The 57,671-nt window shown below is 74.0% G+C and carries 25 protein-coding genes (1 of these 25 running past the window's edge); 16 read left to right on the top strand and 9 right to left on the bottom strand.

Going from position 1 to position 57,671, the window contains the following annotated elements; translation table 11 throughout:
- The 6 genes from KLI87_RS29935 to KLI87_RS29910 all read left to right on the top strand — a co-directional run.
- Positions 1-6,890: part of a non-ribosomal peptide synthetase coding region (locus tag KLI87_RS29935; protein WP_214619713.1), annotated on the top strand (this coding region is incomplete at its 5' end). Its footprint begins 2,924 nt before the window's first position; the window shows 6,890 of its 9,814 annotated nt.
- Entirely contained in the window at positions 6,890-14,200 is a 7,311-nt protein-coding gene (locus KLI87_RS29930) for a non-ribosomal peptide synthetase (protein ID WP_214619711.1), read from the top strand. The genes KLI87_RS29935 and KLI87_RS29930, both read left to right, overlap by 1 nt.
- Positions 14,200-30,993, top strand: a complete 16,794-nt coding sequence (locus tag KLI87_RS29925; protein ID WP_214619709.1) for a non-ribosomal peptide synthetase — start codon at positions 14,200-14,202, stop codon at positions 30,991-30,993. The genes KLI87_RS29930 and KLI87_RS29925 overlap by 1 nt, the downstream gene beginning before the upstream one ends.
- Positions 30,990-32,072, top strand: a complete 1,083-nt coding sequence (locus KLI87_RS29920) for a hypothetical protein (protein WP_214619707.1) — start codon at positions 30,990-30,992, stop codon at positions 32,070-32,072. The genes KLI87_RS29925 and KLI87_RS29920 overlap by 4 nt, the downstream gene beginning before the upstream one ends.
- Positions 32,073-32,338: 266 nt before the next feature.
- Positions 32,339-33,922 carry an MBL fold metallo-hydrolase gene (locus KLI87_RS29915; RefSeq protein ID WP_214619705.1) on the top strand — a complete coding sequence of 528 codons (1,584 nt, stop codon included), beginning with the start codon at positions 32,339-32,341 and terminating at the stop codon, positions 33,920-33,922.
- Between the two features lie 37 nt (positions 33,923-33,959).
- Entirely contained in the window at positions 33,960-34,613 is a 654-nt protein-coding gene (locus KLI87_RS29910; RefSeq protein WP_308166301.1) for a GNAT family N-acetyltransferase, read from the top strand.
- Between the two features lie 19 nt (positions 34,614-34,632).
- Here the strand turns inward: KLI87_RS29910 and KLI87_RS29905 are convergent, their stop codons facing one another.
- Positions 34,633-35,433 carry an alpha/beta fold hydrolase gene (locus KLI87_RS29905; protein WP_156222846.1) on the bottom strand — a complete coding sequence of 267 codons (801 nt, stop codon included), beginning with the start codon at positions 35,431-35,433 and terminating at the stop codon, positions 34,633-34,635.
- 213 nt (positions 35,434-35,646) lie between these two features.
- Between KLI87_RS29905 and KLI87_RS29900 the strand changes: the two genes are divergently transcribed.
- The gene (locus KLI87_RS29900) at positions 35,647-35,859 is read left to right on the top strand and encodes an MbtH family protein (protein ID WP_156222844.1); all 213 of its coding nucleotides are present in this window, start codon (positions 35,647-35,649) and stop codon (positions 35,857-35,859) included.
- A gap of 94 nt (positions 35,860-35,953) precedes the next feature.
- Here the strand turns inward: KLI87_RS29900 and sbnA are convergent, their stop codons facing one another.
- Positions 35,954-36,913 (bottom strand): 2,3-diaminopropionate biosynthesis protein SbnA, encoded by a 960-nt coding sequence (gene sbnA / locus KLI87_RS29895; RefSeq protein WP_214619703.1) that lies wholly within the window; start codon positions 36,911-36,913, stop codon positions 35,954-35,956.
- 191 nt (positions 36,914-37,104) lie between these two features.
- On the opposite strand from sbnA, the gene KLI87_RS29890 reads away from it, so the two are divergent.
- Positions 37,105-38,577 (top strand): amino acid adenylation domain-containing protein, encoded by a 1,473-nt coding sequence (locus KLI87_RS29890; RefSeq protein ID WP_214619701.1) that lies wholly within the window; start codon positions 37,105-37,107, stop codon positions 38,575-38,577.
- 41 nt (positions 38,578-38,618) lie between these two features.
- On the opposite strand, the gene KLI87_RS29885 is transcribed toward KLI87_RS29890, so the two are convergent.
- The gene (locus tag KLI87_RS29885) at positions 38,619-40,529 is read right to left on the bottom strand and encodes an ABC transporter ATP-binding protein (protein WP_308166300.1); all 1,911 of its coding nucleotides are present in this window, start codon (positions 40,527-40,529) and stop codon (positions 38,619-38,621) included.
- A gap of 468 nt (positions 40,530-40,997) precedes the next feature.
- On the opposite strand from KLI87_RS29885, the gene KLI87_RS29880 reads away from it, so the two are divergent.
- Both KLI87_RS29880 and KLI87_RS29875 read left to right on the top strand, forming a co-directional pair.
- Positions 40,998-41,474, top strand: coding sequence for a hypothetical protein (locus KLI87_RS29880; protein ID WP_156222840.1), 477 nt, complete (start codon positions 40,998-41,000; stop codon positions 41,472-41,474).
- A gap of 17 nt (positions 41,475-41,491) precedes the next feature.
- Complete coding sequence (locus KLI87_RS29875; protein WP_308166299.1) at positions 41,492-43,144, top strand: carbamoyltransferase C-terminal domain-containing protein; 1,653 nt, start codon at positions 41,492-41,494, stop codon at positions 43,142-43,144.
- Positions 43,145-43,171: 27 nt separating this feature from the next.
- Here the strand turns inward: KLI87_RS29875 and KLI87_RS29870 are convergent, their stop codons facing one another.
- The 3 genes from KLI87_RS29870 to KLI87_RS29860 form a co-directional block, all read right to left on the bottom strand.
- A complete protein-coding gene (locus KLI87_RS29870; RefSeq protein ID WP_214619699.1) occupies positions 43,172-44,002 on the bottom strand; it encodes a carbon-nitrogen hydrolase family protein in 831 nt (276 codons plus the stop codon).
- Between the two features lie 91 nt (positions 44,003-44,093).
- The gene (locus KLI87_RS29865) at positions 44,094-49,094 is read right to left on the bottom strand and encodes a trypsin-like peptidase domain-containing protein (RefSeq protein WP_214619697.1); all 5,001 of its coding nucleotides are present in this window, start codon (positions 49,092-49,094) and stop codon (positions 44,094-44,096) included.
- Positions 49,091-49,390: a trypco2 family protein gene (locus KLI87_RS29860; protein WP_156222834.1), complete on the bottom strand. Its 300-nt coding sequence runs from the start codon at positions 49,388-49,390 to the stop codon at positions 49,091-49,093. Before KLI87_RS29860 ends, KLI87_RS29865 begins: the two co-directional genes overlap by 4 nt.
- Positions 49,391-49,871: 481 nt before the next feature.
- Between KLI87_RS29860 and KLI87_RS29855 the strand changes: the two genes are divergently transcribed.
- From KLI87_RS29855 to KLI87_RS29830, 6 genes are all read left to right on the top strand, one after another.
- The gene (locus KLI87_RS29855) at positions 49,872-50,333 is read left to right on the top strand and encodes a hypothetical protein (RefSeq protein WP_214619695.1); all 462 of its coding nucleotides are present in this window, start codon (positions 49,872-49,874) and stop codon (positions 50,331-50,333) included.
- Between the two features lie 34 nt (positions 50,334-50,367).
- Positions 50,368-51,246: a Gfo/Idh/MocA family protein gene (locus KLI87_RS29850; protein ID WP_214619693.1), complete on the top strand. Its 879-nt coding sequence runs from the start codon at positions 50,368-50,370 to the stop codon at positions 51,244-51,246.
- Between the two features lie 49 nt (positions 51,247-51,295).
- The gene (locus KLI87_RS29845) at positions 51,296-51,697 is read left to right on the top strand and encodes a rhodanese-like domain-containing protein (RefSeq protein WP_214619690.1); all 402 of its coding nucleotides are present in this window, start codon (positions 51,296-51,298) and stop codon (positions 51,695-51,697) included.
- 371 nt (positions 51,698-52,068) lie between these two features.
- Positions 52,069-52,983: an NAD(P)-dependent oxidoreductase gene (locus tag KLI87_RS29840; RefSeq protein ID WP_214619688.1), complete on the top strand. Its 915-nt coding sequence runs from the start codon at positions 52,069-52,071 to the stop codon at positions 52,981-52,983.
- A 29-nt stretch (positions 52,984-53,012) separates the two neighbouring features.
- Positions 53,013-53,504: a metallophosphoesterase family protein gene (locus KLI87_RS29835; protein ID WP_156222825.1), complete on the top strand. Its 492-nt coding sequence runs from the start codon at positions 53,013-53,015 to the stop codon at positions 53,502-53,504.
- A gap of 858 nt (positions 53,505-54,362) precedes the next feature.
- Complete coding sequence (locus KLI87_RS29830; protein ID WP_214619686.1) at positions 54,363-55,214, top strand: maleylpyruvate isomerase family mycothiol-dependent enzyme; 852 nt, start codon at positions 54,363-54,365, stop codon at positions 55,212-55,214.
- Positions 55,215-55,223: 9 nt separating this feature from the next.
- On the opposite strand, the gene KLI87_RS29825 is transcribed toward KLI87_RS29830, so the two are convergent.
- From KLI87_RS29825 to KLI87_RS29815, 3 genes are all read right to left on the bottom strand, one after another.
- Positions 55,224-55,868, bottom strand: a complete 645-nt coding sequence (locus tag KLI87_RS29825) for a TetR/AcrR family transcriptional regulator (RefSeq protein WP_250904411.1) — start codon at positions 55,866-55,868, stop codon at positions 55,224-55,226.
- A gap of 317 nt (positions 55,869-56,185) precedes the next feature.
- A complete protein-coding gene (locus tag KLI87_RS29820) occupies positions 56,186-56,650 on the bottom strand; it encodes a DUF2752 domain-containing protein (protein ID WP_308166296.1) in 465 nt (154 codons plus the stop codon).
- Between the two features lie 22 nt (positions 56,651-56,672).
- Positions 56,673-56,954, bottom strand: coding sequence for a CD225/dispanin family protein (locus KLI87_RS29815; RefSeq protein WP_214619682.1), 282 nt, complete (start codon positions 56,952-56,954; stop codon positions 56,673-56,675).
- Positions 56,955-57,671 lie beyond the last annotated feature (717 nt).

Raw genomic sequence — 57,671 nt, 5'->3', positions numbered from 1 at the left:
TCGGCATGGACGAGCTGGAGTTCGGCCTCGAAACGGTCGAGGTCGCTCCGGCGGAGCTGCCGGACGCGATCTCCGAGGCGACGGGACACGCGTTCGACCTCACCGCCGAGATACCGATCCGGGCCTGGCTGTTCGACACCGGCCCCAACGAGCGCGTCCTCGTCGTCACGATGCATCACGTCGCCAGCGACGGCTGGTCGATGGAACCCCTCGCCCGCGACATGTCGCTCGCGTACGCGGCGCGCCGCGAGGGGCGGGCGCCCGAGTGGGAGCCGTTGGCGGTCCAGTACGCGGACTACGCGTTGTGGCAGCGGGAGTTGCTGGGGGAGGAGGACGATCCCGAAAGCGTGATCTCGCGTCAGGTGGCGTACTGGCGCGACGCGCTGGCGGGTGCTCCCGAGGAGCTGTCGCTTCCCTTCGATCGTCCGCGTCCCGTGGTCGCGTCCCACCGCGGCCACGAAGCGCCCGTCGCGGTGCCGCCCGAAGTCCACGCGCGGCTGCGGGAGGTGGCGCGCGAGGAGGGCGTGACCACGTTCATGGTGCTCCAGGCGGCGCTGGCGATGCTGCTGTCGAAGCTGGGAGCGGGAACCGACATTCCGATCGGTTCGGCGAACGCGGGTCGTACTGATGAGGCGTTGGACGATCTGGTCGGTTTCTTCGTCAACACGCTGGTGATCCGGACGGACCTGTCGGGTGATCCCTCGTTCCGTGAGGTGCTGGGGCGGGTGCGGGAGCGGAGCCTGTCGGCGTTCGCGCACCAGGACGTGCCGTTCGAGAAGCTGGTCGAGGAGCTGGCGCCGAGCCGGTCGATGGCGCGGCACCCGCTCTTCCAGATCGTTCTCACGATGCTGGACACCGGCGAAGCCGTACTCGACCTCCCGGGCCTCAAGGCCGCCGCGGTGTCGGAGACCTCACGCGCCGCGAAATTCGACCTGGACGTGCTGGTCGGCGAGGCGTTCGACGCCGAGGGCGCGCCCGGCGGCGTGTACGGGTCGGTGACGGTGGCGGCGGACCTGTTCGACCGCGACGCCGCCGCGCGGATCGCCGACCGCTTGGTCCGGATTCTGGATGCGCTGTCGGCGGATCCCGGGCTGCGGTTGAGCAAGGTCGACCTCCTGGACGGGGACGCCCGACACCGGGTCCTGGTGGAGTGGAACGACACCGGTTTCGACGCCGGCCGCGCGATGCTCACCGACCTGTTCCATGAGCGGGCCGCCGGCGCTCCGGATGCGATCGCGGTGGTGGCCGAGGGTGCGGAAGTCTCCTATGCGGAGGTGGAGGAGCGGGCGAATCGCCTGGCGCACTACCTCATAGGTCAGGGCGTTGGCGCGGAGTCGGTGGTGGGTCTGTGCCTCTCGCGCGGTGTGGATTTCGTGGTGGGTGTGCTGGGGGTGTGGAAGGCCGGGGCGGCGTATGTTCCGGTTGATCCGGCGCAGCCTGCGGAGCGGATCGCGTTTGTTCTGTCTGACAGTGGCGCGGTTCTGCTGCTGACCACCGATGAGATTCTGGAGGATCTGCCCGCGGGTCGGGTCCGCATGGTCGCCTTGGACGACCCGTTCACCGCCATGCAACTGGCCGCCCAGCCCGCCGCCGTTTCATCGGCGCGCATTGATCCGGGCAGCGTGGCGTATGTCATTTACACCTCCGGTTCGACCGGCCGTCCCAAGGGTGTGGCGGTCACGCACGGTGGTGTGCGGAACTATGTCGCCTCGGTTCCGTCTCGTGTTGGGTTCGGGGCGCCGGGTGGGAAGTATGCGCTGCTTCAGGCGCAGGTCACCGACCTGGGTAACACGGTGGTGTTCGCGAGTTTGGCGACCGGTGGGGAGTTGCACATCCTGCCGGAGGAGGCCGTGACCGACCCGGCTGCGGTGTCGGGGTATCTGGTCGAGCATGGGATCGATTATGTGAAGGCTGTTCCGTCGCATTTGGCGGCGTTGTCGTCGGTCGCGGGTGTGCGGAATGTGCTGCCTGCCCGGTCGCTGGTGCTGGGTGGTGAGGCGGCGTCCCCGGAGTGGGTGCGGGAACTGGTGGAGTCCGCCGGTGAATGCGTGGTGTTCAACCACTACGGCCCCACCGAGGCGACGATCGGTGTGACGACCACCCGGCTTTCGTCGGGCGGTGTCGTTCCGGTGGGATCGCCGGTCGGGAACACCCGCGTGTTCGTGCTGGATGAGTTCCTGTGTCCGGTGGCTCCGGGTGTGGTGGGGGAGCTGTATGTCGCCGGGGCCCAGTTGGCCCGGGGTTATGTGGGGCGTGCTGGGCTGACGGCGGAGCGGTTCGTGGCGTGCCCGTTTGTCGCGGGTGAGCGCATGTATCGGACGGGTGACCGCGTCCGGTGGACGCAGGACGGTCTCCTGGTCTTCGCGGGCCGCGCCGACGACCAGGTCAAGATCCGTGGCTTCCGGATCGAGCCGGGCGAGGTCCAAGCCGTCCTCAACGCGCACTCCCGGGTGGCCCAGGCGGCCGTCGTCGCCCGCCAGGACGTCCCCGGTGAGTTGCGGCTGGTCGCCTACATCGTCCCCGACGTCCCCGACGACGACACGCTTCCGGCCACGGTGCGGCAGTTCGCGGCGCAGCGGCTTCCCGAGCACATGGTCCCCTCCGCCGTCGTGGTGCTGGAGGCGCTGCCGCTGACCGGCAACGGCAAACTCGACCGCAAAGCCCTCCCCGCCCCCGACTTCGCCGGGTCCGCCGGACAAGGACGCGCGCCCTCCAACATCCGCGAGGAGATCCTGTGCGCCGCGTTCGCCGAAGTCCTCGGCCTCGACAACGTCAGCGTTGACGACGACTTCTTCGACCTGGGCGGGCACTCGCTGCTGGCGGTCCGGCTCGTTGATCGGATCCGGGTCGTCCTGGGCGTGGAGACCGAGATCCGCACGCTGTTCGAAGCGCCCACGGTGGCCGGTCTCGCCGAGCGGCTGACCGGCGCGGGAGAGGCACGCGCCCCGCTGGCCGTGATGGAGCGGCCGGAGCGGGTTCCGCTGTCGTATGGGCAGCGGCGGTTGTGGTTCATCGAGCAGTTGGAGGGTCCGAGCGCCACCTACAACGTCCCGATCGCGTTGCGGCTCGCGGGTGCGGTGGATGTCAAGGCTTTGGGTTTGGCGCTGCGGGATGTGATCGGCCGGCACGAGGTGCTGCGCACCGTGTTCCCGGTCGCGGACGGCGAGCCCTACCAGCGCGTCATCGGCATCGACGAGCTGGACTGGGCGCTGGAGACCGCGCCCGGCGGCACCGTCGCGGAGGCGGCCCGGTACGCGTTCGACCTGGCGGTCGAGGTGCCGATCCGGGCATGGCTGTTCGAGACGGGGCAGGACGAGCGTGTCCTCCTCGTCGTGCTGCACCACATCGCCAGTGACGGCTGGTCGATGGACCCGCTGGCCCGGGACCTGTCGACCGCGTACGCGGCGCGAAGCCGCGGCCACGTCCCCGACTGGAAACCGCTGCCCGTCCAGTACGCCGACCACACGCTGTGGCAGCGGGAGGTGCTGGGCGACGAGGCGGATCCGGGCAGTTTGATTTCGGGTCAGGTGGCGTACTGGCGCGAGGCGTTGGCGGGCGTCCCGGAGGAGTTGGGGTTGCCGTTCGACCGTCCGCGTCCGCTGGTTCCGTCGCGGAAGGGGCACGACGTCCCGCTTGATGCTCCGGCAGAGGTCCACGCGCGGCTCGCCGAGGTCGCCCGTGCCGAGGGCGTGACGACGTTCATGGTGTTGCAGGCCGCGTTGGCGATGCTGCTGTCGCGTTTGGGTGCGGGGACCGATGTGCCGATCGGGTCGGCGGTGGCCGGGCGGACGGACGCGGCGCTGGACGGCCTGGTCGGCTTCTTCGTGAACACGCTGGTCGTCCGGACGGATCTGTCGGGTGATCCGTCGTTCCGCGAGGTTCTGTCGCGGGTCAGGGAGCGCAGCCTGGCGGCGTTCGCGCATCAGGACGTGCCGTTCGAGCGGCTGGTGGAGGAGCTGTCGCCGTCCCGGTCGATGGCGCGGCACCCGCTGTTCCAGGTGTCGCTGACGTTGCAGAACAACGTCCAGGCGGAACTGGAACTATCCGGCGTACACGCCGACGGAGTGGCGACCGGGGCGTCCGCCGCCAAGTTCGACCTTGAGTTCGGTGTCGCGGAGACGGTCGGCGCGGACGGTGCTCCGGCGGGGTTGCGGGGTGGGCTGGTCGCGGCGGCGGACCTGTTCGAGCCCGATTCCGCTCGGCGGTTGGCGCGCCGGTGGGCGCGGGTGCTGGAGGTGCTGTCGGCCGACCCGGAGACGAGACTGAGCGCCCTCGACGTGCGCGACGAAGCCGAGCGGCGCGAGGTGGAGGCCTGGAGCGCCAGGGAATCGGCCCACATCCTGGACGCGGAGATGCGTCCCGTCCCGGCCGGGGTCGTGGGCGACCTGCACACCGCCGCCGAGCCGGACGGCCCCGTACGAAGGACGGGCGACCGCGCCCGCTGGACGTTCGACGGCCGCCTGGTCATCGAGCAGAACGACCCGGCGCCTGCCCCGGAGAGCGACCCGAAGCAGTCGGGCACGGGCCGTGCGCCGTCGGGTGTGCACGAGGAGATCCTCTGCGGGTTGTTCGCGGAGGTGCTCGGGCTGGAGCGGGTCGGTGTCGACGACGACTTCTTCCGGGTGCTGGGCGGGCATTCACTGCTGGCGACCCGGCTGGTCAGCCGCGTCCGGAAGGTCCTGGGTGTGGAGGTGCCGCTGCGGGCGCTGTTCGAGGCGCCCACGGTCGCCGGGCTCGCCGCCCGGCTCGGCGAGGCCGCCGCCGCCAGGCTGGCGCTGACGCCCCGGAAGCGTCCGGAGCGGGTGCCGCTGTCGTTCGCCCAGCAGCGGCTCTGGTTCATCCGGCAGTTGGAGGGCCCGAGCGCCACCTACAACATCCCGATCGCGCTGCGGCTGTCCGGCGACGTCGACCCGGTGGCGCTCGGCGCGGCGCTGCGGGACGTCGTCGAGCGCCACGAGGTGCTGCGCACGGTGTTCCCCACCGAGGACGGCGAGCCGTACCAGCACGTGATCGACATCGACCGGCTCGGCTGGCGGTTGGAGACGGCCGCGGTCGCCCCGGACGGCCTGCCCGGCGCGGTCGCGCGGGCCGCCGGGTACGCGTTCGACCTGGCGGTCGAGGCGCCGATCCGCGCGTGGCTGTTCGAGGCGGGGCGGGACGAGCGCGTCCTCGTGGTGACGATCCACCACATCGCGGGCGACGGCTGGTCGATGGGCCTGCTGGCCCGGGACGTCTCGGCCGCGTACCTGGCGCGGAGCGAGGGCCGGGTGCCGAAGTGGGACCCGCTGCCCGTCCAGTACGCCGACTACGCGCTCTGGCAGCGGGAGCTGCTCGGCGACGAGAACGACCCCGGAAGCGTCATCTCCGAACAGCTCGCGTACTGGCGGGACGCGCTGGCGGGCGCCCCGGAGGAGCTGCCGCTCCCGGCCGACCGCCCACGGCCGCGGGTCGCGTCCTACCAGGGACATGAGGCATCGCTCGACGTCTCGCCCGAGACCCACGCGCGGCTGCTCAAGGTGGCGCGCGAGGAGGGCGTCACGACGTTCATGGTGCTCCAGGCGGCGGTGGCCGTCCTGCTGTCGCGGCTCGGCGCGGGCGCGGACGTGCCGATCGGGTCGGACGTCGCCGGACGCACCGACGACGCGCTGGACGGCCTGGTCGGGTTCTTCGTGAACACGCTCGTCGTCCGGACGGATCTGTCCGGCGACCCGACGTTCCGCGAGGTCCTGTCGCGGGTCAGGGAGCGCAGCCTCGCAGCGTTCGCGCACCAGGACGTGCCGTTCGAGCGGCTGGTGAAGGAGCTGTCCCCGGCGCGGTCGCGGTCGCGGCACCCGCTGTTCCAGGTGATGCTGTCGGTGCACAACAACGAGGGCGCCGACCTGGACCTGCCGGGCGCGGACACCGGCGGCGTGTCCACCGGCCTGACCGTGGCGAAGTTCGACCTGGACGTGTCGGTCGGCGAGGCGTTCGACGCGCACGGCGCCCCGGCCGGGCTGCGCGGCTCGGTGGTCGGCGCGGCGGACCTTTTCGACCCGGAGTCGGTCGAGCTGATCGGCGGGCGGCTCGCGCGGGTGCTGGACGCGGTGACCGGCGACCCGGGCCTGCCGGTGGGCGCCGTGGACGTCCTCGGCGACGCCGAGCGGCGCCGGGTGCTCGGCGACTGGAGCGCGAAGGAGTCCGCCTACGTCCTGGACGAGGGGCTCCGTCCCGTCCCGCCGGGGGTGCCGGGCGACCTCTACGTCCTCCCCTCGCCGGACAGCGCCGAGGAGAGCCTGGTGGCGTGCCCGTTCGAGCCGGGCGCGATGATGCGCCCGACGGGTGAGCGCGCCCGCTGGACCCGTGACGGCACCCTCGACCTCCTGAAACCCCCGGACACTCCCGTCCGGGCCGGGGACAGGCGGCTCGTCGCCTACGTCGTGCCCGCGCCCGGCGCGGCCATCGACGAGGCGGAGCTGAGGGAGTTCGTCCGCGCCCACCTGCCCGAGTCGATGGTCCCGGCGGCGCTGATGGCGCTGGCGGAGCTGCCGCTGACCGCCAACGGCAAGCTCGACCACGGCGCGCTGCCCGCCCCCCGTCGCACCGCGCCCGTGTCCCGTGGGCCGTCCGATCCCAGGGAGGAGGCGCTCTGCGCGGCGTTCGCGCAGGTCCTCGGGCTGGAGCGGGTCGGTGTCGACGACGACTTCTTCGCGCTCGGCGGGCACTCGCTGCTCGCGGTCCGGCTCGTCAGCCGGATCCGCGCGGCGCTCGGCGTCGAGACCGACATCGTGACGCTGTTCGAGGCGCCGACCGTCGCCGGGCTCGCGGCGCGGCTCGACGAGCAGGCGCGGCTCGGCGAGGAGCGGACGCGGCGGCCCGCGCTGCGGCGGATGCGCGCCGGGGAGGAGTCCTGATGGTCCCGCTGTCGTTCGCCCAGCGCCGGCTCTGGTTCATCGACCGGCTCGAAGGGCCGGGCGCCACCTACAACATGCCGGTCGTCCTGCGCCTCCCGCGCGAGGTCGACCCGGCCTGCCTGGACGCGGCGCTCCGCGACGTCATCGAGCGCCACGAGGTGCTGCGGACGGTGTTCGCCGCCGTCGACGGCGAGCCCCACCAGCGCATCCTGAAGTCCGGCGAGCTGGAGTGGGCCCTCCAGACCGCCGAGGTGGCTCCGGACGACCTGGACGGCGCGGTCGCGGACGCGTCCGCGCACCCCTTCGACCTCGCGGGCGAGGTGCCGGTCCGGGCGTGGCTGTTCGACACCGGCTCGGGCGCGCGGGTGCTGGTCGTCGTGCTGCACCACATCGCCGCCGACGGCTGGTCCGTCGAGCCGCTCACCCGCGACATCGCCGCCGCCTACGCGGCGCGGAGCCGGGGCGGCGCGCCCGGGTGGGAGCCGCTGCCCGTCCAGTACGCCGACTACGCGCTCTGGCAGCGGGAGCTGCTCGGCGACGAGAACGACCCGGGCAGCGTGGTCTCCCGCCAGCTCGCGTACTGGCGGGAGGCCCTCGCGGGCGTCCCGGAGGAGCTGGACCTGCCCTACGACCGGCCGCGCCCGTCCGTCGCGTCCTACCGGGGGCACCGCGCGCCGCTGGAGGTCCCGGCGCGGGTGCACGCGCGGCTCGCCGACCTCGCGCGCGCCGAGGGCGCCACGACCTACATGGTGCTCCAGGCGGCGCTGGCGGTGCTGTTCTCCCGCCTCGGCGCGGGCACCGACATCCCGATCGGCACCGACGTCGCCGGGCGCACCGACGAGGCGCTGGACGACCTCGTCGGGTTCTTCGTCAACACGCTTGTCATGCGGACCGACCTGTCCGGCGACCCCACGTTCCGGGAGGTCCTCGCCCGGGTCCGCGCGACCGGGCTCGCCGCGCTCAAGCACCAGGACGTCCCGTTCGAGCGGCTCGTCGAGGACCTGTCCCCGGCCCGGTCGCTGGCCCGGCAGCCGCTGTTCCAGACGATGCTGACGCTCCAGAACACCACCCGCACCGTCCTGGACCCGTCCGACGCAGGCTCCGACGCGCCGCCGCCCGGCCCGCCGGTCGCCAAGTTCGACCTTGAGGTGCCGGTCAGCGAGGTCTTCGGCGCGGACGGCGCGCCCGCCGGGCTGCGCGGCTCGGTGATCGCCGCCGCCGACCTGTTCGACGCGGGGTCGGCCGCGACGCTCGCCGCGCGCCTGACGCGGGTCCTGGACCGGCTGACCGGGGCGCCCGACACCCGGCTGAGCGCCGTGGACGTCCTCGACGACGCCGAACGCCACCGGATCCTCACCGAATGGAGCACCGCCGACGGCGGCCCCGTCTACGTCCTGGACGAGGGCCTCGCGCCCGTCCCCGCCGGTGTCGCCGGCGACCTCTACGTCGCGGGACGGGAGGGCGGAGCGCCGATCGCCAGTCCCTTCGTCCCGGGCGAGCGGCTCCACCGGACCGGCGACCGCGTCCGCTGGACCCCGGACGGACGGCTCGTCCCCGCGGCCCGGCGGGCCCCGAAGGCATCGGACCGGCGGCTGGCGGCCTACGTCGTCCCGGCGCCCGGCGCGGACGTCGACCCGGCCGAGCTGCGGGACTTCCTGCGCGAGCACCTGCCCGAGTCGATGGTCCCGGCGGCGTTCGTGACGCTCGCGGAGCTGCCGCTCACACCGAACGGCAAGGTCGACGTCGCGAACCTCCCGGCGCCCGAACCGCTCCCGGCCGCGTCCGGGCGCGGCCCCGCCACGCCCCGCGAAGAGATCATGTGCGCGGTGTTCGCCGAGATCCTCGGCCTGGACGGTGTCGGCGCGGAGGACGACTTCTTCGCGCTCGGCGGGCACTCCCTGCTCGCGATCCGCCTCGTGGAGCGGCTGCGCGGGCGCGGCGTCCCCGTCTCGGTGCGGGCGCTGTTCGAGACCCCGACCCCCGCCGGCCTCGCCGCCGCGGCGGGCGCCGGGGCCGTGGAGGTGCCGCCGAACCTGATCCCCGACGGCGCCGCCGAGATCACCCCCGACATGCTGCCGCTGGTGGAGCTGACCGCCGAGGAGATCGGGCGGGTCACCGCGGCCGTGCCGGGCGGCGCCGCGAACATCGCCGACGTCTATCCCCTCGCCCCCCTCCAGGAGGGGCTCGTCTTCCACCACCTCATGGCGGAGGGCGGCGAGGACGCCTACGTCCTGCCGACCCTGCTGGAGTTCGACTCCCGGGCCCTGCTCGACGGCCTCGTCCAGGCCCTGGACCTCGTCGTCGCGCGGCACGACATCTTCCGGACGTCCCTCGTCTGGCAGGGGCTGCGCGAGCCGGTCCAGGTGGTGTGGCGGAACGCGTCGGTGCCCCTCACCGAGGTCGTCCTGGACCCCTCGGCCGCCGACCCGGCCGGAGAGCTGCTCAGCGCCGCGGGCCTTGCCATGGACCTCGGCCGCGCGCCACTGATCACTTTGCACGCCGCCGCCGTCCCCGGCACCGGCCGCTGGCTGGCGGTCGCGCGGGTGCACCACGTCGTCCAGGACCACACCGCGCTGGAGGTGCTGCTGGACGAGGTGCGGGCCTTCCTCGCGGGACGCGGCGACTCCCTCCCGGCCCCGCTGCCGTTCCGGAACTTCGTCGCCCAGGCGCGCGGCGGCGTCGAACGCTCCGAACACGAACGGTACTTCGCGGGGCTGCTCGGCGACGTCGAGGAGCCGACCGCGCCGTTCGGGATCGTGAACGTCCACGGGGACGGCACCGGGCTCGTCCGCGAGACGATCCCCTTCGCGCCCGCGCTCAACACCCGGCTCCGCGAGAGCGCGCGGCGGCTGGGAGCGAGCCCGGCGACCCTCATGCACCTGGTGTGGGCGCGGGTCCTCGCCGCGGTGTCCGGCCGCGACGACGTCGTGTTCGGGACGGTCCTGTTCGGCCGGATGAACGCGGGCGCCGGCGCGGACCAGGTCCCCGGCCCCTTCATGAACACGCTGCCCGTCCGCGTCCGCACCCGCGGACCCGGCGTCGTGGACGCGGTCGCGGCCATGCGGGGCCAACTCGCCGAACTGCTCGAACACGAGCACGCGCCGCTCGCGGCGGCGCAGCGGGCGAGCGGCGTCGCGGGCGACACGCCGCTGTTCACCTCGTTCCTCAACTACCGCTACAACACCGGCGGCCGACCGGACACCGAGGCCCAGGACGAGGCGATGCGCGGCATCCGCCTCCTGTCGTCCCGCGAACGCACCAACTACCCGGTCGCGCTCGCGGTCGACGACGACGGCGACGGCATGGCCGCGACCATCGACGCCGTCCCGCCGATCGACCCGCTCGCCGTGGGCGCGATGGTGCACGCGGCCACCGAACACCTCGTCGCGGCACTGGAACGGGCCCTCGACGGCGGCCCCGAGACGTCCCTCGGCGCCCTGGAGATCCTCGACACCGCCTCGCGGACGCGGATCCTCACCGGCTGGAACGACACGGCCGCCGACGTCCCGCACGGGTCGGTGGTGGAGTGGTTCGAGGCGCGTGCGGCCGCCGCTCCGGATTCGGTGGCGGTGGTGTCGGGTGATGTGTCGTTGACGTTCGCGGAGTTGGATGCTCGGGCCGGTTGTTTGGCGCGGTTGTTGGTCGGGCGTGGTGTGGGTGTCGGTTCGTTGGTGGCGGTGGCCGTGGAGCGGTCGGTGGATCTGGTGGTGTCGTTGCTGGCGGTGTTGAAGGCCGGTGGCGCGTATGTGCCGGTGGATCCGGAGTATCCGGCGGAGCGGATCGGTTTCGTGCTGGACGATGCTTCGCCGGTGTGCGTGCTGGCGTCGAAGGCCACGGCCGGGGTTCTGCCATCGGACCTTGCCGACGTGCTGGTTCTGGAGGACCTCGACCTTTCCGGGAAGCCGCTGGAAAAGCGCGCGCTACTGGAGCCGGGTGATTCGGCGTATGTGATTCATACGTCGGGGTCGACGGGTCGTCCGAAGGGTGTGGTGGTCGGTCACGGCGCCCTGGTGAACCACCTGTGGGCGATGGGTGAGCGGGTGCCTCTGGGCCCGGAGGATCGGCTTGTCGCGGTGACCACGGTGTCGTTCGACATCGCGGCGTTGGAGCTTTTCCTGCCGCTGGTGTCGGGCGCGCGCGTCGTGTTGGCCGACCGGGAGACGGTGGCCGAGCCCAGGGCGCTGGCCGAGTTGGTGCGCAGCGTCGGCGCGACCGTCGTGCAGGCGGTTCCGTCGTTGTGGCGGGCGTTGCTGGACGTCGAGGACTGGCCTGCCGAGGTGCGTGTTCTGGTGGGTGGCGAGGCGCTCCCGCAGGAACTGGCGACTCGGATGCACGCGCTTGGTCTGGACGCGGTGAACGTGTACGGGCCGACCGAGGCGACGATCTGGGCGACCTCGGCCCCGGTCGACGCGGGCCCGGTCTCGATCGGCCGCCCCTTCCTCAACACCTCCGCCTATGTGCTGGACGGCGCCCTGCGGCCGGTTCCCGTCGGTGCGATCGGGGAGCTGTATCTGGCCGGGGCTCAGTTGGCGCGCGGTTATCTCGGCCGCCCGGGGCTGACGGCGGAGCGTTTTGTGGCGTGCCCGTTCGTTTCGTCGGCTCGGATGTATCGGACGGGGGATCTGGCCCGCTGGCGCGGTGACGGGACTCTCGAATGCCTGGGCCGTACCGATGACCAGGTGAAGGTGCGCGGCTTCCGGATCGAGCTGGGCGAGGTCGAGGCCGCGCTGGAGCGTCTCGGGGGAGTGGCACGCGCGGCGGCCACCGTTCACGCGGATCGCTTGGTCGGATATCTCGTAACCGGTTCGGATGCGGCGGTGAATTCCGCCGAGCTTCGGACTCAGGTAGCCCAGATCCTTCCCGGTTACATGGTGCCGTCGGTGCTCATGGTGCTGGACGCGCTGCCTTTGACGGCCAACGGAAAGCTGAACCGCAAGGCCCTGCCCGCCCCAGAGCAGACGGGTGCCACCTCTGGGCGAGCGCCGTCCAACGCCCGCGAGAAGATCTTGTGCGCGGCGTTCTCCGAAGTCCTCGACGTGGACGAGGTCGGCGTCGACGACGACTTCTTCGCCCTCGGCGGCCATTCGCTGCTCGCGGTGCGGCTCGTGGAAAGGCTGCGCGTCCACGGGGTGTCGATCTCGGTGCGGGCGCTGTTCCAGACGCCGACCCCGGCCGGGCTCGCGGACGTGGCCGGAGCGGAACGCGGCGCGGTCCCCGAGAACCTGATCCCGGACGGCGCCACTCGGATCACGCCCGAGATGCTGCCGCTGGTGGAGCTGTCGGCCGAGGAGATCGGCCACATCACCGAGAACACCGTCGGCGGCGCGCCGAACATCGCCGAGATCTATCCCCTCGCCCCGCTCCAGGAAGGGCTGCTGTTCCACCACCTCCTCGCCGACGGCGGCGATGACGCCTACGTGATGCCGACCGTGCTGGAGTTCGACTCCCGGGCCCGGCTCGACGCGTTCACCGGCGCGCTGCAACAGGTGGTCGACCGGCACGACATCCTCCGGACCTCGATCGTCTGGGAGGGGCTGCGCGAGCCGGTGCAGGTGGTCGCGCGCCGCGCCGTCCTGCCCGTCGAGGAGGTGGCCCTGGACCCCGTCGGCGCCGATCCGGTGACCGAGCTGGTGGCGTCGGTCGGCACCTCGATGGACCTGGGGCGCGCCCCGCTGATCAGCGTCCACACCGCCCCCGAGGGCGACCGGTGGCTCGCGCTGGTGCGGGTGCACCACATGGTGCAGGACCACACCGCGATGGGCGTCCTGCTCGGGGAGGTGGAGGCGTTCCTCTCGGGGGACGCAGCCGACCTGCCCGCCCCGCTGCCGTTCCGCGAGTTCGTGGCGCGGTCGCGCGCCGCGCTGGAGGAGTCGGAGCACGAGCGGTACTTCGCCGGGCTGCTCGCGGACGTCCGCGAGCCCACGGCCCCGTTCGGCGTGCTGGACGTGCGGGGCGACGGCGCCGGGGTGGCCCACCACGTGGAGCCCCTCGCGGCCGACGTGGTCGCGCGGCTGCGGGAGGTGTCCCGGAAGCTGGGCAGCAGCGTGGCGATCGTGACGCACGTGGCGTGGGCGCGGGTCCTCGCCGCGGTGTCGGGCCGCGACGACGTGGTGTTCGGGACGGTCCTGTACGGCCGGATGAACGCCGGGGCCGGCGCGGACCGGGTCCCCGGGCCCTTCGTCAACACCCTCCCCGTCCGGGTCCGGACGGACGGGCAGGACGTGCTCGCGGCCGTCTCCGGCATGCGCGCCCAACTCGGCGACCTGCTGGAGCACGAGCACGTGCCGCTCGCGGCGGCGCAGCGGGCGAGCGGCGTCACCGGCGACGTTCCGCTGTTCACCTCCTTCCTCAACTACCTGCACGTCACCGGCCGGGAGGACGCGGCCGGTCCGGGGCAGGAGGGCATCCGGCTCCGGTACTCCCGCGAGCGCACCAACTTCCCCCTTGAGGTCGCCATCGACGACACGGGGGACGGGATCCAGGTGTCGGCCGGGGCCCTCGCCCCGATCGACGCGCGGACGGTCGCGCTCCTGATGAGGGCCGCGATCGAGAACCTCGTCCCCGCGTTGGAGGACGCCCTCGACGGCACGGCGCCGCCCCTGCACAGCGTCGACCCCCTGGGCGGGGCCCAGGTGCTCGACGGTTCGCGGAGCGCGGTGCCCGCGGGCGTGCCGGGCGATCTGTATCTGGCGGACGCACGTCCGGCATCCGACGAGCCCGGCGACCGCCTGTACCGCACGGGCGCCAGGGCACGGCGGACCCCGGAAGGGCGGGTCGAGTTCCTGACCCCCGAGGGTGCACCGATGGCGGTCCCGGGCGCGGCCGCCGACAGACGCCTCGTCGCCTATGTCGTCGCGAAGGACGAGGGCGCCACGCCCGAGTCCGTGCGGGCGTTCGCCGCGACGCACCTGCCGGACTCCATGGTCCCGGCGGCCGTGGTGGTGCTTGACGCGCTGCCGTACTCGGCGAACGGAAAGCTGGACCGGGACGCGCTCCCCGTGCCGGAGTTCGCCGTGGTGGCCGGGGCGGGCCGGGGCCCCTCCAACCGCCGGGAGGAAATCCTGTGCGGATTGTTCGCGCAGGTCCTCGGCCTGGAGAGGGTCGGGGTGGACGACGACTTCTTCGCCCTCGGCGGGCATTCGCTGCTCGCCGTGCGCCTGGTCAACCGGATCCGGGCCGTCCTGCGGGTGGAGCTTCCGTTGCGGGTGCTGCTCGGAGCGCCGACGGTGGCGGAGCTCGCGCGGCGGCTCGGAGAACAACAGTCAGCGAGGCCGATGTTGCGGCCGATGCGTACCCGGGAGGACTCCTGATGGTTCCGTTGTCGTATGCGCAGCGGCGGCTGTGGTTCATCGCGCAGCTCGACGGCCCGAGCGCGACCTACGACATCTCCCGGGTGCTGCGGCTGCCCGGGGAGGTCGACGCCGCGGCGCTCGGCAGCGCGTTCCTGGACGTGCTGGCCCGGCACGAGGTGCTCCGCACCGTCTACGAGGCCGTGGACGGCGAGCCCTACCAGCGCGTCCTGAAGCCCGACGAGCTGGACTGGGCGCTGTCGGTGGCCGAGGTCGACCCCGCCGACCTGGACGTCGCGATCGCCGAGGCGTCGGAGCACGTGTTCGACCTGGAGGCCGAGATCCCGATCCGGGCGTGGCTGTTCCAGGCCGGTCCGGACGAGCGCGTCCTCGTGGTGACGATGCACCACATCGCGAGCGACGGCTGGTCGATGGGCCTGCTCACCAGGGACGTGTCGACCGCCTACGCGGCCCGCGCGCGGGGGCGGGAGCCGGAGTGGGAGCCGCTCCCGGTGCAGTACGCGGACTACGCGTTGTGGCAGCGGGAGCTGCTGGGCGACGAGAACGACCCGGACAGCGTCATGTCGCGCCAGGTGGCGTACTGGAAGGACGCGCTGGCGGGCGCCCCGGAGGAGCTGGCGCTGCCGTTCGACCGCCCGCGCCCGGAGGTCTCCTCCCACCGCGGGCACGAGGTGGCGGTCGACATCCCCGCCCCCGTCCACGCGCGCCTCGTCGAGCTGGCGCAGGCGGAGGGCGTCACCAGCTACATGGTCGTGCAGGCCGCGATGGCGGTGCTGCTGTCGCGGCTCGGCGCGGGCACCGACATTCCGATGGGGACGACCGCCGCGGGCCGGACCGACGAGGCCCTGGACGACCTGGTCGGGTTCTTCATCAACACGCTCGTCATCCGGACGGATCTGTCGGGCGACCCGACGTTCCGCGAGGTGCTGGCCCGCGTCCGCGACACCGGGTGGACGGCGCTCGAACACCAGGACGTGCCGTTCGAGCGGCTGGTGGAGGAGCTGTCCCCGGCGCGGTCGCTCTCCCGGCATCCGCTGTTCCAGGTGATGCTGAAGGTCCAGAACAACGAGCGGACCGTCCTGGACGCGGCGGAGCCCGAACCCGGCCCCGCCCGGTCCGCGCCCGCGCCCTCGGCGGCGGCTTCGGCGGCGGCGAAGTTCGACCTCGACTGGACCTTCGACGAGTTCTTCGACACCGCTCGCGCCCCGGCCGGGCTGCGCGGCGGCGTCGTCGCGGCGGCCGACCTGTTCGAGATCGCGACGATCGAGCGGATCACGACGCTGTTCGCCCGCGTCGTCCGGGAGCTGGTGGCGGCCCCGGAGACGCGGCTGAGCGCGGTGGAGGTCCTGGACGAGGGCGAGCGGCGGCTCGTCCTGGCCGAGTGGAACGACACCGCCCGCGAGGTCGAGGCCGCCACGCTCGCGGAGCTGTTCGAGAAGCAGGCCGCGCGCACGCCGGACGCCCCGGCGCTCGTCTTCGACGGCGTCACGCTGACCTTCGCCGAGACCGACGAGCGCGCGAACCGGCTCGCCCGGTCGCTGATCGCTCGCGGGGTCGGGCCCGAGGCGCGGGTCGGGGTGTGCCTGGAGCGCGGTGCCGAGCTGATCGTGGCGATCCTCGGTGTGCTGAAGGCGGGCGGCGCCTACGTTCCGCTCGACCCGGAGTACCCGGCCGACCGCATCGCCTACATGATCGAGGACGCCGCGCCCGTCACCGTCCTCACCACGGCGACGGCCGCGGCGGCGCTGCCCGAGGGCGCGCCGCACCTCGTCCTGGACAACGCCGCCCTGGAGGGCGTCGACGGCGGCCCGCTCGCCCCCGGCGAGCGGACCGCGCCGCTGCTTCCCCGCCACCCCGCCTACGTGATCTACACGTCCGGGTCGACGGGACGGCCGAAGGGCGTGGTGGTCGAGCACCGCGCGATCACCGGGCTGTGCGAGGGGCACCACGAGGCGCTCTACGGCGGCGGGCGGACGCGGGTGGCGCTGACGACCTCGGTGTCGTTCGACGCGTCCTGGAACCAGCTCGCCGCCCTGTTCACCGGCCACGCGCTGCACATCGTGGACGGTGTCACCTGGCGGGACGCCTCACTCCTGGTCCGCTGGCTGCATGAGAACCGCGTCGACTTCGTGGAGGTCACCCCGTCCTACTTCCAGGCGCTGGCGGACGCGGGCCTGCTGGAGGGCCCGCACCGCCCGAGCCGCGTCGGCCTCGGCGGCGAGGCGCTGCCCGCGAGGACCTGGGAGCTGCTCCGCGCGGCGGACGGCGTCACGGCCTTCAACCTCTACGGGCCGACCGAGTGCACCGTGGACACGGCGATCGCCCGCGTCGCCGACGCCCCCGCGCCGGTGATCGGCCGGCCGGTGGGCAACACCCGCGTCCTCGTCCTGGACGAGCGGCTGCGTCCCGTGCCGCGCGGCGTCCCCGGCGAGCTGTACGTCGCGGGGGCCAACCTCGCGCGCGGCTACGCGGGCCGCCCCGCGCTGACGGCGGAGCGGTTCGTCGCCTCGCCGTTCGCGGCGGGGGAGCGCCTCTACCGCACCGGCGACCGCGTCCGGTGGAACGCCGACGCCCGGCTGGAGTTCCTCGGCCGGGCCGACGACCAGGTGAAGGTCCGCGGGTTCCGCATCGAGCCCGGCGAGGTCCGGGCGGTCGTCGCGGCGCACCCGCGGGTCGCGCAGGCGGCGGTCGTCGCGCGCGAGGACGCGCCGGGGACCGTCCACCTGGTCGCCTACGTGGTCCCGGCCGGGGACGAGCGCGACGCGCTGCCCGAGGACGTGCGCGGGTGGGTCGCCGGGCGGCTGCCCGAGTTCATGGTGCCCTCCGCCGTCGTCGTGCTGGACGCGCTGCCCCTGACCGCGAACGGCAAGCTCGACCGCGCGGCGCTCCCCGCGCCGGACTTCGCGGCCGGCGCGGGCGCGGGCCGGGGCCCGGCGAACGTGCGGGAGGAGATCCTCTGCGCGGCGTTCGCGGAGGTGCTCGGCGTCGACACGGTCGGCGTCGACGACGACTTCTTCCGGTTCGGCGGCCAGTCGCTGCTGGCGATCCGGCTGGTGGCGCTGCTCCAGTCGCGGGGCGTGTCGGTGTCGGTCCGGGCGTTCTTCCAGGCGCCGACCCCGGCGGGCGTCGCCGCGTCCTCCGGCGCGGTGCGGGTCGCCGTCCCCGACCGGATGATCCCCGACGGCGCGACCGCGATCACCCCCGGCATGCTGCCGATGGTGGAGCTGTCGCAGGACCACGTCGACCGGATCGTCGCGTCCGTCGACGGCGGCGCGGCGAACCTCGCCGACGTGTACCCGCTGGCCCCCCTCCAGGAGGGCCTGCTGTTCCACCACCTCATCGCCGAGGGCGGCGACGACGCCTACGTCATGCCCGCCGTCCTGGAGTTCGAGTCGCGCGAGCGGCTCGACGCCTTCCTGGCCGCGCTGCAACGCGTGGTCGACCGGCACGACATCTTCCGGACGTCCGTGCTGTGGGAGGGGCTGCCGGAGCCGGTGCAGGTCGTGTGGCGCGACGCCGTCCTGCCGGTCGAGGAGGTGGCGCTGGAGCCGGGCGAGGCCGACCCGGCGGGGCGGCTCCTCGCGGCGGCCGGCGGCCGGTCGCTCGACCTCGGCCGCGCGCCGCTGATGGACGCGCACGTCGCCGCGGTGCCCGGCGGCGGCTGGGTGGCGCTGGTGCGGGGCCACCACATGGTCCGCGACCACACCGCGCTGGAGGTCGTCCTCGACGAGGTGAAGGACATGCTCGCCGGGCGCGACGACGCGCTGCCCGAGCCGCTGCCGTTCCGCAACTTCGTCGCGCAGGCGCGCGGCGGCATGGACCGCGCCGAGCACGCCCGGTTCTTCGCCAAGCTGCTCGGCGACGTCGAGGAGCCGACCGCGCCGTTCGGCCTGGCCGACGTGCGCGGCGACGGCGCCGGGTCCGTCCGCGCGACGGTCGCGTTCCCCGCCGACCTCGACGCCCGGCTGCGCAACGTCGCGCGCCGCGTCGGCGCCAGCCCCGCGACGATCCTGCACGTCGTGTGGGCGCGGGTGCTCGCGGCGGTGTCCGGGCGCGAGGACGTGGTGTTCGGCACCGTCCTGTTCGGCCGGATGAACTCCGGCGAGGGGTCCGACCGGGTGCCCGGCCCGTTCATGAACACGCTGCCGGTGCGCGTCCGGACGGGCGAGCCGGGCGTGCTGGACGCCGTCGCGGCGATGCGCGGCCAGCTCGCCGACCTGCTGGAGCACGAGCACGCCCCGCTCGCCGTCGCGCAGCGCGCCAGCGGCGTCACCGGCGACGTGCCGCTGTTCACCTCCCTGTTCAACTACCGCCACGACCCGAAGGACCCCGACGACGGCTCGGGCGGCGGCGACCGCGAGGACCCGCTGCGCGGCATCCGGCTGGTGTTCTTCGAGGAGCGCACGAACTACCCGCTGATGGTCTCCGTGAACGACGACGGGGACGCGATCGAGGTGGACGTCGACGCGGTCGCGCCGGTCGACCCGCACGCGGTCGGGCTGCTGGTCGGCGCGGCGGCGGCGAACCTCGTCGAGGCGCTGGAGCGCGCCGTGGACGGCGGCGCGGACCTGCCGCTCGGCCTCGTCCGCGTCCTGGACGAGGCGCAGGAGCGGCGCGTGCTCGTCGAGTGGAACGACACCGCCGTGCCGGTCGCCGCGTCCACCGTCGCGGAGATGGTCGAGGCGCAGGTCGCGCGGACGCCCGGCGCCGACGCGGTGGTCCACGGCGGCGCGACCCTCTCCTACGCGGAGCTGGACGCGCGGGCCAACCGGCTCGCGCGGCTCCTCACCGGCCGCGGCGTCGGCCCCGAGTCGGTCGTCGGGGTGTGCCTGGAGCGGGACGCGGGCGCGGTCGTCGCGCTGCTGGCCGTGCTGAAGGCGGGCGGCGCCTACCTGCCGATCGACCCCGCCCACCCCGCCGAGCGGGTCGCGTTCATGCTGGCCGACGCGGCGCCCGCCGTGGTGCTCGCGTCGGCGGCGACGGCCGGGGCCGTCCCCGACCGCGGCGTGCCGGTCGTGCTCACCGACGCGCCGGAGACCGCCGCGGCGCTCGCGGGCCTGGACCCGCTCCCGCTCACCGCCGCCGAGCGGCCCGCGCCGCTGCCCGGCCACCCCGCCTACGTCATCTTCACCTCCGGCTCGACGGGACGGCCGAAGGGCGTCGTCGTCGAGCACCGCTCGGTCACCGGCCTGCTCGAATGGGCGGCCCGCGAGTTCGGCGGCGCCGACTTCGCGCGCGTGCTGCTGTCGACGTCGCTCACCTTCGACGTGTCGGTGTTCGAGCTGTTCGGGCCGCTGGTGTCGGGCGGCGCCGTCGAGATCGTCCCGGACCTGCTGGCGCTCGCCGACCGGGACGCCCCGCTCGGCCCCGTCAGCCTGGTCAGCGGCGTGCCGTCGGCGTTCGCGCGGCTGCTGGCGGGCGGGCTGCGGGCCGCGCCGCGCGCCGTGGTGTTCGCGGGCGAGGCGCTGACCGCCGACGTGGTGGACGGCGTCCGCGCGGCGCTGCCCGACGCGCGGGTCTCCAACATCTACGGGCCCACCGAGGCCACCGTGTACGCGACCGCCTGGTCGGCGGAGCGCGGGGGCGGCGTCGACGGCGTCGACCACGAAGGCCCGGTGCCGATCGGCCGCCCGGTGTCCAACGCCCGCGCGTACGTGCTCGACCACGCGCTCCGCCCTGTCCCGGCGGGGGTCGCGGGCGAGCTGTACATAGCGGGCGGCGGGCTCGCACGCGGCTACCTGCGGCGCCCGGCGCTGACCGCCGAGCGGTTCGTGGCCGACCCGTTCGGGTCGGGGGAGCGGCTCTACCGCACCGGCGACCTCGTCCGCTGGGACCACGAGGGGCGGCTCGAATACCTCGGGCGCGTGGACGACCAGGTCAAGGTCCGAGGGTTCCGCATCGAGCCCGGCGAGGTCCAGGCGGTCGTCGCGGCGCACGCGCGGGTCGCGCAGGCCGCCGTCGTGGTCCGCGAGGACGCCCCCGGCGACAAGCGCCTGATCGCCTATGTCGTCCCCGGCTCCGGCGCGGATCGCGGCGCGCTGCCCGCCGAGGTGCGGGCGCTGGCGGGCGAGCGGCTCCCCGCGCACATGGTGCCGTCCGCCGTCGTCGTCCTGGACGCGCTGCCGCTGTCGGCCAACGGCAAGCTGGACCGCCGCGCCCTGCCCGCGCCCGAGTACACCCCCACCCGTGGGCGCGGCCCCGCCACGCTGCGCGAGGAGGTGCTGTGCGCCGCGTTCGCGCAGGTCCTCGGCCTGGACCGGGTCGGTGTCGACGACGACTTCTTCGCGCTCGGCGGCCACTCGCTGCTGGCGATCCGGCTCGTGGAGACGCTCCGCGAACGCGGCCTGTCGGTGTCGGTGCGCGCCCTGTTCGTGTCCCCGACGCCCGCCGGGCTCGCGCTCAGCGCGGGCGGCGAGCGCGTCGAGGTGCCGCCGAACCTGGTCCCGGACGGCGCCACCGAGATCACCCCGGCGATGCTGCCGCTGGCGGACCTCACCGCCGAGGAGGTCGGACGCGTCGTCGCGACCGTCGAGGGCGGCGCGGCCAACACCGCCGACGTGTACCCGCTGGCCCCGCTCCAGGAGGGCCTGCTGTTCCACCACCTGCTCGCCGAGGGCGGCGGCGACGCCTACGTCATGCCGACCGTGCTGGAGTTCGACACCCGCGCCCGCCTGGACGGCTTCGTCGCCGCGCTGCAGCACGTCGTCGACCGGCACGACATTCTGCGCACCTCGATCGCCCGGGACGGGCTGCGCGCGCCGGTGCAGGTCGTGTGGCGGCGCGCCGCGCTGCCCGTCCGGGAGGTGGACCTCGACCCGGCGAGCGCCGACCCGGTCGCCGACCTGGTGGCGCTCGGCGGCGGCGCGATGGACCTGCGCCGCGCCCCGCTCATCGACCTCCACGTGGCGCCCGGCCGGGACGGGCGGTGGCTCGCGCTCGTCCGCGTGCACCACATCGTCCAGGACCACACCGCCCTCGAACTGCTCCTTGAGGAGGTGCAGGCGTTCCTCGCCGGGCGCGGCGACGAGCTGGCCGAGCCCCTCCCGTTCCGGAACTTCGTCGCGCAGGCGCGCCACGAGGCGGAGCACGCCGACCACGGGAGCTTCTTCGCCGGGCTGCTCGGCGACGTGACCGAGCCGACCGCGCCGTTCGGACGGCTGGACGTCCTCGGCGACGGCGCCGACGTCGTCCGCGCCGAACTCCCGCTCGCGGGCGAGCTGCACGACCGGCTCCGGACGGTGGCGCGCCGCCTCGGCGTCAGCGCCGCGACCGTGCTGCACGTGGCGTGGGCGCGGGTGCTCGCCGCCGTGTCCGGACGCGACGACGTGGTCTTCGGGACCGTGCTGTTCGGCCGGATGAACGCCGGTTCCGGCTCGGACCGCATGCTCGGCCTGTTCATGAACACGCTGCCCGTGCGCGTCCGGGTGGACGGCGTGGACGCCGCGTCCGCCGTCGCGGCGATGCGCGCGCAACTGGCCGAGCTGCTCGAACACGAGCACGCCCCGCTCGCCGAGGCGCAGCGGGCCAGCGGCGTCACCGGCGACGCGCCGCTGTTCACCTCCCTGTTCAACTACCGCCACAACTCGGGCCGTGCCGCCGCCGACGACCCCCGGGGGCGCGAGGGCATCGGCCGGGTCTTCTCCCAGACGCGCAACAACTACCCGCTCACGGTCGCGGTGGACGACGACGGCGACGAGATCTCCATCGTCGTCTACGCGGTCGCGCCCGTCGACGCGCCCGCCGTGGCCGGGCACCTCGCCACCGCGACCGGGAGCCTCGTCGGCCTCCTTGAGGCGGAGGCGGAGGTCCCGCTCGCCGAGGTGGACGTCCTCGCGGAACCGGAGCGGAACCGGATCCTCGGCGCGTGGAACGACACCGCCGCCGAGATCCCCCGGACGACCGTCGCCGCCCTGTTCGAGGAGCAGGCCGCGCGGACCCCGGACGCGGTCGCGCTGGTATCGGGTTCCGCAGAGATCACCTACGCGGAGCTGGACGCGCGCGCGAACCGCCTCGCCCACTCCCTGCGGGCGCGGGGCGTCGGCGCGGAGTCGGTCGTCGGGCTGTCGCTGCCGCGCGGCGCCGACATGGTGACGGCCGTCCTCGCCGTCTGGAAGGCGGGCGCCGCCTACCTGCCGATCGACCCCGGCTACCCGTTGGAGCGGACGGCGTTCATGCTGGCCGACAGCGGCAGCGAGATCCTGCTGGACGACCCGTCCGCCCTCGCCGCCGACGGCTACCCGGGTACGCGCCCGGACGTCCGCCCCGAACCGGACGGCCTCGCCTACGTGATCTACACCTCCGGCTCCACCGGGCGTCCCAAGGGGGTGGCCGTCACCCACCGCGGCCTCGCGAACTACGTGTCGTCCGTGCCTGGCCGCGTCGGGTTCGGCGCCCCCGGCGACCGGTACGCGCTCCTCCAGGCGCAGGCCACCGACCTCGGCAACACCGTCGTGTTCACCAGCCTCGCCACCGGCGGCGAACTCCACGTCCTGGACGAGGACGCCGTCACCGACGCCTCCGCCGTCGCCGCCTACCTCGCCGACCACCGCATCGACCACGTCAAGGCGGTCCCCTCGCACCTCGCCGCGCTGTCGGCGTCCGCGGGCGTCGAGAACGTGCTGCCCGCCAAGGCGCTGGTGCTCGGCGGCGAGGCCGCGCCGGCCGGCTGGCTCCGCGACGTGCTGGCCGCCGCCGGGACGCGCGCGGTGTCCAACCACTACGGCCCGACCGAGGCCACGATCGGCGTCACCACCGTCCGGCTCACCCCCGGCCTGGTCGGCGCGGGCGCCGTTCCGGTCGGGACGCCGATCGCCAACACCGGCCTCTACGTGCTGGACGGCCGTCTGCGGCCCGTGCCCGCCGGGGCCGTCGGCGAGCTGTACGTCGCGGGCGCCGGGCTCGCGCGCGGCTACACCGGCCGCCCCGGCCTGACCGCCGGGCGCTTCGTCGCCTGCCCGTTCGAGCCCGGCGCGCGGATGTACCGCACCGGCGACCTCGCCCACTGGACGCCGGACGGCCTGCTGGTGTTCGCGGGCCGCGCCGACGACCAGGTCAAGGTGCGCGGGTACCGGATCGAGCCGGGCGAGGTCCAGGCCGCGCTGCTCGCCCACCCGCGCGTCGCCCAGGCCGCCGTGATCGCCCGCACCGGCGCCGACGGCGACACACGGCTCGCCGCCTACGTGGTCCCGGCCGGCGCGGCGGACGACCGGCTCCCCGCCGAGCTGCGCGAGTTCACCGCCGGGCGGCTGCCGGAGCACATGGTGCCGTCCGCCGTGACCGTCCTGGACGCGCTGCCGCTCACCGGCAACGGGAAGCTGGACCGCCGGGCCCTGCCCGACCCGGACCAGGCGCCCGCGCCGCGCACCTCCGCCGCCCGCCGCCCGGCGAGCCCGCGGGAGGAGATCCTCTGCGCCACGTTCGCCGAGGTCCTCGGCCTGCCCGCGGTGGCGCCCGACGGCGACTTCTTCGAACTCGGCGGCCACTCGCTGCTCGCGATCCGGCTGATCAGCCGGGTCCGGGAGGCGCTCGGCGCGGACCTGACCGTCCGGACGTTCTTCCAGGCCCCGAGCCCCGCCGGGCTCGCCGCCCGGCTCGGCGGCGCGGGCGAGGCGCGGACCCCGCTGACCGCGCGGGCCCGGCCCGAGCGGATGCCGCTGTCCTACGGCCAGCGGCGGCTCTGGTTCATCGGCCAGCTCGAAGGCCCGAGCGCCACCTACAACATCCCCGTCGTCCTCGGCCTGGCGGGCGACGTCGACCGCGACGCCCTCGGCCTCGCCCTGCGCGACGTCCTGGGGCGGCACGAGGTGCTCCGCACCGTCTTCCCGACCGCCGACGGCGAGCCCTACCAGCACGTCCTGGACATCGACGACCTCTCCTGGGAACTGGAGACCGTCGAGGTGGCCCCCGGGGAGCTCGCGGGCGCCGTCGCCGAGGCCGCCCGGTACGCCTTCGACCTGTCGGCCGAGGTGCCGATCCGCGCCTGGCTGTTCGAGTCCGGCGCCGACGAGCCCGTACTGGTCGTGACGATGCACCATGTCGCCACCGACGGCTGGTCCAAGGGCCCGCTGGCCGCCGACCTCTCCGACGCCTACGCCGCGCGCCGCGAGGGGCGGGCGCCCGACTGGGAGCCGCTGGCCGTCCAGTACGCGGACTACGCGCTCTGGCAGCGTGAGTTGCTGGGGGATGAGAGCGATCCCGAAAGCGTGATCTCGCGTCAGGTGGCGTACTGGCGCGACGCGCTGGCGGGCGCCCCCGAGGAGCTGTCGCTTCCGTTCGACCGTCCGCGTCCGGCCGTCGCCTCGCACCGCGGGCACCTGGTCTCGCTCGACATCCCGGCGGAGATCCACGCGCGCCTGCTGAAGCTGGCCCGCGACGAGGGCGTGACCACGTTCATGGCGCTCCAGGCGGCGCTGGCGATGCTGCTGTCCAAGCTGGGCGCGGGAACCGACATCCCGATCGGTTCGGCGAACGCCGGGCGCACCGACGAGTCGCTGGACGACCTGGTCGGCTTCTTCGTCAACACGCTGGTGATCCGGACGGACCTGTCGGGCGACCCGACCTTCCGTGAGGTGCTGGGGCGGGTGCGGGAGCGGAGCCTGTCGGCGTTCGCGCATCAGGACGTCCCGTTCGAGAAGCTGGTCGAGGAGCTGTCGCCGAGCCGGTCGATGGCGCGGCACCCGCTCTTCCAGATCGTCCTCACCATGCGCAACACCGTGGACACGACGCTGCGCATGCCCGGCGTCCAGGCCGGGGGCTCCGCCGTGGACGACGCGGACGAGTCCTGGTCCTCGGCCAAGTTCGACGTGGACGTGCTGGTCGGCGAGGCGTTCGACGCCGAGGGCGCGCCCGGCGGCGTGTACGGGTCGGTGACGGTGGCGGCGGACCTGTTCGACCGCGACGCCGCCAAGCGGATCGCCGACGGCTGGGTGCGGGTCCTGGACCTGCTGACGGCCGACCCGAGCCTGAACCTGAGCGCGGTCGACCTCCTGGACGAGGACGCGCGGCACCAGGTCTTGGCCGAGTGGAACGACACCGGTTTCGACGCCGGCCGCGCGATGCTGACCGACCTTTTCGAGGAGCGGGTCGCGCTCGCCCCGGATTCGGTGGCGGTGGTCGCCGAAGGAACCGAGGTCTCGTACGCGGAGGTGGAGGAGCGGGCGAACCGGCTGGCGCACTACCTGATCGGCCAAGGCGTGGGTGCCGAATCAGTCGTGGGCCTGTGCCTGTCGCGCGGCGTGGATTTCGTGGTCGGAGTCCTGGGCGTGTGGAAGGCCGGGGCAGGCTATGTTCCGGTCGATCCGGCCCAACCCGCCGAGCGGATCGCGTTCGTGCTCTCCGACAGCGGCGCGGTTCTGCTGCTGACCACCGATGAGATCCTGGAGGATCTGCCCGCGGGCCGAGTCCGCATGGTCGCCCTGGACGACGCGTTCACCGCCATGCAACTGGCCGCCCAGCCCACGACCGCGCCGCAGGTGAACGTCGAGGCGGATGGGGTGGCGTATGTCATCTACACCTCCGGATCGACCGGCCGTCCGAAGGGTGTCGCGGTCACGCACGGCGGCGTGCGGAACTACGTCGCCTCGGTTCCCGCCCGCGTCGAATTCGGGATGCCCGGCGGGAAGTATGCGCTGCTTCAGGCGCAGGTCACCGACCTGGGCAACACCGTGGTGTTCGCGAGCCTGGCGACCGGCGGCGAGCTGCACATCCTGCCGGAGGAATCCGTCACCGACCCGGCCGCCGTCGCGGAGTACCTGGACGAGCACTCGATCGACTACCTGAAGGCCGTCCCGTCGCACCTCGCCGCACTGGCGTCGGCCGCCGGAACGCGGAACGTGCTGCCCGCCCGGTCACTGGTCCTCGGCGGCGAGGCCGCCCCGCCGGTATGGGTGGAGGAGCTGGTGGAGGCCGCCGATGGATGCGCGGTGTTCAACCACTACGGCCCCACCGAGGCGACGATCGGTGTGACGACCACCCGGCTCTCGGCGGGCGGCGTCGTGCCGGTCGGCTCCCCGGTCGGGAACACCCGCGTGTTCGTGCTGGACGAGTTCCTGTGCCCCGTGGGCCCGAACGTCGTGGGGGAGCTGTACATAGCGGGGGCCCAGTTGGCCCGGGGCTACGTGGGACGCCCCGCCCTGACGGCGGAGCGGTTCGTCGCGTGCCCGTTCGCGCCCGGTGAGCGCATGTACCGGACGGGCGACCGCGCCCGCTGGAACCCCGAGGGGCAGATCGTCTTCGCGGGCCGCGCCGACGACCAGGTCAAGATCCGCGGGTTCCGGATCGAGCCCGGCGAGGTCCAGGCCGCCCTGACCGCGAACCCCCGGGTGGGCCAGGCCGCCGTCATCGCCCGCGAGGACGCCCCCGGCGACCTCCGGCTGATCGCCTACGTCGTCCCCGCCGACCCGGACGCCGGCGAGGACACCGCGTTCCCGGCCGCCGTGCGGCAGTCCGTCGCGCAGCGGCTTCCCGAGCACATGGTCCCCTCCGCCGTCGTCGCGCTGGACGCGCTGCCGCTCACCGGCAACGGCAAGCTCGACCGCAGGGCCCTGCCCGCGCCCGACTACGCGTCCCTGCTGCTGGAGGGCGGGCGCCGGGCGGGGACGCCGCGGGAGGAGATCCTCTGCCTCGCGTTCGCCGAGGTCCTCGGCCTCGACGACGTCGGCGTCGACGACGACTTCTTCGACCTGGGCGGCCACTCGCTGCTGGCGGTCCGGCTGGTCAGCCGGATCCGGGCCGTCCTGGGAGTGGAGATCGAGATCCGCACGCTGTTCGAGGCGCCCACGGTGGCCGGTCTCGCCGAGCGGCTGACCGGCGCGGCGGAGGCACGCGCGCCGCTGACCGCGATGGAGCGGCCGGAGCGGATCCCGCTCTCGTTCGGGCAGCGCCGCATGTGGCTGATCGACCGCCTTGAGGGCGGCGGCTCCACCTACAACATCCCGGTCGCGGCGCGGCTGGCCGGCGAGGTGGACGCGCCCGCGATGGCGGCCGCGTTCCGCGACGCGCTCGCCCGGCACGAGGTGCTGCGCACCGTGTTCCCCGTCGCTGACGGCGAGCCCTACCAGCACGTCATCGACATCGACGACCTGGACTGGCGGTTGGAGACGCTCGACGTCGAGCCGGCGGACCTGCGCGAGGCGATCGCGGCGGCCGAGACGTGCACGTTCGACCTCTCCTCCGACGTGCCCGTCCGGGCGTGGCTGTTCCGGGTCGCGCCGGACGAGCACGTGCTGATGGTGGTCGTCCACCACATCGCCGGTGACGGCTGGTCGTGGGCGCCGCTGGCGCGGGACGTGTCCGCGGCCTACGCCGCGCGCCGCGCGGGGGAGGCGCCCGGGTGGGAGCCGCTGCCCGTCCAGTACGCCGACTACGCGATCTGGCAGCGCGAGGTGCTCGGGGACGGCGCGGACCCGGGCAGCCTGATCTCCCGGCAGGTCGCCTACTGGCGGGACGCGCTGGCCGGGATCCCGGAGGAGCTGGCGCTGCCCGCCGACCGGACCCGTCCCGCCGTGGCCGGGCACGAGGGGTACCGGGTGCCGCTGGAGATCCCCGCCGACGTCCACGCGCGGCTGCGGGACCTGGCGCACGCCGAGGGCGTCACGATGTTCATGATGCTGCACGGCGCGCTCGCGGTGCTGCTGTCGCGGCTCGGCGCCGGAACCGACATCCCGGTCGGCTCGGCGATCGCCGGGCGCACCGACGAGGCGCTGGACGACCTGGTCGGCTACTTCGTCAACACGTTCGTGCTGCGCACCGACCTGTCGGAGGACCCGACGTTCCGCGACGTGCTGGCGCGGGTGCGGGAGGCGGGCCTCGGCGCCTTCGCCCACCCGGACGTGCCGTTCGAGCGGCTCGTCGAGGAGCTGTCGCCGCCGCGCTCGCTGAAGCGGCACCCGCTGTTCCAGGTCATGCTGCTGTTGCAGAACACCGAGGAGGCGGTGCTCGCCCTGCCCGGTGTCCAGGGCGACCGGGAGGCGTCGTCGGGGGCGTCCACCGGGCGGTGGACGGTGAAGTTCGACCTGGACGTGAGCGCCGCCGAGACCCTCGACGAGCACGGCGCCCCGGCCGGGATCGAGGGCCGCGTCGTCGGCGCCGCCGACCTGTTCGAGCCGGAGACCGTCGCGCGGATCGCCGAGCGGCTCGTCCTGGTGCTGGACGCGGTGTCCGCCGACCCGGGGCTGCGGCTGAGCGAGGTCGACGTCCTCGGCGCCGAGGAGCGGCGCCGCGTCCTCACCGGATGGAACGACACCGCGGCGCCGGTGCCGGAGACGACCGTCGCGGGGCTGTTCGAGGCGCAGGTGGCGCGGACCCCCGACGCGGTCGCGCTCGTGGCCGGGGGCACCGAGACCACCTACGCGGAGCTGGACGCGCGGGCGAACCGGCTCGCGCGGTACCTGGTGGAGCGGGGGGTGGGCCCGGAGTCGGTCGTCGCCGCCGTGTTCGAGCGGACCGCCGACCTCGTCGTCGCGCTGCTCGCGGTGGTCAAGGCGGGCGCGGCCTACCTGCCGATCGACCCCGCCTACCCGGCCGGGCGCACCGCCTACGTGATCGCCGACTCCGGCGCGGTGTGCCTGCTCAGCGGCACGGACATGCGGGAGCGGCTCGCCGAGTTCGAGGTCGGCGACCAGGCCGACACCGGCGTCCCCGTCGTCCTGCTGGACGACCCGGCCGTCGCCGGGGCGCTCGCCGCGCTGCCCGCCGGGCCGCTGGCCGACGCCGAGCGCACCGCGCCGCTGCGGCCCGAGCACCCCATGTGGGTGATCTACACCTCCGGGTCCACCGGCCGTCCGAAGGGCGTGCTGGTCGAGCACCGCGCGATCGTCAACTTCCTCTCGGCGATGCAGGACGACTTCGCGCTCGGCGCGGACGACCGGCTCCTCGCGGTCAGCACGCACGGCTGCGACATGGCCGGGTTCGAGTTCTACCTCCCGCTGGTCAACGGCGCCCGGATGGTCCTCGCGTCGCAGGAGCAGGTCCTCGACCCGTGGGCGCTGCGGGAGCTGGTCCGGGCCTCCGGGGCCACGATGGTGCACGCCACCCCGAGCCTGTGGCGCGGGCTCGTCGCCGACGCCGAGGACCCGGTCGACTGGTCGGGGGTCCGCGCGATGATCGGCGCGGAGGCGCTGCCGGGCGACCTCGCCCGCGTCCTGATCGACCGGACGACGCTGTCGAACCTGTACGGGCCGACCGAGACGACGGTGTGGTCGACCGCCAAGCACTTCTCCCGCGACGCGACCGACGTGTCCTCCATCGGTGGCCCGATCGGGAACACCCAGGTGTACGTGCTGGACGACCGGCTGGCGCCCGTGCCGCCCGGCGTGCCCGGCGAGCTGTACATCGCGGGCGACGGCCTGGCGCGCGGCTACCTCGGGCGGCCCGCGCTGACCTCCGGGCGGTTCGTCGCGTGCCCCTTCGGCCCGTCCGGCGCGCGGATGTACCGGACGGGCGACGTCGTCCGCTGGAGCGCGGACGGCGACCTGCACTACCTCGGCCGCGCCGACGACCAGGTGAAGATCCGCGGGTTCCGGGTCGAGCTGAGCGAGATCGAGACCGTCCTCGCCGCGCACCCGGCCGTCGCGCAGGCCGTCGCGCTGGTGCGCGAGGACGTGCCGGGCGACCGGCGGCTGGTCGCCTACGTCGTGCCCGACCCGGGCGCGGAGCAGGAGCCCGGCGGCCTCCCGGCGGCGGTCCGCGCGCTCGCCCAGGAGCAGCTCCCCGGCTACATGGTGCCGTCGGCGGTCGTGCCGCTCGACCGGATGCCGCTGATGCCGAACAGCAAGGTGGACCGCAAGGCGCTGCCCGCCCCCGACCACGGCGCCGGCCAGGAGGCCGCCCACTGGGCCGTCACCTCCTTCGAGGAGGGCCTGTGCGCGGCGTTCGCGGAGGTGCTCGGCGTCGAGCGGGTCGGGGTCCAGGACGACTTCTTCGCGCTCGGCGGCCACTCGCTGCTGGCGGTGCGGCTCGTCGAGCGGCTCCGCGAGCGCGGGGTGCGGGTCGCCGTCCGAGACCTGTTCGCCTCCCCGACGGTCGCCGAGCTGATGCGGCGGATGACGGTCTCCTCCATCAGCGACTCGCTCGACGTCCTGCTGCCGATCCGCGCCGAGGGCACCGAGCCGCCGCTGTTCTGCGTCCACCCGTCCGGCGGGCTGAGCTGGTGCTACATGCCGCTCGCCCGGTTCGCGCCGGAGGGCGTCCCGCTGTACGGGCTCCAGGCGCGCGGCCTGGACGCGACCTCGCCGCTGCCCGCCTCCGTCACGGAGATGGCCGCCGACTACATCGAGCAGATGCGCGCCGTGCGGCCGCACGGCCCCTACCGGGTGCTCGGCTGGTCGTTCGGCGGCGTCGCGGCGCACGAGATCGCCGTGCGGCTCCAGGACGCGGGCGAGGAGGTCGCGCTGATCGTCCTCGACCAGTTCCCGTTCCTGGAGCGGCCCGACGACCCCGCCGAGACCGCCGAGGACCCGGACGCGCACCTGGAGAGCCTGGTCGAGGTCGTCCGCAAGGAGGCGGGCAGCACGCTCGGCGCCGCCACCGACGAGGAGGTCCACGCCATCGCGCGCGTCATCCGCAACAACCGGACGATCCAGATCGGCCACGAGCACGGCCGGTTCGACGGCGACCTCCTGCTGGTCACCGCGACCGGCGACCGGGAGCCGGACGACCCCACCGCGCAGCGATGGGCGCCCTACGTGACCGGGACGGTCACCGAGGCGGGCGTCCCGTGCACGCACTACGAGATGGCGAAGCCCGAGACGCTCGGGCTCGTCTGGGCGGCGATCGAGGAGTGGGAGGCCCGGTGACCCGACCGGGCGACGGGGCGGCGGTCAGGGCCGCGTCGGCGGCGCTGGGCGAGCCGCTGAGCGACCCCGTGCCGCTCGGCGACCCCGGCGACTGCGCGGTGCTGCGCTGCCGCCGCCCCGGCGGCGGCACCGTGATCGTCAAGACCTACGCCGACGCGCGGAACTCGTTCACGGCGGAGGCGTCCGGGCTCGCGCTCGCGGTCGGCGGCCCGGACCTCCTCGCCGTCGACACCGGGTACCCGCTCGTCGTGATGGCCGACCTCGGCGCCGGGCCGAGCCTGACGGACCTGCTGCTCGGCGCCGACCCGCAGGCCGCGCGCGACGGACTGCTGGGCTGGGCGCGCGGGCTCGGCGCGATGGCCCGCGCGGGCCACGGCCGCCAGGACGCGCTGGAGCGGCTCCGGCGCGAATACGGCCGGGACGGCGATCCGCCCGCCAAGGTCAGCTCGACCCTGCGCGGGATCGGCAGGGTCCCTGCCGCGCTCGACGAAGCGGGAATCGAGGTCCCGGACGGGCTGGCCGGCGAGATCGACGAACTCGGCCGCCTCGCCGACGACGGCTATCCCGCCTTCTCCCCGGGCGACACCTGCCCCGACAACAATATGCTCACCCCAGGCGGGCTGCGGTTCCTGGATTTCGAGGCGTCGGGACATCCCTCGGTCTTCCTCACCGCCGCGTACTGCCGGATGCCCTTTTCGAGTTGCTGGTGCGTTTTCCGTCTGGATCCCGCGCTCGCGGCGCTGGTGGAGGAGACCTACCGCGCGGGGCTCCTGGAGGTCTATCCGGATCTGGCCGACGACGGCGCCTGGCGGGCCGGGGTCCGCCGGGGCATCGCCGCGTGGACCGCGCTGACCCTGCTGCTGGTCCCGGACGCGGTCGCCGGCGACGTGCCGCTGAACCGCCGCGCCGCCGCGTCCCCGACGATCCGGCGGCTGCTCGTCCACCGGTGCGGGATGCTCCGGGACGAGCTGCTCCCAGCCGGGGAGTACCCCGCGCTGGCGGAGGCGGCGCGGCGCGTCCTGGAACTGTCGGCCGAATGGGGAGCGGCCCCGCTCTCCCCTTATCCCGCCTTCGCCTGACGATCAAGTTCGCGGCCCGTTCAACTGACTCAACGACCCGGTTGAACGGCGCCCGCTCCATTTCGCATGTTCAATTCCCCGGGGCATGCGCGGGGGATCATTGCCCGGCCGCGAGTGGAGAAGACATGCTGATGCGGGAGTGCGTACGAATGCGCGGCGCGGCGCGCGGGTCTTTCGCCCGTTCCTTTCGCCCGTGCCTTGGAAACGCGGGCCCTTTCGTTCTGGCGACGGCCCGTGCCATCGGGTTCCTGGAGGTTGAGACGTAGATGACCGACGAGAAGCTGTTCCTGCGGTCGAAGGTGATCGTCGAACCGCTGGTGGACCGGTTCTTCGCGTGGCCCTACACGGTCGCGCCCGTCCAGGCGGCGATGAACCTGGCGTTCCTCCAGGTGCCGCTGCTGGAGTCCTACCTCCAGTCGCCGCAGGTCCACATCGCGGCGAGCAACAACCCCGAGCTGCGCGGCGGCTACTTCATCAACATCCCCGAGGAGCGCGCCGACGAGGTGCGCGACCTGCTCGCCGCCATCAAGCGCGACCGCGCCGACATGCTGCGCTTCGCGCAGGCGATCGCCGACGGCCAGGAACTGCTGCGCGCGAACGCGACCGGGTTCGACCTCACCCCGCTCTACCCCAAGCTCCCCTCCGAGCTGGGCGGGCTGGTGGAACTCGCCTACGACACCGACAACCAGGCGCAGCTCCGGTTCATGGAGCCGGTCGTCTACAAGAGCGACTACTACACCAACGCCCGCCAGTCGGTGCAGCTGTCCTTCGAGACCGGCATCGAGCGCCCGTTCATCCTCAGCACGCCTCGGCTGCCGTCCCCGGACGTCCTGGAACTGGACATCCCCTTCGACCACCCCGGCCTGGAGGAGCTGTTCAAGGCCCGCGTCCAGCCGACCACCCTCGCCCACCTGCGCGACGCGCTCGGGCTGGACGACGCGCAGGCCGCGCACCTGTCGGGGATGCTGAGCGAGCGGCCGAGCCTCGCCGCGGACCGGCACATCGAGGGCGGCGGCCGGATCCGCTACTTCGGGCACGCGTGCCTCGTCCTGCAGACGCCCGAGGCCGCCATCGTCACCGACCCGTTCATCAGCGCCGACAGCACCGCCGGCGACCGCTACACGCTGGACGACCTGCCCGACCACATCGACCTCGTGCTGATCACGCACGGACACCAGGACCACATCGTCCTGGAGACCCTGCTGCAACTGCGCGGACGCGTCGGCGCGATCGTCGTGCCGCGCTCCTCGCGCGGGAACCTCGCCGACCCGTCCATGGCGCTGATGCTCCGCCACCAGGGCTTCCCCGTCATCGAGGTCGACGACTTCGACGAGGTCGACTTCCCCGGCGGCCGGGTCGTCGCCACGCCGTTCCTCGGCGAGCACTGCGACCTCGACATCCGCGCCAAGTCGACGTACTGGGTCGAGCTGGCCGGACGCAAGGTGTTCGTCGGCGCCGACTCCTCCGGCATCGACCCGAGCCTGTACCGGTACGTGAAGGGCCACCTCGGCACCGCCGACATCGCCTTCCTCGGCATGGAGTGCGACGGCGCGCCGCTGACCTGGCTCTACCAGGCGCTGCTGACGGTCCCGGTCACGAAGAAGATGAGCAACTCGCGCAAGCTGTCGGGCTCCAACGCCGAGCAGGCCGCCGCGATCATGACCGAGCTGGGCGCCACCGAGGCCTACGTCTACGCGATGGGCGAGGAGGACTGGCTCGGCCACGTGATGGCCACCACCTACAACGAGGACACCTACCAGATCAAGCAGATCGAGGAGTTCCTCACCTGGTGCTCCGACCGGGACATCAGGGCCGGGCACCTGTTCAAGCAGCAGGAGTGGCGCTGGTAGTCCCCGCCGTCCGTCCAGCCAACGAGGGGGGCCGCCGGTGACGAGCACCGGGACCGACACGACCGGCATCGACACCGCCGGGATCGAGACCGCCGGGATCGAGACCACCGGGATCGACGTCACCGAGTGGACGCTGGAGATGCGCGACCGCGCGGACCTGCGCCCGGCCGCCGAGCCGCCAGGCGAGATGACCTTCAGCCTCGCCCGGACGGCCTCGCCCGACCTGAGCCGCGCGCTGTACGCGGCGGTCGGCGCCCGCGTCTGCTGGACGGACCGGTTCGGCTGGACGCACGCCGACTGGGCGCGCTGGCTGGCCCGCCCCGGCCTCGCCACGTGGATCGCTATGGCCGAGGGCACGGTCGCGGGCTACTTCGAGCTGGAGGCGCAGCCCGGCGGGGACACCGAGGTGCACCTCGTCGGGCTCGTCCCCGCCTTCGTCGGCCGCGGCTTCGGCGGCCACCTGGTCGAGCAGTGCGCCCGCCGGGCCTGGCGGCGCGGGAAGGTGTGGGCCGAGGACCTCGGCCCGGCCCGGCGCGTCCACCTGACGACCAGCACGCTCGACCACCCGAACGCCCGGGGGAACTACCTGCGGCGCGGGTTCACCGTCGCGGCCGAGCGGACGTGGCGCAAGGCCGTCCCCGACCCCCGCGCGGTGGCGTGGCCGCTGCCCGCCGACCCGCGCCCGGTGTGAGGCCGGCCGCCCGGGGCGGTCAGTTCTTGGCGAAGAACTCGACGATGGCGGTGTTGACCGCGTCCGGGCGCTCCAGGTTCCCCAGGTGGCCGCAGCCGGGGATCTCCACGAGGTCGCAGTCCGGGATGGCGTCGGCGACCTCGGCGACCAGGTGCGGCGGGCAGACCAGGTCGTCGGCGAAGGCGATCGCGCGGCACGGCACCGTGACGCCCCGCAGCGCCTCCCGCCGGTCCCCGGCCGGCTCGACGGTCTGCTGACCGGGCGCGACGTCGTCCCCGCCCGACATCTCGAAGACCTCCAGCCAGCCCCCGATCGCCGCCTCGTCGTTCAGCGTCGCCGGGGACAGCATCTCCACGACGGTCCGCGCGGCCCGGTAGGCGTCCGGCAGCCGGACGCCGCTCTCGCGCAGCACCCGGTCGGCCGCCGCCAGGGCGCGGCGCGCCGCGTCCGAGCGCGCCCGCGTCGCGATCAGCACCGCCGAGCGCACCAGCTCCGGCGACTCCAGCGCCAGCTCCTGCGCGATCATCGAGCCCATCGAGGTGCCGACGAGGCGGCACGGCCCGATCCCGAGCGCCTCGACCAGGCCCCGGGTGTCGGCGACGAGGTCGGCGAGCGCGTAGTCGCCGGGCGGGACGTCGGAGGGCGCGATGCCGCGGTTGTCGACCACGATCGTCTCGTAGCCCGCCCGGTGCAGCGCGGGCGTCTGGTGCAGGGTCCAGACGCGGCCCGCCGCGCCCGACCCCATGATGAGGAGCACCGGCTCCCCGCGTCCCGCGCGCTGGTAGGAGAGCCGGATCCCGTTGGTGCTCACGAAGGGCATGCGCCACCCTGGCACCGCGCGAGCGGGCCGATCAAGGGCGCCGCGGGGCGCCGCCGGAGCCGGTCCCACCTGGTGTTCAACCGGCACACCGGCGCAGTCGAACGCCTCCCGCGCGGGCCCCGCGGCGGGCCCTGCGGTGGGCGTTGACGCGGCCACGGGGACGCGCGCCATAGTGGGTGCGCGTGGGCCGATCACCTGAGAGAGGACGGCGAGATGACCAATCCGTTCGACGACCCCGATGCCAGCTACCTCGTCCTGGTCAACGACGAGGGCCAGCACTCGCTGTGGCCGGTCTTCGTCGAGGTGCCGGAGGGATGGGAGAAGGTCTTCGGCGAGGCGGGCCGGCAGGACTGCCTCGACTACATCGAGCGGTCCTGGACCGACATGCGGCCGAAGAGCCTGATCGCGGCGATGGAGCAGCGCTAGCCCGTCCCCGCGACCATGTGGCCGACCGCCGCGTGGCCGACCGCCGCCCGGCGGCTCGGCCGCGCGGCGGTCGCGTCGGGGCCGGGACGCCGCGTCAGGACCGGGCGGGGAGCGCGCCGAAGTGCTCCTCCAGCCAGCTGTCGGCGTAGATGGAGTCGAGGTAGCGCTCACCGAGGTCGGGTGAGATCGCCACCGCGACCGGCTCGGCGCCCGGGTACTTCTCCCCGAGCCAGCGGACGGCGCCGCTGACGACCGTGCCGGTCGAGCCCCCGAACAGGAAGCCCCGCGCCGCCAGCGCGTGGCACGTCGCGATCGTGTCGGTCTCCGGGACGAACACGACGTCGTCGATGTAGTCCTCGTCGAGCAGTTCGGGGCGGCGGCTCGTGCCGAGGCCCGGCACGAGCCGCCGCTCGGGGATGCCGCCGAACGTCACCGACCCGACCGCGTCGACCGCGACGATCGTCACCGGTTTCCGGTGCTCCTTGAAGTAGCGCGCGCAGCCCATCAGCGTGCCCGTCGTCCCGGCGCCGACGAAAAGCACCTCAAGGCCAGGAAAGGCGCTCGCGATGGCGGGCGCGGTGCGCCGGTAATGCGCCCTCCAGTTGCTCGGGTTCGCGTACTGGTTGAGCCACACGTAGTCATCGCTGGACGCGCACAGTTCCCGCACGTGGCGGATCCTGCTCTCCAGGAAGCCGCCATTGGTGTCCGGCGTGGAGATCACCTCGACTTCCGCGCCGAGCGACCGCATCAAACGCAGCGAGGCGGGGTTGCAGCGCGGGTCGGTGACGCACCGGAACCGGAGCCCGCGGCTCGCCGCGATGAGCGCCAGCGCGATGCCCAGATTGCCCGACGACGACTCCACCAGCACGGACTCCGCGCCGAGCACGCCCTCCTCCTCCGCCGCCTCCACCATCTGCGCCGCGGCCTTGAGCTTCACCGACCCCGCGAAGTTGAATCCCTCACATTTCAGGAACAGCGCGGAGCCGATCGGCCCGCGCAGGTCGACGTACAGGTCCTCGACGTTGAACTCGTGTGGCGAGTCGATAATGGTCACGTTGCGCACACCCCAATGAATGACAGGCAGCGGTGACGGCAGGGTTCCGGGAGAAAGGAGAATAGGCAAATCGGTACTGGGTGCCGTAGCCTCGGTCACCGTACTGTAGGGCAGCGAATCACAAAAGCTGCGTTCATCCCCGTGGCGCGGGGTAATGGCCCTCAAGTGTCGAACTGTTTGGGAGCGGAATCATGACGATCGCGCGGACCCTGCTCGCCCCCTCGGAACTGCCGGAACTGCCGATCGCCGATCCCGACCTGCGGCGCGCGCGGGAGCTGGCGCTCGGCCGCGAGCACGAGGCCGACCTCGCCGACGCGGTGATCACGCACGTCGAGCGGTTCGCCGCCGCCGGGGACCGCCCCGCCGTCCAGGACGAGCGCCGCCGGGTCGGCTACGCCGAGCTGGCCGCGGAGGCCCGCCGGGTCGCCGCGCTGCTGGAGCGGCACGGCGCCGGGCGCGGCACCGTCGTCGCCGTGGGCGGTGAGCGCGGCGTCGACGTCATCGCCGCGTTCCTTGCGATCGAGCTGCTCGGCGCCGTCTACGTCCCGGCGGACGCGGGCTGGCCCGCCCGGCGCGTCGCCGACGTCCTCGGGCAGGCGGGCGCGGTGCTGCTGCTCGCCACCGACCCGGGCGAGGTGACGGCCGCGCTCACCGAGGGCGCGGGGGAGGCCGGCGTGCCGGTGGTGCGCGCCGCCGACGCCGCGTCCGCCGAGCCGTGGCGGGGCGCCGCCCGGCTCGACGGCCCGGACCAGCCCCGCTACATGCTGTTCACCTCCGGCTCGACCGGCAGGCCCAAGGGCGCGGTGGTCGAGCACCAGGGCATGCTCAACCACCTGCACGCCAAGATCATCGACCTCGGCATGACCGCGTCCGACGTCCTCGCCCAGACCGCCCCGCTCGGCTTCGACATCTCGGTCTGGCAGATGCTCTGCCCGCTGCTGCTCGGCGGCCGGGTCACGGTCGTCGCCGACCGGACCGGCCACGACTCGGCCGCGTTCGCCCGGCACGTCGACGCGGAGGGCGTCACGATCGTCGAGCTGGTCCCGACGATGATCCGGCTGCTGCTCGACGACCTCGCCGAGGCGGCGGACGCCCCCCGGATGAGCGGCCTGCGCTGGATGCTCGCGACCGGCGAGGAGCTGCCCACCGAGCTGGCCCGCCGCTGGCTGGCGGAGGTGCCGCACGCGAGCCTCATGAACGCCTACGGCCCGACCGAGTGCTCCGACGACGTCACCCACCACACGGTCACCCCCGCCGACCTCGGGCTGCTGCGGCTGCCGATCGGCGCCCCCGTGATCAACTCGCGGCTGTACGTCCTGCGCCGCGAGGACGACGGCTGGCACGCCGCCGAGCCCGGCGAGGCCGGCGAGCTGTTCGTCGGCGGCACCTGCGTCGGCCGCGGCTACGCCGGCGACGCCGACCGCACCCGCGACGCCTTCTTCCGCGACCCCTTCGAGACCACCGCGACCGGCCGCCTCTACCGGACCGGCGACGAGGTGAAGGTGCTGCCGCAGGGCGTCCTGCAGTACCTCGGCCGCGTCGACCGGCAGGTCAAGATCGCCGGGGTGCGGATGGAGCTGGGCGAGATCGAGGCCGTCCTGCAGCGCCACCCGAGCGTCGGCGCCGCGGCCGTCGTCGTGCACGACTTCGGCGCCGCGCGCTAGGCGAACGCGGGGATCGCGCGCCGCCGGTCAGGTGCCGCCGGTCAGGTGGAGCGGACGGCCGGATCGTCCCCCGCCTGGCCGGCGAACTGCGTCCGGTACAGGTCCGCGTACAGGCCGCCCTGGCTCAGCAGCTCCTCGTGCGTGCCGCTCTCGCGGATCCGCCCCGCCTCGACGACGAGGATCTGGTCGGCCTCCCGGATCGTGGACAGCCGGTGCGCGATCACCAGCGACGTGCGGCCGGCGAGGGCCGAGCGCAGCGCCCGCTGGATCGCGGCCTCCGACTCGGAGTCCAGATGCGCGGTCGCCTCGTCCAGGACGACCACCGGCGGCGCCTTGACCAGCAGCCGGGCCAGCGCGATCCGCTGCTTCTCCCCGCCCGAGAGCCGGTAGCCGCGGTCGCCGACCACGGTGTCGAGGCCGTCGGGCAGCGCCTCGACCATGTCCCAGATGCGCGCCGCGACGCACGCCTCGACGATCTCCCGCTCGGTCACGCCCGGCCGCGCGTACTCCAGGTTCGCGCGCAGCGTGTCGTGGAACAGGTGCGCGTCCTGCGTCACCACCCCGACCGCCTCCCGCACCGACCGCAGCGTGAGGTCCCGGACGTCGTGGCCGCCGATCCGCAGCGCCCCCGCGCCGACGTCGTACAGCCGCGGGACGAGCTGGGTGATCGTCGTCTTGCCCGCGCCCGACGGGCCGACCAGCGCCGTGAGCCTGCCCGCGGGCGCCCGGAAGCTCAGCCCGTCCAGCGTCCAGGCGTCGCTGGTCTTCTCCACCCCGCGCCTGGCGATCGACTCCAGGGACGCCAGCGACACCTCCTCCGCCGTCGGGTAGCGGAAGGAGACCCGGTCGAACTCGATGTCGGGCGCCTCCCGCCCGGCGGGCAGGTCGCGGGCCCCGGGCCGGTCGCTGATCAGCGGCTTGAGGTCGAGGATCTCGAACAGCCGGTCGAAGCTGACCAGCGCCGTCATCGCGTCGACCTGGATCGTCGAGAGCTGGTCCACCGGGCCGTACAGGCGCAGCAGCAGCGCCACCATCGCCACGAGCGTGCCGAGCTGGAGCCGTCCGTCGATGATGAGCGCCGCGCCCAGCCCGTAGACGACGGCGGTGATCAGCGCGGTGAGCACGCCGACGAGCTGGGACGTCATCCGGTCGACCGCGATCCCGCGGACCTGGATGTCGCGGAGCCGGCCCGCCCGCGCGGCGAACGCCTCCGACTCCTCGTCCTGCCGCCCGTAGAGCTGGCCGAGCATCGCGCCCGCGACGTTGAACCGCTCGTTCATCAGCGAGCCCATGTCCGCCTCCAGCTCCATGCCGGCGCGGGTGAGCCGCTGCACCCGGCGGGCGATCAGCCGGATCGGCAGCAGGAACAGCGGGATCAGCGCCAGCGACGCCAGCGCGAGCTGCCACGACAGGTAGAACATCGCCCCCACCACGAGGAGCAGGGTCAGGATGGTCGACACCGAACCCACCAGCAGCGAGGTCACCGCCCGCCGGGCGCCGATGACGTCGGAGTTGAGGCGGCTGATCAGCGCGCCGGTCTGCGCGCGGGTGAAGAACGCGAGCGGCTGCCGCTGGACGTGGTCGAACACCTTCGTCCGCAGGACGTAGACGAGGCCCTCCCCGACGCGTCCGGCGCACCACGTCCGCATGTAGTCGACGGCCGCGCTCACCAGCGCCAGCCCGACCACCGCCGCGCACAGCCACAGCACGACCCCGAACCGGCGCGGGATGATCCCCTCGTCGATGATCGCCTTGAGGATCAGCGGGCTGAGCGCCGTGAAGACGGCCTCGGCCACCGTCGCCAGCAGCAGAGCCGACAGCAGCCAGGGGAAGCGCAGCGCGTAGGGGACGATCCGCCGCACGGTGCCGGGCTTGATCCGCTGCCGGGTGATCGAGTCGTCATCGAACCGCCGGCGCGCCCAGCGCCTGATCCTGCCACCTTTTCCGGTCACGAAGGCCCGTCCTCGCTCTCGTTTCGCGCCCGCCCACCGGACGGGACGTACCGGCTAACGCTCACAGATCGGTCCGTTCAATCACACGCGCGCCCGTTCAACTGACGCGCCGAACGCGGTCAAACACCTTGACGGCGTGCGGGACGGCCGAGGAGGAGCATCATCCCAAGGACCCCCTCCTTTCGCCTGTTCGGGCGCATTGCGCCGGGAATTGCCGGACGGAAACGCCGGTGCCCTCCGCGGGGAGCGCCTGGTCACGGCTTCGCGGCCGCCGGCCGGATTTGTTCCGATATTGATCGCAAATAACGGATCTTGTGACTGGTGACCGTCCGGTGAAGATCCGACACGGGCCGTTCTTGATCCATTCGGAGAAGGCCGCGGGATCGGCGCGGGCAATGACAGGGGGCGGGCTTTCTCGATAGCATGGGAAACCGAATTGTCCGGGCCCCGCGTACGGGAGGTCAGCACATGCTCAGCATCCAGCCGGAACTGGTCTGGCAGGGCCGTGTCCACCTCGGGGACGAACCGGGCGTGTACGGCGACGCCGCCTATTCCGGGCTTACCGTCGAGCTTCCGCTGACGCTCCAGAAAACCGATCCCGCCGGGCCCAACACCACCACGTTGCAGGTGTTGACCGAGAATGTCACGACGTTCGCCGGCTACCCGGGCCATGTGGTCTCGGTGATCCTCCACGAGGCCGACCCCGCCCATCCCGGCCACTTCAGGGAGGTCGTGCTCGCGACCACCCGGCTGACGACGTCCGACAACAACAAGGCCGACCTCGCGGTCGACCTCGCGGGCCGCGCGCTGCCCGCCCGCGTCAGCGTCCGGGTGCACGTCGACACCGAGGTCCCGCCGGGCCTGTACAACGACTTCGTCGTCATCAGGCTGGTGAACCGGTCGCCGAACTTCGTGTTCGTCGCGTCCCTGGGATTCGACGCCTGACCCTCGCGGGGGAGCCCGTGGAACACCGTGCGCTGCCCGCGCTGCTGCACAGCCACGCGACCTCCTGGCACGACGGCGGCGTCGCGATGCTGGCGCCGGGCGGCGAGATCGTCGCGCTGGCCTCCGAGCGGGTCGGCGACCGGCGCAAGCACAGCTGGGACTCCCGGCTCGCCTACCGGTTCCTGCGCGACCGGCCCGCCTACGGGCGCCATCTCGGCGGCCCCGGCGACCGGTTCGTGGACAACTCCGGCGGGCTCCGCCGGGAGGACCACCACCTCCACCACGCGGCGAGCACCTTCTACGGCTCGGGCTTCGACGAGGCGGCGGTGCTCGTGGTGGACGGCCAGGGCTACCGCCACGACCGGCTCGTCACCACGTCCGTCTGGCGGGGGACGGCGGCGGGGCTGCGGCTGGTGGAGGAGCTCGCCGCCTCCTCCGGTGTGTTCGCCGCCGAGTCGATCGGCCACTTCTACACGGCGGTCGGCGTGCTGGCGGGAATGGGCCAGCTCAACTGCGAGGGCAAGACGATGGCGCTGGCCGCCTACGGCCGCCCGTCGCACTTCCTCGACCGGCTGCGCCGCTTCGCCGGCACCCGCGACGACGGCCGCTACCGGGTCGATCCCCGGTTCACCTCCGTGGTGCTCGCCAACACCCTCGGCCGCGAGCAGTTCGGGTGGGCGCCGCCCGAGCCGCAGGACCAGGTCCTGTGGGAGGAGTTCGTCCGGGCGCGCGCACGGCCCCCGGTCCCCGGGTGCTTCGACCAGGACGACATGGACATCGCCCACGCGGGCCAGGTCATCCTGGAGGAGATCGTGCTCGGCCTGGCCCGGCGGGCGCACCGGCTCACCGGGAGCCCCCGGCTCTGCCTCGCGGGCGGTGTCGCGCTGAACTGCGTCGCGAACGGGCGGATCGTCCGGGACGGCCCGTTCCGCGAGGTGTTCGTGGTGCCCGCGCCCGGCGACGACGGCCAGGCCGTCGGCAAGCTGCTGCTGGAGGTGAAGGCGCGCGGGCTGCCCGTGGACACCACGATGCGCACCGCCTACTACGGCCCGCCGTACTCCGAGGACGAGGTCGAGGCCGCCGTCGCGGCGGTCGGGGAGCACGTCGAGCACGCGCGGCTGGACGAGGCGCCGCTCCTGGCGGCGGTCGTGGACCGGCTGTGCGACGGCCAGGTGGTCGGCTGGTGGCAGGGGAGGTCCGAGCTGGGCCCCCGGGCCCTCGGGCACCGCAGCATCCTGGCCGACCCGCGCCGGGCCGGGATGCGCGACCACATCAACGCCGCCGTCAAGGACCGCGAGTGGTTCCGGCCGTTCGCGCCGATGGTGGTCGAGGAGCGCGCCGGGGAGTTCTTCGAGCTCCAGGGGCCGAGCCCGTTCATGGCGCTGGCCGTGGACGTCCGTCCCGCCGCGCGGCACCTGATCCCCGCCGCGGTCCACGTGGACGGCAAGGCGCGGGTGCAGACGCTCGGCCGCGAGCAGGACCGGCGCTGCCACCGGCTGCTGCGGGCGTTCGGCGCGCGCACGGGCGTCCCGGTTCTGCTGAACACCTCGTTCAACCGGCGGGACGAGCCGCTCGTCGAGACGCCCTCCGACGCGTGCCGCGCGTTCCTCGCGATGAACCTGGACGCGCTGGTCCTCGGCGACCACCTGCTGACCAAGCGGCCCGCCTAGCCGCGCGGGCCTCAGCCGGGCGGCCCCTCAGCCGGGCGGGGCCGCCGGGCTCCCGACCAGGCCGCGCTGGAGCGCCGACCACGCGGCGAGTTGCTCGGCCCGCACCGTGCGCAGCGCCAGCTCGTCCCCGTCCGCGCGGACCGAGACGTCGGTGCCGTCGGGGAGGAAGATCCCGCTCCGCCCCAGGTAGACGGTGCCGTCGTCGTCCACGCCGTGCCGGTTGCAGAACACGCTGACGACCTGGTTCTCCAGCGCCCTGGCCTGGTGGATGACCCGCAGGAAGGCCACCGACACCGTCGAGGGGCTGAGGACCAGCCGCACCCCGGCGCCCGCCGCCGCGCGCACCGGCACCGGGTCGGCGATGTCCATGCAGATCTGCACGGTGCTCGGCAGGCCGCCGATGTCGATGAGCCGGTGCGGGCTGCGCCCGGCGCTGAACACGTCGAGTTCGGGCCCGAACAGCCGGACCTTGTCGTGCGCCGTGGAGATCGTCCCCCCGCCGACCACGAGCGCGCGGTTGAAGTTCCTGCCGTGGGAGCGGACGGGCAGGCTGCCGACGAACCGCAGGCGCTGCTCCACCGAGACGGCGAGCAGCGGCTCCAGCGGCCGGGCCAGCTCGTCCTGCTCGGGGAAGAACAGGGGGTAGGTGCGGTAGCTGCCGAGGAAGAACTCGGGCAGCACGATGGTCGCGTCGGTGACGCCCCGCACGGCCGAGCGGATGAACCGGACGTTCTCGCGCTCGGAGCGGACCTGGGGCGCGAACTGGAGCAGCCCGATCCGGAACGATCCGTCCCCGCCGACGCCGGCGGGCGCGCCGTTCGGGGACAGCGTGGAGGGGCGCGCGGTGGAAGGAGTCATTCCCAAGTTCTCGAAGATCGATTTGGGGGCCCCTTGAAGCCTACCGGCCCCGCGAACCGCCTCGGACCTGCGGCGACGCCGGAATCCGGGGTCAGCCGCGCTCGTGCTCCTCGAAGGCGGCCATCGCCGGGAGGGCGTTGCCGAGGACGGGGATCACCTGGGGCAGGGCCGCGATCATGAGGGCGGGCGGCGGGAGCCAGCTGTCCTCGCGGATGCCCTGGACGATGAGGCGTTCGGCGTCGTCGCGGGCGTCGGCGGTCACGAGCCGGTCGATGATCCCCTCGAACGCCTCGCGGCGCCGGGTGGGCGACTGGATGCGCGCGGCCTCCGCCTCGGCCTCGGGCAGCCGGCCCGCCGCCGCGATCGCCAGCGCGATGTCCCGCCAGATGGGGCCCTGCCGGTGGTGGTGATGGCTGTCGTCGTCGAGGATGTCGCGCGCCTGGTCCAGGAGCCCGGCGCGGAGGGCGGCGGCCGAGATCGAGGCCAGCGCCGCGCCGCGCACCTTGGGGTCGTGCATGCGCTTGGCGATGTCCAGGGCCTGCTCGTTGAGCCGGACGGCGCGCGCGGTCTCCCCGTCGGCGGCGGCGCGCGCGGCGATCAGCGTGAGGCTGTTCCAGGCCGGGAACGGCAGCCGCGCGCCCTGCATGACCGTCACCGTGCGCTCGGCGAGGTCGAGCTGGCCGATCTGGACGGCGGCGTGGGCGACGTTGGCCAGCGCCCGCTGGTGGCGGCGCTCGTCCACGTGGGTGGCGGCGAGCTCCTCGGCCTCGCGCAGCAGCCGCCGGGCGCGCTCGGCGTCGCCGATCGCGGCGGCGGTCACGGCCAGCTCGATGAGCCCGCGGCAGCGCGGCTCGGCGTTGGTGACCGCGATCGTGTGCACGGCCGCCTCGGCCTCCGCGAGGATCTTGCCCGCCTGCCCCGGGTTGCCGGAGTCGGCGATGACGCGGGCGAGGGCGCCGAGGAGCGCGCCGCGGACCCGCAGGTTGCGGACGGCCCGGATGTCCTGCCCGACCCTGCGCCGCAGCGCGCGCAGCCGGTCCCGGCTCGCGGCGCACACGGCCAGCAGCGTCTCCACGCGGAACCGGTGGTCGGCGACCCGGCCCGCGAGCCGTTCGGCCATCACCAGGTCGCCGGTCGCGATGGCCGCCGAGGCGAGCGTGACCGCGACGGCGTCGTGGGAGTCGGCGTCGAAGCCCGGCAGCCGCCGCTCGCCGTCGGCCAGCAGCCGCGCGGCGTCGGCGGTGTGCCCGAGCGCGTGGACGATGCGGGCGACGTCGGCGAGCGCGGAGACGCGCGCCACCGGGTCGGCGACCCGGGCGGCGAGCCGCTCGGCTGTGTCGAGGTCGGCGGTGTCGGCGGCGGCGGAGGCCAGCTCGGCCGCGCTGGAGTCGAGGGTGTCGGCGTCCGCGCCGTCCAGCCGCTGCTCGGCGAGGGAGAGGAACCGTCCGGCGCGGCCGTACTCGCCGTCGCCGTAGGCCGCCCGCGCCAGGTCCGCGAACGCGCTGACCTGGAGGCGGGTCCGGTCGATCACGCCGACGATCCGCTCCGCGTCGCCGTAGCGGCCCCGCCCGGCGGCGGCGAGCGACGCGGCCGTCAGCTCGAACGGCGACAGGTGCCGGACCGATCCCGCCGGGGCCGCCTCCTCGGCCGCCAGCAGGAAGGCGACCGCGCGCTCGCGGTCGCCCCGCTCGATGGCGACCCGGCCGAGCTGGGCGAGGCCGACCGCGTGCCGGAACCCGTGCGGCATCGACTGGACGAGCCGCTCCGCGTCCAGCGCCAGGCCCGCCCTGGCCAGTTCCTCCGCCGCGTTGACCAGCGCGAACGCCCGCTTGCGGGTCGGGCTCATCGCGGCCAGCGCCGCCTCGACGACCTCCGTTCTCCGCTGCGCCGCGGCCTTCGCGACGACGGCGCCGAGCACGTCGTTGCGCTCGTGCACGTCGATGATCCGGACCGCCGCGCGGACGGCCAGCGCGGTGAGGCCGAGGTCGGTGGCGGTCTTGGCGAGCTCGGTGGGCAAATTCTGCTTCGACGGGTACCGGAGCGCGGCCGCGATGCCCGCCTCAAGGAGGTCGGAGGTGTCGCCGCGCAGCTCCGCGACATGGGTCTCGATCAGCAGGCCCATCGATTGCGTCCCCCAGGGCCGGGGGCGGTCGCCCGCGTTCAGCGCGACGGTCAGCAGGTCCCGGGCGCGTTCCAGATCGCCGCGCGCGGCGGCCGCGGCGGCCATCTCGACCAGCGGCGCCCACTGGCGCCGCGGCTGGCGCGCGACGAGGTCGGCCGCGACCGCCACCATCCGGGTCGCGGTGTCGGCGCTGCCGGCGTCGATCGCGGCGAGCGCGACGCGGATCGCGGCCACCGGGCGGCGGTGCCCCTCCATCAGCTCCATGAGCCGCTCGGCGTCGTCGAGGAGCCCGGCGTCCACGACCGGGGAGAACAGCGCGGCGAAGGCGGCCTGCCGGGAGCCGCCCTTGGCGGAGGCGATCTCGATCGCCTGCGCCAGCACCGCCGCGGCCTCGGCGTGCTCGCCCCGCAGCTCCAGCGCCCGGACGACCCGGCCGAGCGCCCCGCACACCAGCCGGGCCCCGTGGACCGACGTGCCGACCAGCTCCCGCGCCGCCGCGACCTCGCCCCGCTCGGCGAGCACCCCGGCGATGTCGGCGAGCGCCTCCCAGCGGACGTCCTGGTGCTCGATGAGGTTCGCGAGGCGTTCGGCGTCCTCCTGGAACCCGGCCTCGGCGGCGGTCCGGGCCGCCGCCGCGATGATCTGCCGCCGGTCCTTCCGGTCGGTGAACGAGCGCGCGACGCGCTCCACCGAGTCGAACAGCCCGGCGCGCGCCGCGTCGCAGGCGAGGTTCACCATCAGGTCCCTGCGGCGGCCCCGGGAGTGGACGACGGAGATGATCAGCCGGGCGGCCTCCTCCATGAGCGCCTCGGCCCGGGTGAACCCGGCGCCCAGCACCAGCGCGATCCGGGCGAGGGTCCGGGCGCGCCGCACCCCGCTCAGGATGTCGCCGGCCAGCAGCTCCGCCTCCTGGAGCCACAGCTCCGCCTGGGTGTCGGCGCCGGACCGCCCGGCGACCTCCGCGATGGAGACCAGGATGTTGGACTTGATCGACGGGACGACGATCTCCCGCGCCATCCGCTCGGCCCGCTCCAGGTCGCCGAGCTCCGCCCACCCCATCGCGATGATCTCGGGGTGGATGCGGGAGGAGAGCCGGAGCTGGTCGCGCCACAGCGCCAGCAGGTACGTCGCGGCCAGGTCGGGGGGATCCTCGGCGAGGTGGAGCCGGATCGAGTCGGTGAGCGTCCGCACCGCGGGCTCCGTCGTCCCGACGCGCTCCAGCAGCCGCCGCCAGCGCTCGGGGTCGTTGAGCCCGCGCAGCCGCTCCAGGTCGCCGGTGTCGGCCAGCACCTGCGGGTAGCGGTCCAGGAGGTAGAGCGGGGTGTCGGCGGGCCAGCCGCGCGCCCGGAAGGGCTCGGCCCAGGCGTGGACGGCCTCCCAGTGGCCCGCCATCGCCTCCGGGCCGAGGCGCTCGGTGGTGGTCTCCCGGATGAGGTCGTGGGCGAAGGAGTACCGGCGCAGGCCGTGCTCCTCGCGGCAGTCCACGAGCCGCGCGATCGTGTGCTCGACCAGGTCCCGGACGTCGAAGAGGTCGAGGCCGGTGAGGTGCGCGACGTCGGCGTCGGCGAGCCCGCCGCCCGAGGCGGCCAGCAGCCCGAGCACGTCCCGGCTCGTGCGGTCGCGCAGGTGCTGCTGGAGGTCGAGTTCGGCGGCCCGCCGGGACGCGCGGGAGGCGTCGTTGGCGGCCAGCGGGCGGCGCTCGCAGCGGCGCAGCGGATGCCCGTCCGGGACGTCGGCGGGCACCTCGGGGAAGTACCTGCTGGTCACCAGCACGTGGCCGCCGCGCGGCAGGTACTCGGGGAGCTGCGCGGCGATGCTGCTCTCGCGGTGCTGGACGTGGTCGTCCTCGTCGAGGCCGTCCACGATGAGCATCAGGTGGCGGCCGTCCGCGGTGACACGTTCCACCGCGCGCTGCCACAGGTCGTCGAGGTCGAACGCGGTGGGCACGACACCGGGCGAGAGGACCTCGCCGACCAGCGGGGCGAGCTGGTCGGCGAGCGCGGTCCGGTAGTCGGCCAGGCGCGAGCCGGTCGAGCGGGAGACGAAGAAGGCGACCGTGATGACCTCGGGCGCGGGGTCCCCGGCGAACGCGGCGGCGAGCGTGGTCTTGCCCGCGTAGGGGTCGCCGACCAGCCACAGGTAGGACGTGGCGCCCGTCGCGAACTCCTGGAGGCGGGCGAGTTCGGCGTCCCGGTCGGCGGGGTGCGGGCACCGCGCCCGCATCTTCGTGATCGTGGACCAGTACCGCGACCGGCGAACCGGCGCCGCCGGGCCGGCGTGCGCCTCCTCCAGCCGGACGCCCGCGTCCTCCAGCAGGGCGTTCAGGGCCTCCCGGCTCTCGCGCGGCTCCACGAACTCGCCCGCGATCCGGGGCCGGTGCGGCCCGGCGGCGCTGAACACCCGCGACGCGGTCAGCGGCCCGTCGGCCTCGGCCCAGCGGACCACGCCGACCAGCCTCCCGCCGACCAGGACGGGCCCGCCCGACAGCCCCTTGTAGGCCCTGCCCGCGCGCTGCGGCGCGTCGTGCCGGTGCAGGTCGAGCAGACCGGTCTTGACGTTCGCGCCGAGCAGTACCTCCCCGTCCACCTGGTCGACGTCGCGGACGGCGCCGAGCGCGCCCTTGCGCTCGTGGGACGCGGGGAACCCCCAGGAGGAGAACGTCGCGCGGCCCGTGCTCCAGGGGTCGACGTCGGCCAGCACGGCCGGGGCGACCCGCGGCAGCGCGCCGGACGGCACCCGCAGCAGGGCCAGGTCGACCTCGGCGCCCTCGGCCGTCCAGACCCGGTCGGCGGTGACGGCGACCGAACCGTCGGGGGTGGCGAGCCGGACGGTCGCCGTCCCCGGCGTCTCCACCGCGTGCCGGCAGGTGAGCACCAGCCGGTCCGAGACCCGGTAGCCGGTGCCGAACCCCTTCGCGCCGTCCTCGACGAGCACCTCGACGGTGCGCCAGCGTGGCTCGTCGGGCGTCACCGGCTGGGCGCGCTGAGCCGGTCACCCACCTCAAGCGGCCGGCCGTCGAGCGTGGGGGTCAGCGTGAACGCCACCCGGTGCGTGCTGGTCTGCGACACCTTGCCCGAGGCGCCGGCCTCGATGACCCACACCTTGACCTTGCCGTTCGCGCCGCCCTCCCTGGTCAGCGCGACGTCGAAGGCGACCTCGATCGGCCCGACGGTGAAACGGACGCTCTCGCCCGCGCCTTCCCGTTCGGCCCGCACCAGGTCGTCGCGGATCGCTTTCACTGCCTCAGCCAGCCCGATTTCCTGCATTTCGCTCCATCACTCGACGGTGCGGTGAGTTTACTGCTTTATGGCGATCCGCCGGGGTCCGCAAGCGCGCCGTAGCCTGGTGTGGCCACCGCTCCCGACCGCCCGGGAACCCGGGGCCGGGGGCCCGCCATTCGGCACGGGCGCTCCGCATTCCGCGCTTGTTTTCGAACTCCCGGTCGGGCGGCGAGGACAACGGCAAGGACAGCGGCGAGGACAACGGCAAGGACAACTGTCCCCTCGACCCGCGAAGCGGGGAGCGGTACCGGGCGGTATTTCCGTCGCCCGCGACGCCTGAGGGGGCCCGCGCGTCCCATCCGCGCGGCCGTTCCCGCCCGCCGCGTCCGGGACACGCGGCGGGAACGGATCAGGACATCGGTCCCTGTCTGTGATGACGCGATCACGCGCACCCTTGGACGGGGGCGCCGGGCGAGCCGGACGGGGGCGGCTCGCCGGCGGCGCCCGCTGTCGAACGGAGGGCGACATGAGCAGGAACACCATCATCGTCGTCGCGGTCGCCGCCGTGACGGCGACGGTCGCGGCGGGCGGGGGCGCCGCCGCGGTCGTCATGCTGGACCCGGGAGGGGCGCACCGCGCGGGGGCCGTGGCGCGGACCGCGTCACCGGACCCCACGGGGGCCGACGCCCCGGCCGGGCCGGAGCCGACCCCGACCGTCACGGTCACCAAGCCGAAGGTCGTGCGGAAGACCGTCGTCGTGCCGCAGCCCCGCGGCGGCGGCTCGTTCGGCGGCGCCGACCAGCGCTTCCTCGACGCCATCGCCGGTGACGGCATCACGGCCCCCGACGGCTGGGCGATCGAGGCGGGGAACGCGACCTGCGGCGCGGGCTACGACTACGCCTACCGGTACCTGACCGACGGCGGCCTCTACGGCTACCACGTGCAGACGTTCCTGGACGACTGGACGCTCACGCACGGCGGGTGCTGACCCCCGCCTACCGCACCCGGTCTATCGTCGGCGCATGGGCGAAGCGGTGGCGGTGGGGCTGGTCGGGGCGGGTCCGTGGGCGGGCATGGCGCACGCGCCCGCGCTGGCGGCGGGGCCGTCCACCCGGCTCGCGGGGGTCTGGGCGCGGCGTCCCGAGGCGTCGGCCGCGCTGGCCGGCGCGCACGGCGCGCCCTCGTTCACGCGGATCGAGGAGCTGTTCGACGCCTGCGAGGCGGTCGCGTTCTGCGTCCCGCCGGACGTGCAAGCCGATCTCGCGGCACGCGCCGCCCGCGCGGGCAAGGCCGTCCTGCTGGAGAAGCCCCTCGCGCTGGACCTGGACGGGGCGCGGCGCCTCTCCGGCGCGATCGCCGAGGCCGGGGTCGCCTCCCAGATCGCGCTCACCGTGCGCTACTCGGCCGCCGCGCGGGCGTTCCTGGAGCGGGCGCGCGGGTCCGCGCCGCTCGGCGGGTACGGCTCGTTCGTCACGCCGGTGCTGGCCGGCGGGCCGTTCGCCACCCCGTGGCGACTGGAGCACGGCGCGCTGCTGGACCTCGGCCCCCACCTCGTCGACCTGCTGGACGCCGCGCTCGGACGCGTGACCGCCGTCCGCGCCCACGGCGACCCCCTCGGCTGGGTCGGGCTGCTGCTGGAGCACGAGGGCGGCGCGGTCAGCCAGGCGTCGGTCTCGATGGCCGGGGCCGCCGGCGGCCCGCCCGCCCACGTCGAGGTCCACGGGCGGGCGGGGCACGCGCGGCTCGACTGGACCGACCTCGGCGACGACGCGTTCCCGACCATGGTCGCCGAGTTCGCGGCGGCCGTCCGGGACGGCGGCGGGCACCCCCTGGACGCCGCGCACGGCCTGCGCGTCCAGGAGATCCTCGCCGCGGCCGCCGCCGACCTGCTCGCGCGTTAGCAACTATTCAGATTGACTTGATAGGGAATCGGGTGTCATGCTGGCCCGCATGCCCCGCACCATCGACGAGATCCTCGCCGCCGCCCGCGACCGGCTGGAGCGCGTCACGCCCGAGCGCGCCCACGCCGACCTCCTCGACGGCGCGCTGCTGGTCGACATCCGCCCCGCCGCCCAGCGCGCGGCCGAGGGCGAGGTGCCGGGCGCGCTGATCATCGAGCGCAACGTGCTGGAGTGGCGGCTCGACCCCGCCTCCGACGCGCGGATCCCGCAGGCGACCGGCCACGACGTGCGCGTGATCGTGTTCTGCTCGCAGGGCTACACCTCCAGCCTGGCCGCCGCGGCCCTGCACGACCTCGGCCTCACCCGCGCCACCGACATCGACGGCGGCTTCGAGGCGTGGTGCGCCGCCGGCCTGCCCGCCACCGGCCTGCCGTCCCCGGCGGCGCGCTGACCCACGCCCCCGCCGCGCCTGGAGCGGGAGGGACGGCCGGACTCCTCGGCCGGTGCAAGGGAGTGTCCATACCTCCTCGGAGCCCGGCCGTCCCCTGGCCCTCGCGATGTGCGCCGCCGCCGGCGCGGACCGGGGGCGTTCGGCCGCCGGCACGGCGGCGGCCGCGAGGGAGCCCGAGCCTAACCCCGCTGGTCAGCAGCGGGAAATGACACGGTGCTTACAGTTTTTTCCCACCGGTGTCCGAGCCGCCGCGTCTGAAATTCACCCGATCCGCGGCCGCCGGGGTGTCACGCACGGGCGGGGCGGTCCGTCTTGCTTCCCGTAGGGCGTTGTCCCGGCGAGGCGGCCGGGCGGATCAGGGGAGTGTCGTCATGCGCGTGCTTGTCGCCGGGGCCACCGGCGTGATCGGGAGCCCGCTGGTGCCGTTGCTGGAGGCCGTCGGCCACGACGTCGTCGCGCTGGCCGGGTTCCGGTGGCGCTCCGAAGACGATGCCGTGGCGGACGCGCGGGACCGCGACGCCCTCGTCCGCGCGGTGGCGAGCGCCGCGCCCGACGCCGTGGTCAACCTGCTCACCCCCGTCCCCGCCGTCCTCGGACCCCGCCGCGCCGCCCGGCACCGCGCCGCCGCCGGCCTGCCGCGCACCGGGTGCGCCCGCGACCTGTACGAGGCGGCGCGCGCGGCCGGTGCCCGGCGGATCATCGCGCAGGGCCTCGCCTACGCCTACCAGCCGGGGGAGGGCCTCGCCGACGAGGACGCGCCGCTGTGGACCGAGCACACGCCCCGCCGGTTCGCGCCCGTCCTCGCGGCGCTGCTGGACCTGGAGCGGGCGACCGCGGACGCGGGCGGGCTGGTGCTCCGCTTCGGCCACCTGTACGGCCCCGGATCCGCCTTCGCGGCCCGCGGGTCGTTCACCGAGCGGGTCCGCGCGGGGCGCGTCCCCGTGGTCGGCGGCGGCCGGTCGGTGCTGTCGTTCACCCACGCCGACGACGCCGCCACCGCGATCGTCGCGGCGCTCGACAAGGAGGTCGGCGGCGTCCTCAACGTCGTCGACGACACCCCGCTCACGATGGCGGAGTTCCTGCCCGCCTTCGCCCGGATGCTGGACGCCCCGCAGCCCAGGCGCACGCCCGTCGCCCTCGCCCGGCTCGCCGTCGGCGGATGGGGCGTGGCGTGCATGACGGGGCTGCGCGGCGCGGACAACGCCCGCGCGCGGTCCCGGCTCCGCTGGCGCCCCCGGCACCCGAGCTGGCCCGGCGGGCGCGCACCCGCCACCCGCGCGCGGTGACCGGCGGGGCGTGGGGGAGGATGGGAGGGATGAGAGCGGTCGCCATCTCCGACACCCACGCGCCCCGGCGCTGGAAGTCGTGCCCGCCGCGGGTCGCCGAGCACCTGCGGGGTGCCGACGTGATCCTGCACGCCGGCGACGTCTGCGTGGCCTCCGTCCTGGACGAGCTGGCCCAGTACGCGCCCGTCCACGCCGTGCTCGGCAACAACGACGGCCAGGACGTGGCCGACTGGGGCGCCCCCGAGCGCCTCGAACTCGACCTCGACGGCCTCGCGGTGGCGATGGTCCACGACAGCGGCCGGACGCTCGGCCGGACGGCGCGGATGCACGCCTGGTTCCCCGGCGCCGACCTGGTCGTCTTCGGCCACTCCCACACGCCCATGGACGAGACGGGCGACGGCGTCCGCGTCTTCAACCCGGGCTCGCCGACCGACCGGCGCCGCGAGCCGCACGGCACCCTCGGCCTCCTGGACATCCGCGACGGACGGCTCGTCCGCGCGCGGATCGTCCCCGTGACCTGAACGTTCGGCCGCCCCCCGCGGGGCCGGCCGTGAGCCACCGGTAACCGCCCCTCTCGGAAAACGCCACATCGTCGCGGGCTCCATTCGAAGCGTCCCGGCACAAGGGCACAGAGCGCCTCGTCCTGGGCCGGGCCCATGGCCTCATGCGCGTCAGCGGGATGGGCAGGGCCGGTTACCTTCCCGTCGCATTCCGTCCCGTGCGGAGGGCTCCCCGCCTGGGAAACGAACGCGAAGGCCCGCTCCTGGTGCACGGTCGGAAGCGCCCCGGACGCCCGTCCGAAACCGGTGGCGAAAGCGTCGGCGCCACCGGACCATTGCGCGGATGGCCAGGGCCGCCCGGCGGCGGCTCGCGGCAACGGCGCCTCGCCGAACGGCCGGTGGAATTCGCGGGGTGAAATGCGCGCTGCGACAAGCGGGTTGCTCGGCGTAGCGGGTGTGCGCCGGGCCTTGGACCGGCGGCGGCCGCCCGGCCACCGCCCCGGCCTCGGCGCCCGCGGAAGGACCACCAGGTTCGTCCAGTAGCAGGTCAGCGCGGTGATCCAACGACGCCCGCCCCGCGCGAAGCCCCGCCGCGCGAGTTCGGAACCGGCTCTCCGGCATGCCCTTTCCCGGACGACTCCGCGCCGCCGCCGAGCGAAATGAAGAGGCCGCGGATGATTTTTCACGCGGAAACTCTTGGAGCGCCATGCCGGGGACACCGCCCCACTCCCGGCCGCTTCTCAGGGTGGCTCAGCATTACCGGCATCTCGAAAACTGCTTGATTTTCGGAATAGGGCATGCATGACCTATAGGCGCCGACTGTTCCAGGTGGTATACCGGTGTTGTTCGGTCCCGAGAACCTCCCGAAGGAGGGCGGACATGCTCCCGGCCGTCTCCCCGACCACATGGTCCAACGCCCGCCACAGTGTGGAAATCACCGGCGCGCGATTCGCCGAACTACTGCTGTCCGTCCCGTCCGAGGCGATGGCCACCGTCGACTGGACCGTCGCCGACACCGCCGCCCACCTCGTCACGATCTCCGACGCCTACCGGCGCATGCTGGGCAAGTCGGGCAGCCTCTCGGAGAGCCCGGTGATCGCCGAGGTCATCCCGCGCACCACCGTCGACACCGTCGCCCAGTTCAACGACGTCGCGCTCGCCCAGCTCACCGAGCGCGACGTCCGCACCCTCGCCGGCCGCCTCCGCGAGGACATCGCCGCCATCCAGCGCGCCTGCGACGACCTCGACCCGGACGAGCCCATCGACTGGCTCGGCGGCTCCCGCGTCCCCGCCGCGGGCGTGCTCGCCCACCTCGTCAACGAGATGCAGGTCCACGGCCGCGACATCGCCCGCGCCACCGGGACGCGCTGGGCGATCCTCCCGGCGGACGCCGCGCTGTTCTTCGAGCTGTTCCTGCTCGGCGTGACCAGGCACGGCTACGGGCACCTGCTCGACTGGAACCGTCCGGAGCACCGCGGCCGCGTCGCGGTCGAGTTCCGGTCCGCCTACACCAGCCCCGCGGTGATGGTGCTCGACAACGGGCGGGTCAGCATCGGGCACCCCGGCCGCGACATCGACGTGAAGGTGCGCTTCGACCCCGTCTACCTCAACCTCATGCTGTTCGGCCGCGTCAGCAGGGCGCGGGCCGCGCTCACCGGCAAGGTCGTCGTCTGGGGACGCCGGCCGTGGCTGCTGCCCGTCTTCATGCGCAAGATGCGCCTGCCGTCCTGAGGCGCGGGGTCAGTCGACGAACTCGGTGGCGGGTGCGCCGGTGAGCTCCGTCCCGAGCCGGTCGAGCGACGCCCGCACCGACCGCGTCGCGGCCTCCACGGTGTCCCCGGCCCCGACCATCAACCCCACCAGCTGCGCCTCGAAGCACACCTCCGCGTCGTACGGCTCGATCAGGTACTCGCCGAGCTCCAGCGTGATCAGTCCGTGCATCGCGCTCCACATCTGGTGCGCGACCAGCTCGGGGTCACCGGTGCGGAACCGCGCCGCCCGGACGCAGCGCGCCGCGTGGTCCACGGCGTGCGCCAGCGTGTAGCGGCCGTGCTGCCGGTCATCCTCGGACAGCGAGAACCCGCCCAGGGACGAACTGCCGAACATCACCGTGTACAGATGCGAGTTCGCCAGCGCGTTGTGCCGGTACGCCCGTCCGAGCAGCGCCATGTCGGAGACCGGGTCGTCGGTCTCGACGATCCCGTCGAAGTACCGTTTCAACCGCGTGAAGCCCTCGTGGACCATCGCCCGCACCAGCCCGCTCATCGCCCCGAAGTGGGTGTAGACGGCCATCGTCGAGCTGCCCGCCTCGGCGGCGACCCGCCGCGTCGTGAGCGCCTGCGGCCCCTCCTCCGCCAGCAGCCGGGCCGCGATGTCGATCAACATCACGCGCACACCGGGGTCCGATTTGCGAGGACTCATCCCGACAGTCTGACACCCGTCCCACCGTTCTCCACGACCTCAGTGGACCAATGTGACCCCATGGTCGGGCAGTGGCCTCATTCGTCCCTTCTGTCGCTTCGAACACGCCGATGACCTGCGCGTTCTGCATCCAGGAAGAGGCGTCCGCAGAGCGAAACGCACGGCCCCTGGCGAGTTCTCGCCAGGGGCCGGCGACGCGCCCTCCCCGCCGCCGTGGGGACCACGCGCGTCGCCGCCCCCGTATGGTGCTCGCGCCCCGAGGCCCGGCGAACACCTCCGCGCTACGCGCTGAGGAACGCGCCGAAGGGTAGGTTCCGAACGAGCCAGAAAAGCATGACGGCGCCGAGCAGCCCCCAGATCAGCCGAGGGTCGCCCGCCTTCGTCCGGGACGGCCGATCCAGCGCGCGGGCCACCGTCCAGCGGCCCCAGAAGAACGCCAGAACCGGAAGCATCACCATGGCGAACAGGTTGAGGCCGAGCGCCTCCCGCACATCGCTGTGAGCGAGCGCGTGGATCGTCCGCAGCGACCCGCACCCCGGGCACTGGCAACCGGTCAGGGAGAGGAACGGGCAGGTCGGATAGTTGCCCGCCCGGTTCGGATCGATCGCCGCGACGTAGGCCACGACGACTCCGGCGAGGACCAGGACGCCGCCGGGCAGGACGAGCCGCCGCGTCACCGCGACCGCGGAACGGTCGCGGGGCGCGGCGCCCGCCGGCGGGGGAGCCGATCGGCGGTCACGTGTCACGGGCCGGCCGTCCTGTCCAGGCTCAACTGTTGTAGTTGCCGGCGGAGAGCGCCACGAAGAGCACGGTCGCCACGCCTCCGATGACGGCCGAGACGATGGCCCAGATCTTGGCGTTGTTGGAGGCGCTCAAGGCACCGGCGTGGTCGCCCGTCGACCACTTGGAGTTGACCTGCGCGGCGAAGACGATGGAGACGATCCCGGCGGGGAGGCAGCAGAACAGGGTGGTGAGGATCGCCCAGACGAGATGGTTCGGGGGTGGCGTGCCGCCGGGTCCGGCCGGGTTCACTGGGGGGTAGTAGGTCACTGGGAGTACCTCCGTGCCGTGGGCTGGTAGGGCCGCGAGAAGGCCCCGATGCTCAGGGTCCGCTCACGCTCACTCTTCCCGCAAGACGGCGGGAGGGGACCCGCTGGGCGATGTCGATTTGACGTGGCCGTCCAGACGACGTAAGTTAACCCCTCGTCCCCACACGGATGCAGGACGCCTGCCTGGCGGCCGACCGTCCGGGGAACCCACCACCGAACCAGCCGACGTGGCTTCGTCGTGTCCGCTGTACGGCGGTGGGCCGGAACCGGTTCGATTTTGACAATCGCGCCGAATCTGGTGAAATGGCTTCACCGCCTGGAAGGGCCGCGCGAGCGGAACGGAAAGGTGTTATCGGAAAAGCCCGGAAATTGACAAGCCGGGCGGATCCGATAAAGTAAAGGAGTCGCCCCGGAGCGGGGCTCGCGGAAGCGGGTTCGGCGCGGTGGGTGTCCGTTTCTTGAGAACTCAACAGCGTGTTAAAAGCCAGTGCCTTTATCGGCCCGGCCGTGATGCGGTCGGGTCGCCCCGTGGCCCTGTTCGTCCTTCTTCGGAAGGATTGTTGGGGTCGGGGATTTCTTTGAGGCAATGCACCGATCCTTTTGGGGTTGGTGTTTGCTGGGATTTTCTTCTGAGGTTTGGCTGCTCGGGGTTCGCCCCCTGGGTGGTCGTGTGGCCTTGATGGAGAGTTTGATCCTGGCTCAGGACGAACGCTGGCGG

The sequence above is a fragment of the Actinomadura sp. NEAU-AAG7 genome (assembly GCF_018603865.1).
Classification (GTDB): Bacteria; Actinomycetota; Actinomycetes; order Streptosporangiales; family Streptosporangiaceae; genus Spirillospora; species Spirillospora litoris.
The sequence above is the reverse complement of the archived record's forward strand: the minus strand, read 5'-3'. Positions and strand labels throughout refer to the sequence as shown.

Coding starts and splice junctions, on each gene's coding strand:
- KLI87_RS29930 (WP_214619711.1), top strand. CDS start 6,890: ATGGTCCCGCTGTCGTTCGCCCAGCGCCGGCTCTGGTTCATCGACCGG.
- KLI87_RS29925 (WP_214619709.1), top strand. CDS start 14,200: ATGGTTCCGTTGTCGTATGCGCAGCGGCGGCTGTGGTTCATCGCGCAG.
- KLI87_RS29915 (WP_214619705.1), top strand. CDS start 32,339: ATGACCGACGAGAAGCTGTTCCTGCGGTCGAAGGTGATCGTCGAACCG.
- KLI87_RS29905 (WP_156222846.1), bottom strand. CDS start 35,433: ATGCCCTTCGTGAGCACCAACGGGATCCGGCTCTCCTACCAGCGCGCG.
- KLI87_RS29900 (WP_156222844.1), top strand. CDS start 35,647: ATGACCAATCCGTTCGACGACCCCGATGCCAGCTACCTCGTCCTGGTC.
- KLI87_RS29890 (WP_214619701.1), top strand. CDS start 37,105: ATGACGATCGCGCGGACCCTGCTCGCCCCCTCGGAACTGCCGGAACTG.
- KLI87_RS29880 (WP_156222840.1), top strand. CDS start 40,998: ATGCTCAGCATCCAGCCGGAACTGGTCTGGCAGGGCCGTGTCCACCTC.
- KLI87_RS29870 (WP_214619699.1), bottom strand. CDS start 44,002: ATGACTCCTTCCACCGCGCGCCCCTCCACGCTGTCCCCGAACGGCGCG.
- KLI87_RS29860 (WP_156222834.1), bottom strand. CDS start 49,390: ATGCAGGAAATCGGGCTGGCTGAGGCAGTGAAAGCGATCCGCGACGAC.
- KLI87_RS29855 (WP_214619695.1), top strand. CDS start 49,872: ATGAGCAGGAACACCATCATCGTCGTCGCGGTCGCCGCCGTGACGGCG.
- KLI87_RS29850 (WP_214619693.1), top strand. CDS start 50,368: ATGGGCGAAGCGGTGGCGGTGGGGCTGGTCGGGGCGGGTCCGTGGGCG.
- KLI87_RS29845 (WP_214619690.1), top strand. CDS start 51,296: ATGCCCCGCACCATCGACGAGATCCTCGCCGCCGCCCGCGACCGGCTG.
- KLI87_RS29840 (WP_214619688.1), top strand. CDS start 52,069: ATGCGCGTGCTTGTCGCCGGGGCCACCGGCGTGATCGGGAGCCCGCTG.
- KLI87_RS29835 (WP_156222825.1), top strand. CDS start 53,013: ATGAGAGCGGTCGCCATCTCCGACACCCACGCGCCCCGGCGCTGGAAG.
- KLI87_RS29830 (WP_214619686.1), top strand. CDS start 54,363: ATGCTCCCGGCCGTCTCCCCGACCACATGGTCCAACGCCCGCCACAGT.
- KLI87_RS29825 (WP_250904411.1), bottom strand. CDS start 55,868: ATGTTGATCGACATCGCGGCCCGGCTGCTGGCGGAGGAGGGGCCGCAG.